This window comes from Variovorax sp. E3 (genome assembly GCF_016082275.1).
GTDB lineage: Bacteria > Pseudomonadota > Gammaproteobacteria > Burkholderiales > Burkholderiaceae_C > Variovorax.
Genome location: NZ_MOWM01000047.1, coordinates 1 through 46,943 on the forward strand (window position 1 = coordinate 1; position 46,943 = coordinate 46,943).

A 46,943-nucleotide genomic window follows, 5' to 3' on the forward strand; every position below is an offset into this window, starting at 1 on the left:
CAACGCGCTGGTGCTGTTCAACCCGGCGCCGGTCACCTGAACAACCCTCACCCGGAGCAAGACCCATGGAAGACCTCAAGGACAAGACCGCGCTCGTCACCGGCGCCAGCACCGGCATCGGCGCGGCGGTGGCCATTGCGTTCGCGGCGCGCGGCATGCGCGTGGCGGTGCACTACAACAGCTCGGCGGCCGCGGCGCATGACGTGGTCGAGACCATTCGCGCGGCCGGCGGCGCGGCGGTGGCCGTCCAGGCCGACGTGCGCGACACGGCCGCCATTCGCGACTGCGTGAAGCAGACCATGGGCGAGTTCGGCCGCATCGACGTGCTGGTGAACAACGCGGGCAGCCTGGTCAAGCGCGTGCCCATCGCCGAGTTCGACGACGCGCTGTTCGACGAGGTGATGCACATCAACGCGCGCTCGGTGCTGGCCTTCTGCCGCGAGGTGGTGCCGCTGATGCGCACGCAAGGCGGCGGCAACATCATCAACGTGACCTCGGTGGCGGCGCGCACGGGCGGCGGCCCTGCCGCGTACCTGTACGCGGGCTCCAAGGGCTTCGTGAGCACGGCGACACACGGGCTCGCCAAGGAGCTGGTGGGCGACCGCATCCGCGTGAACGCGGTGGCGCCGGGCGTGATCCAGACGCCGTTTCAAGACCGCTTCTCGACGCCCGCGATGCTTGAGAACTTCCGCGCCAGCATTCCCATGGGCCGCATCGGCGAGCCCGAGGAATGCGTGGGCGCCTTCCTGTATCTGGCCTCGGAACAGCTCTCGGGCTATGTCACGGGGCAGGTGATCGAGGTGAACGGGGGGCAGTACATGCCTTGACCGCGCCCTTGTTTTTTCAAGACCAATATCTACAACGGAGACAAGACAGATGACGACGAAATTCCTGCGCAAGCTCGCGCTGCTCTCGGGCGCGGCCTGCGCCGCATTCGGCATTGCGGCACCCGCCGCGCAAGCCGCCGGCAACGACTACCCGAACCACACGGTCGAGCTGATCGTGCCCTACCAGCCCGGCGGCGGCACCGACGCGCTGGCCCGCGCCTTTGCCGACGCGAGCCGCAAGCACATGTCCGAGAGCATGGTGATCGTGAACCGCCCCGGCGCGGGCGGCGCCATCGGCTGGAACGAGGTGATCCACTCGCGGCCCGACGGCTACAAGCTCGCGGTGCTCACGGTCGAGCTGCTCACGCTGCCGCACCTGGGCCTGGCCAAGTTCAACTACGACGACTTCCAGCCGATCGCCCAGCTCAACGCCGACCCGGCCGCCATCACGGTGAAGGCCGACTCGCCCTACAACACGATCGAAGAATTCCTGGCCGCGGCCAAGAAGAAGCCGGGCGAGATGGGCGTGGGCAATTCGGGCACGGGCTCGATCTGGCACCTGGCGGCCTCGGCGCTCGAAGACAAGACCGGCACCAAGTTCAACCACATCCCGTTCCAGGGCGCGGGCCCGGCCGTGCTGGCGCTGCTGGGCGGCCACGTCGACGCGGTGGCCGTGAGCCCGGCCGAGGTGTCGACCTACGTGCAGGCCGGCAAGCTCAAGATGCTGATGGTGATGGCCGACAAGCGCCTTGCCGCCTTCGACAAGGTGCCGACCGCCAAGGAGCGCGGCATCGACATCTCGATCGGCACCTGGCGCGGCCTCGGCGCGCCCAGGAATACGCCGCCCGAAGTGATGGCCAAGCTGCGCGACATTGCCGCCAAGACCGCCAAGGAACCGCTGCTGCGCGAAGTGATGGACAAGCAGAACCTGGGCTACGTCTACACCGACGGCGCCGCCTTCAAGGAAACGCTGGCCAAGGACAACGCGTACTTCAAGGCGCTGATCACCAAGCTGGACATCAAGCCCTGAGCGGCGCCGCCATGAAGACGATCCTGTGCCGGGCCCTGGCCTCGGCATTGCTGCTGGGCGCGGCTCACGCCGGCGCCGCCACCTGGGTGTATGTGTCGAACGCGGACAGCCAGGAGATCTCGGTGCTGTCGCTCGACCGCGCGAAGGGCGCGCTGGCGCCGGTGCAAACGCTCAACGTCGGCGGCATGGTGATGCCGATGGTGGTGAGCAAGGACAAGCGGCTGCTGTACGCGGCGCTGCGTTCGCAGCCGTTTCGCGTCGCAACGCTGTCGATCGACGCGGCCACGGGCCAGCTGAGGAAGCTCGGCGAGGCGCCGCTGGCCGACAGCATGGCCAACATCGACCTCGACGCCACCGGGCGCTGGCTGTTCGCGGCGTCCTACCAGGGCGGCAAGATCTCGGTCAACGCCATCGCGAAGGACGGCACGGTCGGCGCGATCCAGCAGCTGGTGCAGACCGGGCCGAACGCGCACGCGATCCATGCCGATGCCGCCAACCGCTTCGTGCTCGCCACCAGCCTGGGCGGCGACAACATCTCGAGCTGGCGCTTCGACGTCGACAAGGGCCTGCTGTCGCCCAACGACCCGCCGCTCACGAAGGCGTCGACGCAATCGGGCCCACGCCACTTCGTGTGGGACGCCAAGCAGCAGCACGTGTACCTGCTCGACGAACTCGACGCGGCGCTGCATGTGTTCGCATGGGACGCGGCGCGCGGCACGCTCAAGCTCGAGCAGAGCACCACGACCTTGCCCGCCGGCTTCACCGGCAAACCCTGGGCGGCCGACCTGCACCTGACGCCGGACGGGCGCTTCCTGTTCGCGTCGGAACGCAACTCGAGCACGCTGTCGACCTTCCGGGTCGACGCGGCCACGGGCCGGCTGCAACCGCTGGAGCACACGCCGACGGAGAAAGAGCCGCGCGGCTTCGCCATCGATTCGACAGGCCGCTTTCTCATTGCGGCGGGCCAGGCGTCGAACGGCATCTCGCTCTACGCGATCGACGGCCAGACCGGTGCGCTGGGCGCGCCGCAGCACCTGGACGTGGGCCGCAACCCGAACTGGGTCGAGATCGTCGACCTGCCCTGAGGGGCACTCATCAACAACAAGGAGACATCGCCATGCAACGCCGCACATTGATCAAGACCGCCATCGCCTCGTCGGTGGCCGCCGTGGGCCTGCCTGCCTTCGCGCAGAGCAGCAACACCTGGCCCACGGGCAAGGCCATCACCTACCTCGTGCCCTTTCCCGCGGGCGGCACGACCGACGTGCTGGGCCGGCTGATCGGGCAGAAGCTCGGGCCGGTGCTGGGCACGAGCGTGATCATCGACAACAAGGGCGGCGCCGGCGGCAGCGTGGGCTCGGAGGTCGGCGCGCGCGCGGCGCCCGACGGCTTCACGCTGGTGGGCGGCACCATCAGCTCGCACGCGATCAACGTGAGCCTGTATCCGAAGATCGGCTACGACCCGATCAAGTCGTTCGCGCCGGTGACGCTGATCGGCACCAACCCCGTGGTGCTGGTGGTGAGCCAGAACAGCCCCTACAAGACGCTCAAGGACATCCTCGAGGCGAGCAAGGCCAAGTCGGGCGGGCTGTCGTCGGCCTCGGCGGGCACGGGCACCTCGCAGCACCTGGCGCTGGAGCTGATGGCCTACAAGTCGGGCGTGAAGTTCACGCACATTCCGTACAAGGGCAGCGGCCCGGCGATCCAGGACGCGATTGGCGGGCAGGTCGACATGATGTTCGACACCACGGTGGTGGCCGGCCCGCACATCCAGAGCGGCAAGCTGCGCGCCATTGCGGTCACGTCGGCCAAGCGGCTGGCCTCGATGCCCGATGTGCCGACGGTGGCCGAGTCGGGACTGCCGGGCCTGAAGGACTTCGAGGTGGTGTCGTGGCAGGCGATCTTCGTGCCGGCCGCCACGCCGGCGCCGGTGGTCGACCGCCTGCACACCGAGATCCGCAAGATCCTGGCCACGCCCGAGATGCAGGACAAGCTCAAGGGCTTCGGCATGGAGCCGGCCGACCTGAGCACCACGCAGATCGCGGCCTTCCAGAAGGCCGAAGTCGAGAAGTGGGCGCAGGTGATCAAGGCGGCGGGCATCAAGGCCGACTAGCCTGAAGTAGCACGAAGGGCCGCGAGCCCGCGCATGGGCCGGCAAAACCGAGGGAAGCTTCCTAGGCCTCCCTCGGGAAGCCCTTTATAGAATGCCCCTCCGATCCGCATTCCAGGCCCCCACCACGTGTCCGACCGCTCCGCTGTACTGCCCCAATACCTGTTCCCCAAGCAGGCCCTGACCAATTTCGCCGGCTGGGTCGCGGGCAAGGAACGCGGGGCCGTCACGACGTGGATCATCCGGCGCTTCGTGGCCAAGTACGGCGTGGACATGGGCGAGGCGCTGGAGTCGGACATCGCGCACTACAAGAGCTTCAACCAGTTCTTCACGCGCGCGCTCAAGCCCGGCATGCGGCCGCTCGCGCCGGCCGACCTGGTGTGTCCGGTGGACGGCGCGATCAGCCAGTTCGGCGCCATCCAGGGCGACCAGATCTTCCAGGCCAAGGGCCACAACTACAGCACCACCGCGCTGGTCGGCGGCGACGCCGCGCTGGCCGCCAAGTTCGCGCACGGCAGCTTCGCCACGCTGTACCTGAGCCCGAAGGACTACCACCGCATCCACATGCCCTGCGACGGGCGGCTGGTGCGCATGATCCACGTGCCGGGCGACCTGTTCTCGGTGAACCCGACCACGGCGCGCGGCGTGCCCGGGCTGTTCGCGCGCAACGAGCGCGTGGTGTGCGTGTTCGAGTCGCCGCACGGGCCCTTCGTGCTGGTGCTGGTGGGCGCCACCATCGTGGGCAGCATGGCCACGGTGTGGCACGGCGTGGTCAACCCGCCGCGCGTGGGCGAACTGCGCGAGTGGAGCTACAACGACCAGCAGATCGACATCCGCAAGGGCGACGAGATGGGCCGTTTCTTGCTGGGCTCGACGGTGGTCATGCTGTTCCCGGCACCCGCGCTGGCCTTCAACCCCGAGTGGTCGCCGACCCGCGCGATCCGGCTGGGCGAAGCATGGCCAATTATTCCAATTTGTGAGCCTTTGTCTCACAACCCGCATGCTGCATGCCTGCACAGCTATAAAACTAGTAGCATCACATTCCTTTGCGCTATAGTCGTCGGCCAACGAAACGGTTCATAACCACACACAAAAGAAAGCGTGCATCGCCCCTGCCCCACAGGTCGATGGCTCGCCCAGCTTCGAGGAGATGAAGTCGATGAGTACCAAGGAAAACGCAGCCGTCAGCCAGCTGCTCGCCCTGCTCGAAGCCCGTTATGCACTGCGCGTGCTCTGGGCCCTGCGCGACGGCCATGCCCAGACCTTCCGGCTCCTGCAGGACAGCGTGGGCGGCATCACTCCCAACACGCTCAACACCCGCATCAAGGAACTGCGCGAGGCCGGCATCGTCGGCCACGGCAGCGACGGCTACAGCCTCACGCTCAGCGGGCAGGACCTGCTCAAGCGGCTGTCCGACCTGCAGGCCTTCGCCGGCAAGTGGCAGCTGGGGCAGGCCAGGAAGGCGGCGGCGCCGGTGGCCGCAGCGCCCGTCGCCGCGCCGGCGACCTCGCCCGCATCGCCCGCAACCCCGGCGGCGACGCCCGCTACAACGGCGCCCGCCCCGGCGGCGGCGCCTGTTCCCACAGCCGCACCGCCGGCCGACGACAGCCACCACGGCTGATCGACGACAAGGCCGGTGCGCCCGGCCTCGGTAAACTCCGCGCCTTCGATCCATTCTTCTCACATCGACGCAAGGAGCGTTTCCCATGCCTACCACCCCCTCCGGCCTGCAATACGAAGACACCGAAGTCGGCACCGGCTCTGAAGCCAAGGCCGGCCAGCACGTGCACGTGCACTACACCGGCTGGCTCTACAACGACGGCGTGCAAGGCGCCAAGTTCGACTCCAGCCGCGACCGCAACGACCCGTTCGCGTTCTCGCTGGGCGCCGGCCAGGTCATCAAGGGCTGGGACGAAGGCGTGGCCGGCATGAAGATCGGCGGCAAGCGCACGCTGATCATCCCCGCATCGCTGGGCTATGGCGCCCGCGGCGCCGGCGGCGTGATCCCCCCGAACGCCACGCTGAAGTTCGACGTCGAGCTGCTCGACGCGCACTGAGCGTTCGGCACACAGGCTCCAAGGCCCGGTTTCGGGCCTTTTTCATGCCTGAGCGGCCCTTTTTGCCGCATTTTTTCGCTTGAAATGGTCCTGGGCAGCCCCACCTGCCCGACTATCGTTTGTTTACCGGTTCCAGCCGGTTCTTTGAAAAATGTCTGACCCGCAACAATCCGCACAGAATTCCCAAATGCTGCAAGGCGAGCCAAGCCCCGAAGAACTGGAGGCCGCGCAAGCCGCCAATGAAGCCGAGGCGCTCGACGCCCTGGCCGTGGCGCAAGGCGAGCTCGCTGCCCTGCAGACCAGGAACGCCGAACTGGCCGACCAGTACCTGCGCGCCCAGGCCGACGTGCAGAACGCCCGCCGCCGCGCCGACGACGAGATCACCAAGGCCCGCAAGTTCGCCGTCGAGGCATTCGCCGAAAGCCTGCTGCCGGTGACCGACAGCCTCGAAGCCGGCCTGGCCATCAAGGACGCCACGCCGGAGCAGATCCGCGAAGGCGCCGAAGCCACGCTGCGCCAGCTCAAGAGCGCGCTCGAGCGCAACAAGGTGATCGAAGTGGCCCCGGCCCCCGGCGCCAAGTTCGACCCGCACCAGCACCAGGCCATCTCGGTGGTGCCCGCCGACCAGGAACCGAACACCGTGGTGAGCGTGCTGCAGAAGGGCTACACCATCAACGAGCGCGTGCTGCGCCCAGCGCTGGTCACGGTCAGCGCGCCGAAGTAAGCCACCCGCGGCACGCATCGGCACACAAGATTCCCACAGGAAATCCACGCTTCATACCTTGAATCGCGACGGGTTATCCACAAGTTCATAACAACATATTTTTCAGGCTTTCAGGAGTAAAGAACATGGCAAAGATCATCGGCATCGACCTCGGCACCACCAACTCGTGCGTGTCGATCATGGAAGGCAACACCACGCGTGTGATCGAGAACTCGGAAGGTGCGCGCACCACGCCGTCGATCGTCGCGTACCAGGAAGACGGTGAAGTGCTGGTCGGTGCCTCGGCCAAGCGCCAGGCCGTCACCAACCCCAAGAACACGCTGTACGCGATCAAGCGCCTGATCGGCCGCAAGTTCGAGGAAAAGGAAGTCCAGAAGGACATCGACCTGATGCCCTACACCATCGCCAAGGCCGACAACGGCGACGCATGGGTGGAAGTGCGCGGCAAGAAGATGGCCCCGCAACAGGTCAGCGCCGACATCCTGCGCAAGATGAAGAAGACCGCCGAAGACTACCTCGCGAAACCGTGACCGAAGCCGTGATCACGGTGCCGGCCTACTTCAACGACGCACAGCGCCAGGCCACCAAGGACGCCGGCCGCATCGCGGGCCTGGACGTCAAGCGCATCATCAACGAACCCACCGCTGCTGCCCTGGCCTTCGGCCTGGACAAGCAGGACAAGGCCGACCGCAAGATCGCCGTGTATGACCTGGGCGGCGGTACCTTCGACGTGTCGATCATCGAGATCGCCGACGTCGACGGCGAGAAGCAGTTCGAAGTGCTGTCGACCAACGGCGACACCTTCCTGGGCGGCGAAGACTTCGACCAGCGCATCATCGACTACATCATTGCCGAGTTCAAGAAGGAACAAGGCGTCGACCTGAGCAAGGACGTGCTGGCCCTGCAGCGCCTGAAGGAAGCCGCTGAAAAGGCCAAGATCGAACTGTCGAACAGCGCGCAGACCGACATCAACCTGCCCTACATCACGGCCGATGCCACCGGTCCGAAGCACCTGAACATCAAGCTCACCCGCGCCAAGCTGGAAAGCCTGGTCGACGAGCTGGTCGAGCGCACCATCGCACCTTGCCGCCTGGCCATCAAGGACGCCGGCATCAGCGTGAACGACATCAACGACGTGATCCTGGTCGGCGGCATGACCCGCATGCCCAAGGTGCAGGAAAAGGTGAAGGCCTTCTTCGGCAAGGAACCGCGCAAGGACGTGAACCCCGACGAAGCCGTGGCCGTGGGCGCCGCCATCCAGGGCCAGGTGCTCTCGGGTGACCGCAAGGACGTGCTGCTGCTCGACGTGACCCCGCTGTCGCTGGGCATCGAGACGATGGGCGGCGTGATGACCAAGATGATCACGAAGAACACCACGATCCCGACGAAGTTCGCGCAGACCTTCTCGACCGCCGAGGACAACCAGCCGGCCGTGACGATCAAGGTGTTCCAGGGCGAACGCGACATCGCGGCGGGCAACAAGGCGCTGGGCGAGTTCAACCTCGAAGGCATTCCGCCGGCAGCGCGCGGCACGCCGCAGATCGAAGTGAGCTTCGACATCGACGCCAACGGCATCCTGCACGTCGGCGCGAAGGACAAGGGCACGGGCAAGGAAAACAAGATCACCATCAAGGCGAACTCGGGCCTGTCGGAAGACGAGATCCAGAAGATGGTGAAGGACGCCGAGCTCAACGCAGAAGACGACAAGAAGAAGCTCGAGATCGTGCAGGCCCGCAACCAGGGCGAAGCCATGGTGCACAGCGTGAAGAAGTCGCTGGGCGAGCACGGCGCGAGCCTGGAAGCCGCCGAGAAGGATGCGATCGAAGCCGCGATCAAGGACGTCGAAGAAGCCCTCAAGGGTGAAGACAAGGCCGCGATCGAGGAAAAGACCAACACGCTGATGACCGCGAGCCAGAAGCTCGGCGAGAAGATGTATGCCGAATCGCAGGCCGCCGCCGGCGCCTCAGCCGCATCGGGCCCCGCCGGCGCGGAAGCCAGCGCGCATGCGCAGGCCGACGACAACGTGGTCGACGCCGAAGTCAAGGAAGTCAAGAAGGGCTGATCCTCAGCACCTTCTGCAAGGCTGGAACACCCGCAGGGGTGCTCCAGCCTTTCTCGCTTCAAAGTTACCGAGTTACTGCTGATCTTCCGATCGACCTGCCATGGCCACCAAACGCGACTATTACGAAACCCTCGGCGTCCCCAAGAACGCGAGCGAGGAAGAAATCAAGAAGGCTTATCGCAAGCTCGCGATGAAGCACCATCCCGACCGCAACCACGGCGACACCAGCAAGGACGCCGAGGCCAAGTTCAAGGAGGTGAAGGAAGCCTACGAAATGCTGTCCGACGGACAGAAGCGCGCGGCCTACGACCAGTACGGCCATGCCGGCGTCGATCCCAACATGCGCGGTGGCCCGGGCGCGGAAGGCTTCGGCGGTTTCGCTGAAGCGTTCGGCGACATCTTCGGCGACGTGTTCGGCGGCGGCGGGCGCGGCCGCACGAGCAGCGGACGCCAGGTGTTCCGCGGCGCCGACCAGATCTTCGCCATGGAGCTCACGCTCGAGGAAGCCGCCGAAGGCAAGACCACGGAGATCCGCATTCCCTCGTGGGACGAGTGCGACACCTGCCACGGCTCGGGCGCGAAGCCCGGCACCAAGCCCATCACCTGCACCACCTGCCACGGCGCGGGCGCGGTGCAGATGCGCCAGGGCTTCTTCAGCGTGCAGCAGACCTGCCCGACCTGCCACGGCAGCGGCAAGATCATTCCCGAGCCCTGCACCGCGTGCCACGGCCACGGCAAGATCAAGCGCAACAAGACGCTCGAGGTGAAGATCCGCGCCGGCATCGACGACGGCCAGCGCATGCGCGTCACCGGCAGCGGCGAGCCCGGCGTCAACGGCGGCCCGCCGGGCGACCTGTACATCGAGATCCGGCTCAAGAAGCACGAGATCTTCGAGCGCGACGGCGACAACCTGCACTGCGTGGTGCCCGTGAGCATGACCACGGCAGCACTGGGCGGCGAGATCAACGTGCCCACGCTCAAGGGCGCGGCGGCCATCGACATTCCCGAAGGCACGCAAAGCGGCAAGCAGTTCCGCCTGCGCGGCAAGGGCATCAAGGGCGTGAACTCGAGCTACCCGGGCGACCTGTACTGCCACGTGCGCGTCGAGACCCCGGTGAAGCTCACGGAGCACCAGCGCAAGGTGCTCAAGGAACTCGACGAGTCCCTCAAGAAGGGCGGCGAGAAGCACAGCCCGACCGACAAGGGCTGGTTCGACAAGGCGAAGGAATTCTTCAGCTGATGACGGGCGCGGCGCGCACACGCCGCCTCCCCTTTCCATTCGCAAGACGGACAAAGGTTGGGTGGTCAGGTCGGGCGAGGTGTCGCGGGACATCGAACCCATGAGCACCAAAGACGTGCAAGGCTTGTTCAACGGCCTGGATCCCGAGGCCGTGCAGCTGCAGTGCGGGTCCGCGAACCGCTTCTTCGTCTGCCATGTAACACCGGGGACTACGCTTGCGGGTGAAAACTTCACCTTCAGCACCGGTCACTTCATGACCGTCCTGCACGCCGGGCTCTTCGAACTGGTGCGCACAAGCCCCTGAGCCCTGTTTCGAGCACCGCAGCGGTGCTTGCCGCACCTTCGCGGATCGCGCCGACCCGCGCCCACGCTTCCATCCCACGTCCACATGCGCCAAGCGCCCATCAAAAAAGTGGCGCGAGGATTGCTTTTATATTTTTTTTTGAATGTGCAATAAACCAAACGGCAGGCCGTGCGTTATTGAAGGGAGACGCCCGTTTTATTGAGCCCCGGGGCTCAATAGGCGATGCTTTCCCGGAGGAAACGCAAAAACGGACGATGGCCATTCGTCATAGGTGTTTTCACCCGGAGAGAATTGCGAAAGCGAGCCTTTGAATTTAGCTGAAATCCGAATACTAGTTCCGTTTTTTCCGAGGAACTTTACTTGCCGTTGTGGTTCTGAATTAACAAATGATTTGCCGGGTTCAATCTTTGCTTTATGCTGATTGTTAGCAGATTGTTGTAAGGGAGTTTTCCGCGGCATGCAGCCAAGGGCAGGCACACCTTCAAATGTTGCACAAGGCCTTTGCTGCACGCCATCGGGCCAAAAGCCCACCGACTTGATGGAGGCGTGACCATGGATGTGATCAGCAACTTTGCCGCCCGCTACGAGCGCACCCGCGAGGAAGTCATCTCGCTGCAGGACTACCTGGACATCTGCAAGCGCGATCCCACGGCGTATGCCACGGCCTCCGAGCGCATGCTCAAGGCCATTGGCGAGCCCGAACTGGTCGATACGCGCAACGACCCCCGCTTTCGCGCATCTTCGCCAACAAGGTCATCAAGATCTATCCGGCGTTCAAGGAGTTCTATGGCATGGAAGACGCCATAGAACAGGTGGTGTCCTATTTCCGCCACGCCGCGCAGGGACTGGAAGAAAAGAAGCAAATCCTTTACCTGCTGGGCCCGGTTGGCGGCGGCAAGAGCTCGATCGCCGAGCGCCTGAAGCAGCTCATGGAGCATGTGCCCTTCTATGCGATCCAGGGCTCGCCAGTGAACGAATCCCCGCTCGGCCTGTTCGACACGACCGAAGACGGCGAGATTCTTGAAAAAGAGTACGGCATCCCCCGCCGCTACCTGAACCGCATTCTCTCGCCCTGGGCCGTCAAGCGGCTCGAGGAGTACGGCGGCGACATCCGCCAGTTCAAGGTCGTCAAGCGCTTCCCGTCGGTGCTGCGGCAGATCGCCGTGGCCAAGACCGAGCCCGGCGACGAGAACAACCAGGACATTTCCTCGCTGGTCGGCAAGGTCGACATCCGCAAGCTGGAGACCTACGCCCAGGACGACCCGGACGCCTACGCCTACTCCGGCGGCCTGTGCCTGGCCAACCAGGGGCTGCTGGAGTTCGTGGAAATGTTCAAGGCGCCCATCAAGGTGCTGCACCCGCTGCTCACGGCCACCCAGGAAAGCAACTTCAAGGGCACCGAGGGCTTCGGCGCATCCCCTTCGACGGCATCGTGCTGGCGCACAGCAACGAGAGCGAGTGGAAGGCCTTCCGCAACAACAAGAACAACGAGGCTTTCCTCGACCGGATCTATATCGTCAAGGTGCCCTACTGCCTGCGCGCCTCCGAAGAAATCAAGATCTACGAGAAGCTGGTGCGCAACTCGTCGCTGGCCAAGGCGCCGTGCGCCCCCGGCACCTTGCGCATGATGGCCCAGCTGTCGGTGCTCACGCGCCTGAAGGAGCCCGAGAACTCGAGCACCTTCAGCAAGATGCAGGTCTACGACGGCGAGAACCTCAAGGACACCGACCCCAAGGCCAAGTCGATCCAGGAGTACCGCGACTACGCGGGCGTCGACGAGGGCATGAGCGGCGTTTCCACGCGCTTCGCCTTCAAGATCATCTCCAAGGTGTTCAACTTCGACAGCTCCGAGGTGGCCGCGAACCCGGTGCACCTGATGTACGTGCTCGAGCAGCAGATCGAACGCGAGCAGTTCGCGCCCGAGGTCGAGCAGAAGTACATCAGCTACATCAAGGAGCTGCTGGCGCCGCGCTACGCCGAGTTCATCGGCAAGGAAATCCAGACCGCCTACCTCGAGAGCTACAGCGAGTACGGCCAGAACATCTTCGATCGCTACGTGACCTACGCCGACTACTGGATCCAGGACCAGGAGTTCCGCGACGTGGACACCGGCGAAGTCTTCGACCGCGCCTCGCTCAACGGCGAGCTCGAAAAGATCGAGCGGCCCGCGGGCATCGGCAATCCGAAGGACTTCCGCAACGAGATCGTCAACTTCGTGCTGCGCGCGCGGGCCGGCAACGCGGGGCGCAACCCGGCGTGGACCAGCTACGAAAAGCTGCGCGCGGTGATCGAGAAGAAGATGTTCTCCAACACCGAAGAGCTGCTGCCCGTCATCAGCTTCAACACGAAGAGCAGTGCCGACGAACAGAAGAAGCACGAGGACTTCGTGACCCGCATGGTCGAGAAGGGCTACACCGCCAAGCAGGTGCGCCTGCTCTGCGAGTGGTACCTGCGCGTGCGCAAGAGTTCATAGCGACGGAACCGGCGAGTTCTTCCCTCTTCTTTGCAAGGAGCTTTGACAACATCGTGGCCATCCTGCAGCAAATCATCGACCGCCGGCTCTCGGGCAAGAACAAGTCCATTGGCAACCGCGAGCGCTTCCTGCGGCGCTACAAGGGGCAGATCCAGGAAGCGGTGCGACGCGCAGTCAGCGGCCGCAACATCCGCGAACTGGAGCAAGGCGAAGATGTGACCCTGCCGCGCCACGATGTGTCCGAACCCGTGTTCGGCCATGCGCGTGGCGGCGACCGCGAGTACGTGCACCCGGGCAACCAGGAGTACCTGAAGGGCGACCGCATCAAGCGCCCCGAAGGCGGGAGCGGCGGCGGCTCCGGCAGTGGAGAGGCCAGCGACAGCGGCGAAGGCGAGGACGACTTCGTCTTTCGCCTCACGCGCGAAGAGTTCATGCGCGTGTTCTTCGACGACCTGGCGCTGCCGCACCTCATTCGCACGCAGATCGCCGACGTGCCCGAATGGAAGAGCCACCGCGCCGCTTCACCAGCGACGGCTCGCCCAACAACCTGCACGTGGTGCGCTCGATGCGCGGCGCGCTGGCACGGCGCATCGCGCTGGGCGGCGAACCACGCAAGGAGCTCAAGCGCCTGGAGGCGCACCTCGAACACCTCAGGCAGCACCCGCAGGCCGCGCAGCCCCTGATCCAGAACGAGATCCGCGAGACCGAGGAGCGCATCGCCGAGCTGCGCCGCACCATGCGGCACGTGCCCTACATCGACCCCATCGACCTGCGCTACCGCAACCGCGTGAAGACGCCGGTGCCCAGCGCCAAGGCCGTGATGTTCTGCCTGATGGACGTGTCGGGCTCCATGGACGAGGCGCGCAAGGACATGGCCAAGCGCTTCTTCATGCTGCTGTACATGTTCCTCACGCGGCACTACGAGACCATCGACCTCGTGTTCCTGCGCCACCACACGCAGGCGCAGGAGGTGACCGAGGAAGAGTTCTTCCACGCCACCGAGACCGGCGGTACCGTGGTGTCGAGCGCGCTGGTCTTGATGGACGAGATCATCAAGGCGCGCTACCCCAGCGGCGAGTGGAACGTGTACGGCGCGCAGGCCAGCGACGGCGACAACTGGCACCAGGACAGCGGCCGCTGCCGCGAACTGCTGGTCGACAACATCCTGCCCGTGGTGCGCTACTACGCCTACGTGCAGGTGGCCGAGACCGAGCAGAACCTGTGGCAGGAGTACCAGCAGCTCGAAGGCGTCCAGCCCAACTTCGCAATGCGCAAGGTGTCGGACGCGCAAGACATCTATCCCGTGTTCCGCGACCTGTTCAAGAAGGAAGGGGTGACATCATGATCACCGACCGTGTTCTCGAACGCCTGCCCAGCCCCTCCGACTGGACCTTCGAACTCATCGAGACCTACCACACCGAGATCGCGAAGACCGCCAAGGGCTACGGACTGGACGTGTACCCGAACCAGCTCGAGGTGATCACCGCCGAGCAGATGATGGACGCCTACGCCAGCGTGGGCATGCCCATGATCTACAGGCACTGGTCGTACGGCAAGCAGTTCATCTCGACCGAGAAGAACTACAAGCGCGGCCACATGGGGCTGGCCTACGAGATCGTCATCAACTCGGACCCGTGCATCGCCTACCTGATGGAAGAAAACACCATGGCCATGCAGGCCTGGTGATCGCGCACGCGGCCTACGGCCACAACAGCTTCTTCAAGGGCAACTACCTGTTCCGCATGTGGACCGATGCGTCGTCGATCATCGACTACCTGGTCTATGCGCGGCACTACATTGCCGAGTGCGAGGAGCGCCACGGCCTCGACGCGGTGGAGGAGCTGCTCGACTCCTGCCATGCGCTGATGAACTACGGCGTCGACCGCTATCGCCGGCCGCAGAAGCGTTCGCTGGCGCAAGAGAGCATCCAGCGCGCCGACCGCGAACGCCACATGCAGCAGCAGGTGAACGACCTCTGGCGCACGCTGCCCCGGCGCGCCGAGCAGGCGGCCGAGTCCGACGCGGCGCGGCGCTTTCCGTCGGAGCCGCAGGAAAACCTGCTCTATTTCATCGAGAAGAACGCCGCGCTGCTGGAGCCCTGGCAGCGCGAGGTGGTGCGCATCGTGCGCAAGATCGCGCAGTACTTCTACCCGCAGCGCCAGACCCAGGTCATGAACGAAGGCTGGGCCACCTTCTGGCACTACACGCTGCTCAACACCATGTACGACCGCGGCCAACTGGCCGACGGCTTCATGATGGAATGGCTCAGCTCGCACACCGGCGTGATCTACCAGCCGCCGGTGGGGCACCGCGCCTACAGCGGCATCAACCCCTATGCGCTGGGCTTCGCGATGATGACCGACCTGCGCCGCGTGTGCGAGAAGCCCACGCCCGAAGACCGCCGCTGGTTCCCCGACTTCGCGGGCACCGACTGGGTCAAGACGCTCGACTACGCGATGCGCAACTTCAAGGACGAGAGCTTCATCGGCCAGTTCCTCAGTCCGAAGACCATGCGCGACTTCCGCCTGTTCTCGATCCGCGATTTCCAGAGCGAATCGGAGTTGGAGGTGTCCGCCATCCACGACGACAGCGGCTACCAGGCGCTGCGCGAATCGCTGTCACGCCAGTACGACATCAGCAGCCGCGAGCCCGACATCCAGGTGTGGAACGTGGCCACGCGCGGCGACCGCTCGCTGACCCTGCGCCACACGCAGCGCAACAACCTGCCGCTGCACGACGGCGCCGAGGAAGTGCTCAAGCACGTCGCCCGGCTCTGGGGCTTCGACGTGCACCTGGAAAGCATCGACAGCCAGGGCCGCGTGAGCCGCAGCTGGAAGGCCGCGGCGCCCAAGCAGCAGTACTGATTCCGTAGCTCAGGGCACCAGCGCCGCGATGGCGAGGGTGTAGCCCTTCACGCCCAGCCCCACGATGATTCCCTTCGCCGCCGGCGAAATGTACGAGTGGTGGCGAAACTCTTCGCGCGCGTGCACGTTCGAGATGTGCAGCTCGATCAGCGGCACGCTCGCGCCCTTGATGGCATCGTGCAGCGCGATCGAGGTGTGCGTGTAGGCGCCCGGGTTCATCACCACGCCCAGCATGTTGCCGGCCGCCACTTCGCGGCCCGCCTCCTGGATCCAGTCGATCAGCACGCCTTCGTGGTTCGACTGGCGGCATTCGATCTCGACGCCGTGCTTCGCACCCGTGTCCTTGCACAGCCGCTCGACGTCGGCCAGCGTGTCGCGTCCGTACTGTTCGGGCTCGCGCGTACCGAGCAGGTTGAGGTTGGGGCCGTTGAGGACGAGGATTTTCTTCATGATGGATGAACAGCGGATGAGGGCCTGTCAGGCGGTCGCCGATTATGGTCTCGCGCCCGCCCTGCGGCGCCGCGCCGCCGACGAGCCCACGTAGTAGTTGTAAGAGTCGATGTCGACCACGCAGCGCGCCATCAGGTCGACGAAGGCCCGCAGCTTCTGCCCCATGTAGCGCTGCCGCTGGTAGGCGCAGTAGATGCGGCGCGGCTCGGGCTGCCACTGCGGCAGCACCGGCACCAGCACGCCCTGCGCCACCTCGGGCCTGGCGAAGAAAGCCGGCAGCAGCGCGATGCCCAGCCCGTCGATGCAGAAGGTCTTCATGACCCAGTGGTCGTTGGTCTCGAAGGCCGGCTCGGGGTGGAAGGCAAAGCTCTGCGCGCCCGACACCAGCAGCACCTGCGCGCGCTCCGACGGCTCCTTCATCACGATCGACTGGTGCGCGGCCAGCTCAGCGGGCAGCGCCGGCGTGCCGTGGCGCGCCAGGTACTGCGGGCTGGCATAGAGGCCGTAGTTCAGCCGGCCCAGCAGCTTGGCCACGAGGTTGGGCGCATCGGGCGGCTCGGAGCACACGTAGCAGTCGACGTCGCCGACCTGCGGCGCATGGAAGCCGCTGGCCACGTCGAGCTGGCAGCGCACGTCGGGGTGCGACCCCAGGAACAGCTTGACCACGTGGCAGACGAAGGAGGTGCTGAACTGCGTGTCCGACAGCAGCGAGAGCCGGCCCGACACGCCCGTGGTCAGCGCGTGGACTTCGGTGCTGGCCGCTTCGAGCCGGCCCGTGACCTCGTCGAGCAGCCCCTCGCCGCGCACGAGAAACGCGCGCCCGGCCTCGGTGAGCGCGATGCGGCGCGGGCTGCGCATCAGCAGTTGCGCGCCCAGCAGCTTTTCCAGCCGCGTGAGCTGCCGGCTCAGCGTGGCCTTGGAGGTGCCCGACAGGCTCTCGGCCCTGGTCAGGCTGCCGCTTCTGGCGACCAGCACGAAGGCCTCGACCAGCGCAAGATCGATGCGGCTCATGCGAGGCAGCGTTGCAGGAATGAAAAGTAGCGTCTCTTCATGTGGCTTTCATCGGTGCGGCGGAAGCGTTACGGTATCACCGGCGCAAGCCCTGCTTCCCCACGATCCATGAACACACCACAGAACACCGCCGTCTGGCACCCCGTCGCGCGCTCGGCCGACCTGCACCCCGGCGACAACATCGTCGCCGGCTTTGCCGAAGGCCAGGAGCTGGCGCTCTGGCGCGCCGCCGACGGCACCGCCCAGGCCTGGGAAAACCGCTGCCCGCACCGCAGCGTGCGCTTCACGCTGGGCCAGGTGATCGACAACCGCCTGGCCTGCGCGTACCACGGCTGGCAGTACGAAGCCGGCAGCGGGCAATGCGCGAGTATTCCGGCGCACCCCGCCATGCCCGCACCGCGCAACGTGTGCGCGAAGACCTTCGCCGCGACCGAGGCGGCCGGTATGTTGTGGGTCCGCCTGTCGCCGGAAATGCCGACCGCTCCGGCGGCACTGGCCGATGCCGTGCCCACAGGCTGGCACTTCTGCCGCACGCTCACCGTGCGCGCCCCCGCCGGCACGGTGCGTGAAGCGCTGGCGCAGCGTGGCCTGCTCGCCGACGCCACCTCGGGCGCATGGCGCGGCCAGCTCGGCGACGCGAACACCAGCGCCCTCGTCCTCGACGCCCAGCCCCGCCTTGCCTTCGTCCACCTCTGGACCGACGCCGCCCCCGGCTCCGCCGCCATGCAGGCCCTGCACACCGCCGCGCGCAGCCTGCGCGGCGACATCGAAGCCCTCGGCTGAAAGCGACCCCATGCCCTTCGTCACCGACGACCCCAACATGCTCGACGACTGGCTCGTCATCGGCCCCGCCGCGTCCGCGCCACGCACCACCCGCCTGCTCGGCGAAACCGTGCGGCTGTGGACCGACCCCGACGGCACGCCGCAGTGCCGCCTCGGCGACCGGCCGCTCGCCGTGCAGTCGCGCTACGGCTACCTGTGGGCCTGCCCCAGCGGCAACCCCGCGCGCCCGTTGTTCGAGTTTCCCGAATACAGCGAGCCGGGCCGCCGCACCATCGACTGCGGCGGCATCGGCGTGGCGGTGTCGGGCCTGCGCGTGATCGAGAACTTCCTGGACATGGCGCACTTTCCGTTCGTGCACGCCGACTACCTCGGCAAGGTGCCGCACACCGAGGTGGCGCAATACCAGGTGCGGGTCGAGCCCGCCACCGGCGAGATCTGGGCCACCGACTGCCGCTTCTGGCAGCCGCGCGCCTCGGCCGCGCACGACAGCACGGGCAGCGAGGTGCTCTACAAATACCGCGTGATGCAGCCGCTGTCGGCCATGCTCTACAAGTCGAGCTTTCGCGCGGGCGAGCTCGATGCCATCGGCCTGTTCCTGCAGCCCGTGGACGACGAGCACGTCATTGCCCACACCATGCTCGCCTGCTTCGACGACGACTCCACCGACGCCGAGCTCATCGCGTTCCAGCACACCATCTTCGGACAGGACAAACCCATTCTGGAGAACCACGCCTTCAAGCGCATGCCGCTCGAAGGCCGCGCCGAAACGCCGACGCGCGGCGACACCTCGTCCGTTACCTACCGGCGCTGGCTGCGCGAGCGCGGCATGCGCTTCGGCGTGAGGGCGGCGGCATGACCATCCAGCTGTACGACTACCCGCTGTCGGGCAACTGCTTCAAGGTGCGGCAGATGCTCGCGTGGCTGGGCCTCCAATACCAGAGCGTGCCGGTCGACTTCCATCCCGGCCGCGCGCACAAGTCGGCCGCGTTCCTGGCCGACGTCAACCCGCTGGGCCAGTTGCCGGTGCTCGACGACGACGGCTTCGTGCTGCGCGACGCGCAGGCCATCCTGGTCTACCTCGCGAGCCGCTACGACCCGCGGCGCCGCTGGTACCCCGACGATCCGAAGCTGCGCGGCCAGGTCGCGATGTGGCTGGCCACCGCCGACGAAATCACCCGCACCGCCTCGGCCGCGCGGCTGCACGACGCACTGGGCTACCACCATCTGGACATCGAGGCCTGCCGCGCCGGCGCGCGCGCCGTGTTCCGCGTGCTCGACGACCACCTGGCCGAGCAAGCTGCAGGGGGCCTGCGCTGGCTCGCGTCCGCGCCCGAGCCGACCATTGCCGACATCGCCTGCTTTCCGTACGTGGCGCTGGCGGGCGAAGGCGGCATTGCACTCGATGAATTTCCCGCACTGCGAAACTGGGTGTGGAATGTCCGCCACATGAGCGGGTTCATCGGCATGTCGGGTATCTTCCCCGCTGGCCCCGCCTGAGTATCCTCACACCCCTGCTTTCTGAAGAACCGAACACCATGAAAACCAAAGCCGCCGTCGCGTGGAAATCCGGAGCCCCGCTCACCATCGAAACCGTGGACCTGGACGGTCCCAGGTTCGGCGAAGTGCTGGTCGAGATCAAGGCCACCGGCATCTGCCACACCGACTACTACACGCTCTCGGGCGCCGACCCCGAAGGCATCTTCCCCGCGATCCTGGGCCATGAAGGCGCGGGCATCGTGGTCGACGTCGGCCCCGGCGTCACCACCCTGAAAAAGGGCGACCACGTCATTCCGCTGTACACGCCCGAGTGCCGCCAGTGCAAGTTCTGCCTGAGCCGCAAGACCAACCTGTGCCAGCTGATTCGCGGCACGCAGGGCAAGGGCCAGATGCCCGACGGCACCAGCCGCTTCAGCCTGGACGGCAAGCCCATTGCCCACTACATGGGCACGAGCACGTTCAGCAACTACACCGTCGCGCCCGAGATCTCGCTCGCCAAGATCCGCGAAGACGCGCCCTTCGACAAGGTCTGCTACATCGGCTGCGGCGTGACCACCGGCATCGGCGCGGTGATCTTCACGGCCAAGGTGGAAGCGGGTGCCAACGTGGTGGTGTTCGGCCTGGGCGGCATCGGCCTGAACGTCATTCAGGGCGCCAAGATGGTCGGTGCGGACAAGATCATCGGCGTCGACCTGAACCCCGAGCGCGAGGCCATGGCCCGCAAGTTCGGCATGACGCACTTCATCAACCCGAAGGACACCGAGAACGTCGTCGACGCGATCGTGCAGCTGACCGACGGCGGCGCGGACTACAGCTTCGAGTGCATCGGCAACACCAAGGTGATGCGCCAGGCGCTGGAATGCACGCACAAGGGCTGGGGCCGCAGCATCATCATCGGCGTGGCCGAGGCGGGCGCGGAAATCAGCACGCGGCCGTTCCAGCTGGTCACGGGCCGCAAGTGGGAAGGCTCGGCCTTCGGCGGCGCGCGCGGGCGCACCGACGTGCCCAAGATCGTCGACTGGTACATGGAAGGCAAGATCGACATCGACAGCCTGATCACGCACACCATGCCGCTGGAAGACATCAACAAGGGCTTCGATTTGATGAAGCGCGGCGAGTCGATTCGCGGCGTCGTTCTGTACTGAAGCCCCGGAGGCACCGGCCATGACCCGCATGGAACCCTTGCGCAAGATCGAGGCCGGTGTGCTCGAAGTCGCGTACTTCGAGGCCGGCCCCGCCGACGGCCCGCCGGTGCTGCTGATGCACGGCTTTCCGTACGACATCCACACCTACGCCGAAGTCGCGCCCCTGCTCGCGGCGCAGGGCTGCCGCGTGATCGTGCCGTACCTGCGCGGCTACGGCGCCACGCGCTTCCTGAGCGAGGCCACGCCGCGCTCGGGCGAGCAGGCCGCGCTGGGCGCCGACCTGCTCGCGCTGCTCGACGCATTGAAGATCGAGCGCGCGGTGCTCGCCGGCTACGACTGGGGCGGCCGCGCGGCCTGCGTGGTCGCGGCGCTGTGGCCCGAGCGCGTGGCGGGGCTGGTGTCCTTCAACAGCTACAACATCCAGAACATCGCGAAGGCGATGGAGCCCGACACGCCGGCCAACGAACACAGCCTCTGGTACCAGTACTACTTTCACAGCGAGCGCGGCCGCGCCGGGCTCGCCAAGGACCGCAAGGGTTTCACGAAACTGCTGTGGAAGCTCTGGTCGCCGACGTGGCAGTTCGACGACGCCACCTTCGAGCGCAGCGCCGCCGCCTTCGACCATCCTGATTTCGTGGACGTGGTGATCCAGTCGTACCGCCACCGCTTCGGCCTCGTGCCGGGCGACCCGGCCTATGCCGACATCGAACGCCGCCTCGCGGCGCAGCCCGCCATCGGCGTGCCCACCATCACCTTCGACGGCATCGACGACGGCGTGCGCCCGCCCGCCGAAGCATCGGCCCACGCGCACCGCTTCAGCGGATCGCGCTCGCACCGGCTCGTGCCCGGCGTGGGCCACAACATGCCGCAGGAAGCGCCGCGCACCTTCGCCGACGCCGTGCTCGAACTGACACCCGCGCTGCGCCCCCACAAGAACACCGCATGACCGACAACACCCCCAAGACCCTTTCCGAGCACCACGCCTTCGGTGGCGTGCAGAGCTTTCACGAGCACCGCTCGCACGAAATCGGCCTGCCGATGCGTTTCTCGGTCTACATGCCGCCGCAGGCCGCGAACGGGCCCGTGCCCGCCCTGCTCTACCTCGCGGGCCTGACCTGCAATGAGGAGACCTTCGCGGTGAAGGCCGGCGCGCAGCGCATGGCCGCGAGCCTGGGCCTGGCGCTGATCGCGCCCGACACCAGCCCGCGCGGCGCGGAGGTCGAGAGCCTTCCGGGCGCCGAGACAACTGGGACTTCGGCATCGGCGCCGGCTTCTACCTCGACGCGCTCGCCGAGCCGTGGGCCACGCACTGGCGCATGGAAAGCTGGATCGTCCATGAGCTGCTGGTGCTGGTGGCGAAGCACTTCGCCATCGACGGCCACCGCATCGGCATCTTCGGCCACTCGATGGGCGGCCACGGCGCGCTCACGCTCGCGCTGCGGCACCCGGGGCGCTTCAAGTCGCTGTCGGCCTTTGCGCCGATCTGCGCGCCCACGCAGTGCCCGTGGGGCGAGAAGGCTTTCGCCGGTTACCTGGGCGCACCCGGCGACGACCGCGCGCAGTGGCTCGCGCACGACGCCAGCGCGCTCATGAAGTCGCAGGTGGCGGCGCCGTACCCGCAAGGCATCCTCATCGACCAGGGCCTGAGCGACAAATTCCTGGCCGAGCAACTGCACCCCGAGGTGTTCGAGGCCGCCTGTTTTGCCGCCGGCCAGCCGCTCACGCTGCGCCGCCACGCGGGCTACGACCACGGCTACTACTTCATCCAGAGCTTCATGGCCGACCACATCGCGCACCACGCGCAAAGCCTGCACGCCTGATCGACCTCGGCGGCCCCGCGCCGTATCATGGTTCGCATGTCCGCCGCCCAAATTCCCGCCTTTCATCTGCGGACGCGCGAAGGCAGCGCCGAAGAGAACATGGTGCTGGCCGGTATCTGGCGGCGGGCCTGGATCGCGGCCAACCGGGACGTTCCGTACATCGAGCCGATCGCGCACTGGCTGCGCCGCGTGCAGACCGAGTTCGGCCCGCCCGCCGAGGTGGTGCTGGCCGAGCGCGAGGGGCAGGTGCTGGCGTTCATGGTGCTGCTGGAGCGGCGCGAATACGTGGCCCAGCTCTTTGTCGAACCCCACTTGCGCAACCAGGGCCTGGGCAAGGCGCTGCTCGACGAGGCCTGCGTGCGCATCCCGACCGGCTGGCGGCTGCACGTGGCCACCACCAACACCGCGGCGCAGCGCTTCTACGAGCGCTACGGCCTGGAGCGCGGCGCGGTCGACCGCCACCCCAGCAGCGGCCGCGAACGCATCGCCTACCATTGGTCGCCCTCGCGCCCGCCGTGGCGCGTGGGCTGATTTCCTCCCACGATTCCCAGCCCCCATGCGCATCGACCACATCGCACTCTGGACCACCGATCTCGAACGCTGCAAGCGCTTCTACGCCGACTACTTCGGTGCCGTCACGGGCCAGGGCTACGTCAACCCGGCCAAGGGCTTTGCCTCGTGCTTCCTGAGCCTGGGCGACGGCGCACGCATCGAGGCCATGACCACCAGCACGCTCTCGCCGGTCGCGGCCGAAGCCGGCGCGCAGCGCATGGGCTGGACGCACCTGGCCATCAGCGTGGGCTCCGACGCGGCGGTCGACGCGCTCACGCAGCGCCTGAAGGCCGACGGCTACCCGCTGCTCGACGGCCCGCGCCGCACCGGCGACGGCTACTACGAGAGCGTGGTGCTCGACCCGGACGGCAACCGCATCGAGATCACGGCATGAGCGCAGCGCCGGGCCGCCCCAAGCCAGCTCGCACCGCAGTGCGAAGCACGGAGGTTTTCGAGTGAGCGAATTTGTCGACAGCCTGCACGAGGTCTTCGAGCGCCTGGGCCGCATCCGCACGCGCCGCATGTTCGGCGGCCATGGCATCTGGCACGAAGACCGCATGATCGCCCTCGTGGCCCGCGATACGCTCTACCTGAAGTCCGACGCCGAAAGCGCGCCATTCTTCGACGCGCTCGACCTGCCGCCCTTCACCTACGAGCGCCAGGGCCAGTCGATGCCGATGTCGTACCGGCTGGCACCGGCCGACCTGTTCGAGGACCGCCACGAAGCCGCGCTCTGGGGCCGTCGCGCCTACGAGGCCGCCTTGCGCTCGGGCCAGCCGCCCAAGCCGAAGAAGACACCGGCGGCCAAAAAGACCGCCGCCCGAAAATCCATCGCGAAGAAGACCCCCGCAAAGAAAGCCGCAGTGAAGAAAAAGACAACGAAAGCAGCCTCCCGGTGAGCGACCACAACCCCACGCTCCCGCCCCTGCCCGAGCGCGAACAGATCGCGCTGCTCGAACCCTTCGAAGGCCTGGGCCTGAAAGACATCGTCGTCGTCGCCACGCTGCAGGACGCCGAGCACGCGGCCTCCGCGCTGCTGGCGGCGGGCATCGCCGGCTTCGACACCGAATCCAAGCCCACCTTCGCGAAGAACGAAGTCTCGGGCGGTCCGCACGTGGTGCAGTTCTCCACGCGCGACACGGCCTGGCTCTTTCAGCTGCACCGCACCGAGTGCAATCCGGTGGTGGCCGCGCTCATTGCCTCGACCGAACTGCGCAAGGTCGGCTTCGGCCTGTCGGGCGACATGACGCTGATCCGCAATCGGCTCAACATCGAGCCGAAGGCGGTGTTCGACATCGACAACGAATTCCGCAAGCGCGGCTACCGCAAGTCGGTCGGCGTGAAGGCGGCGGTGGCGCTGGTGTTCGACCGCCGCTTCATCAAGTCGCGCAAGGCGACCACCTCGAACTGGGCCAACAGGCAGCTCACCGAGGCGCAGATCCGCTACGCGGCGAACGACGCCTACGCATCGATCCGCGTGTACGACGCGCTGTTCGCCGGCCGCTGACGGCGCCGCGCGCGCTCAGTCGCGCCCGGCCTCGATGATGGCCTGCGCCAACCGCGTGGGGTTCGAGAAGAACATCTCGTGGCTGCCGGGGCACTCCACCAGCCGGAACAGCCCCAGCCGCTCCGACAGGCGCGGGTGCCATCCCAGGCTGTGCGGCATCGCCGTGTCCTGCAGGCAATTGACGTACGACTTGCCCAGCGCCAGCGCGGCCAGCGGCTGCTTCAGCCGGATCTTGTCGGTGAAGGTGCGGTACGGGTGCGGGTTGAGCTTGTCGTAGGCGGCCGTGGCCGTGGCCAGGTCGCGTCGTTGATGAAGGCCTCGCGCCAGATCTCGAAGGGCAAGGTCACGGCGTTGCCGTTGGCCGCGGCCACGGCGTCGAACATCGCGACGTAGTGCGGCGGCACCATGTCGTTGAGCGACTCGCCGTCCAGCGGCACGAAGGCGTTGATGTACACCAGCCGCTTCAGCCGCGCGGCGATGCGGTCGGCCACGCCCGAGATCACCATGCCGCCGTAGCTGTGGCCCACGAGGCGCACCTGCGTCAGGTTCCTGTCCTCGATGTAGCGCACGGCGGACGCGATCGCGTCGTCCAGGCCGGTGTTCGTGCGGTCGTCGCCGGGGTTGTTGCCCGCCAGCGTGGGGCAGTAGACGGTGTGGCCAGCCGCGCGCAGGCCGTCGGCCACGGCCTCGATTTCAGCGCCGGTGTGCCACGCGCCGTGGACCAGGACATAGGTGTCGGACATCGGAGTCTCTTTCATTGTTGGGACGGAGGAAGACTTTAGAAATAGCCGGGCGCCGCGAATGGCCGATGCCTGCCAGCGCGATGGCCGATTCGTGCCAGCCGGCTTGTTTCGATTCAATTATTCAACGATACTTGAAATATGGAAGAAAACGATGTTGTCCGTTCCCTGGCCGCGCTGGCCCAGCCCGTTCGCCTGCGGGTGTTCCGTGCGCTGGTGGTGGCCGGCCCCGCCGGCCTCACGCCCGGCGCGCTGGCCGAATCACTGGAAGTGCCGGGCACCAGCCTGTCGTTCCATCTCAAGGAGCTGATGCATTCGGGCCTGGTCTCGCAGGAGCGGCAGGGGCGCAACCTCGTCTATCGCGCGGCCTTCGACCAGATGAACGCCCTGCTCGGCTACCTCACCGAGAACTGCTGCCAGGGCGAGGCCTGCGCCGTCGAGACACCGTCGGCCTGCGGCTGCTGAGGCCGCCATGCCGGCCGCCGTTCTCATCTTCGTCTTCACGCTCGTGCTGGTCATCTGGCAGCCGCGCGGCCTGGGCATCGGCTGGAGCGCGTCGCTCGGCGCGGCGATCGCGCTGCTGTGCGGCGTGGTGCATCTTGCCGACGTGCCGGTGGTCTGGGGCATCGTGTGGAACGCGACCGCCACCTTCGTGGCCGTGATCGTCATCAGCCTGCTGCTCGACGAGGCGGGCTTCTTCGAATGGGCCGCGCTGCATGTGGCGCGCTGGGGCGGCGGGCGCGGCCGACGGCTGTTCGCCTTCATCGTGCTGCTGGGCGCGGCGGTGTCGGCGCTGTTCGCCAACGACGGCGCGGCGCTGATCCTCACGCCGATCGTGATGGCGATGCTGGTCGCGCTCGGCTTCACCCCGGCCGCCACGCTGGCCTTCGTGATGGCGGCGGGCTTCATCGCCGACACGGCGAGCCTGCCGCTGATCGTGTCCAACCTCGTGAACATCGTCTCGGCCGACTTCTTCGGCATCGGCTTCAACGCATACGCCTCGGTCATGGTGCCGGTGAACATCGCGGCGGTGCTCGCGAGCCTGCTGGTGCTGATGCTGTACTTTCGCCGCGGCATCCCGGCGCGCTATGACGTGGCTCGACTCAAGGCGCCGGCCGATGCGATCCGCGACCCGGCGACCTTTCGCGCGGGCTGGGTGGTGCTGGCGCTGCTGCTCGTCGGCTTCTTCGGGCTCGAGCCGCTGGGCGTGCCGGTCAGCGCGGTGGCGCCTTCGGCGCGGTGGTGCTGCTGGCGGTGGCGGGGCGCGGCCCCGTGATCGGCATCCGCAAGGTGCTGCGCGGCGCACCGTGGCAGATCGTGGTCTTCTCGCTGGGCATGTACCTCGTGGTCTACGGGCTGCGCAACGCCGGGCTCACCCGGCAGATCGCCGCGCTGCTCGACGTGTTCGCACAGGGCGGCGTCTGGGGCGCGGCCATGGGCACGGGCTTTCTCACGGCGGTGCTGTCGTCGGTCATGAACAACATGCCCACCGTGCTGGTCGGCGCGCTCTCCATCGACGCGTCGGGCGCCAGCGGCGCGGTGAAGGAAGCCATGGTCTACGCCAACGTGATCGGCTGCGACCTCGGCCCGAAGATCACGCCGATCGGCAGCCTCGCCACCCTGCTCTGGCTGCATGTGCTCGCGAAGAAGGGCGTGGCGATCGGCTGGGGCAGCTACTTCAAGTTCGGCATCGTGCTGACCGTGCCGGTGCTGTTCGCGACGCTCGCGGCGCTGGCGCTCCGACTGAGCCTTCCAATGCCATGACATGACATGAACGACATCACCATCTATCACAACCCCGCCTGCGGCACGTCCCGCAACGTGCTCGCGCTGATCCGCAACACGGGCGACGAGCCCACCGTCGTCGAGTACCTGAAGGCGCCGCCCGACCGCGCCACGCTGCAGCGCCTGATCGCGGCCATGGGCATTCCCGCGCGCGAGCTGCTGCGCCGCAAGGGCACGCCTTACGACGAGCTCGGCCTCGACGACCCGGCATGGAGCGACGAGCAGCTGATCGGCTTCATGCTCGCGCACCCGATCCTCATCAACCGCCCGGTGGTGGTGACGCCGCTGGGCACGCGCCTGTGCCGGCCCTCGGAGGCGGTGCTCGACATCCTGCCGCGCCCGCAGCGGGGTGCGTTTTCCAAGGAAGACGGCGAAGCGTCATCGATGCGAAGGGCCAGCGTGTTGCACGACCCTGAACTGCCGAACCTCGACGGCGACGCCTTTCGCCGGCCCGACCTGTCGTCGCTGCTGCCGGCGGCGCGCGCCACGCACCCGCCGCGCATCCTGCTGCTGTACGGCTCGCTGCGCGAACGCTCCTACAGCCGGCTGCTGACCGAGGAGGCCGCGCGCCTGCTGCGAGCCATGGGCGCCGAGCCCCGCATCTACGACCCGCGCGACCTGCCGCCGCCGGACAGCGCGCCCGAAGACCATCCGAAAGTGCGCGAACTGCGCGACCTCGCGCAATGGGCCGAAGGCATGGTGTGGACCTCGCCCGAGCGGCACGGTGCCATGACCGGGGTCATGAAGGCGCAGGTCGACTGGATCCCGCTGTCGGTCGGCGCGGTGCGCCCCACGCAGGGCAAGACGCTCGCGGTGATGGAGGTGTCGGGCGGCTCGCAGTCGTTCAATGCCGTGAACCAGCTGCGCGTGCTCGGCCGCTGGATGCGCATGCTCACCATCCCCAACCAGTCATCGGTGGCCAAGGCCTTCATGGAGTTCGACGAAGCGGGCCGCATGAAGCCCTCGCCGTACTACGAACGCGTGGTCGACGTGATGGAAGAGCTGGTCAAGTTCACGCTGCTCACGCGCGACTGCGCGGCCCACCTGGTCGACCGCTACAGCGAACGGCGCGAAAGCGCGCAGGCTCTGTCCAGGCGGGTCAACCTGCGCGGCATCTGAACGCGGGCTCAGCGCCTGCGCCGCCGCAGCTGGCCGGGCGTGGCCCCCAGGTGCGCGCGGCACTGGCGAATGAAGTGCGACGCATCGGCCAGCCCCACGCGAAAGCCGATCTCCGCGATGCCCAGCCGGTCGAAGCGCGCGTCGTCCAGCATGCGGCGCGCCACCGCCATGCGAAAACCGGCCAGCGCGGTGGCGAAGGTGGTGGCGCCGCCGCCGCCCCCGTCTCCCTCGGCCAGGCAGCGGTGCAGGCTGCGCTCCGAAATGCCCAGCCCGCGCGCCACGCTCGCGGCCGTGAGGCCGGGCTCGGCATGGCGCTCGCGCGTGGCGTCGAGCACACGGCGGCGCATGGCGGTACGCCCTTTTTCGGGCGTTTTGCCCGCCACGCCCCCGGCTGTTCCCGTTGCCAGTGCCAGCAGGCTGCCGAGCTGGTCGCTCAGCAAGCCCGCGGGCAGCGGCGGCTTCGCGGCAACTTCGGGTGACAGCTGTCGCAGGAACCCGCACAGCACCCCACCCCACCCCGCCTGCCCGTCGATGCGGCGCGCCACCTGGTCGCCGGCGTCGGGAATCCATTGGTCGACCCAGGCGGTCGGCAGTTCGAGCGAGAGCGTGTCGGCCGATTGCAGCAGGTGAAATTCATAGAGCCGGCGCGAATCGACCAGCACCGCGTCGCCCGGCAAGAGGCGCGCGGAGCGGCCGTCCTGCACCGTCACCCAGGCCGAATCGGTCTTGCACAGCAGATAGAAATAGTTGTGGCGGCTGTGGGCGATGGCATGGCGCGTGCGGTACACGTCCTGCGCGCTGCCGCGCACCCGGTTCACGACCAGGGGCCCGAGCGGCGCCGACTCCAGCGTGGCGCCGAAGCCGCCGGCCACCGGGGTGGTCACGTCCATTTCCAGAAAACCCTCGCACACCGCGCCCACCCAGTAGTCCAGCCGCTGCGCGGGCGGTACGGCGTCGGTGGACCAGCGGTGGATGGCGTCGTTCATGCGCGCCAACATACCGAAGCGGCGCCCGCTTGCCAATCGGGTATAGACCGCCTCCGACGCATGCCCTTTGCCGACCCCGGCAGAATGGCCCTCGAACCAAACCCGTGCGCGGGGCGTTCCGCGCACGCACATGAGAGAAAGAAGGGCCATGAGCAACAAAAGCGATTTCGGACTGATCGGCCTGGCCGTGATGGGCCAGAACCTGGTGCTGAATGTGGAAAGCCGCGGCTTCCAGGTCAGCGTGTACAACCGCACCGAGGCCACCACCGAAGCCTTCATCGCCGCCAACCCCGGCAAGAAGCTGGTGGGCGCCAAGACGCTCGAAGAGTTCGTGCAGAGCCTGGCCAAGCCCCGCAAGATCCAGATCATGGTGAAGGCCGGCGCGCCGGTCGACCAGGTCATCGAGCAACTGATTCCGCTGCTGGACAAGGACGACATCGTCATCGACGGCGGCAACAGCCTCTACACCGACACCGAGCGCCGCGACGCGTACCTGTCGAGCAAGGGCCTGCGCTTCATCGGCGCGGGCGTGTCGGGCGGCGAGGAAGGCGCGCGCAAGGGCCCGTCGATCATGCCGGGCGGCCCGCTGTCGACCTGGAAAGTGATGAAGCCGATCTTCGAGAGCATCGCGGCCAAGGTCGACGGCCAGCCCTGCGTGATTCACATTGGCCCCGGCGGCGCGGGCCACTACGTGAAGATGGTGCACAACGGCATCGAGTACGGCGACATGCAGCTGATCTGCGAGGCCTACAGCCTGTTCAAGGCGGCCGGCTTCACGACCGACGAAATGGCCGCCATCTTCAACGAGTGGAACGACGGCGAACTGCAGAGCTACCTGATCCAGATCACCGCCAAGGCGCTGGAGCAGAAAGACCCGGAAACGGGCAAGCCGATCGTCGACCTCATCCTCGACAAGGCCGGCCAGAAGGGCACGGGCCAGTGGACGCTGATCAACGCGGCCGAGAACGCGGTGGTCATCAGCACCATCAACGCCGCCGTGGAGGCGCGCGTGCTGTCCTCGCAGAAGAAGGCGCGCGTGGGCGCCAGCAAGGTGCTGCAGGGGCCGAAGATCGCACTGTCGCTCGAGAAGAAGGCGCTGGTGGCCAAGGTGCACGACGCGCTGTATGCGTCGAAGGTCATCAGCTACACGCAGGGCTTCGACCTCGTCAAGACGATGGGCGACAAGAAGGAATGGAAGCTCGACCTGGGCGGCATCGCGTCCATCTGGCGCGGCGGCTGCATCATTCGCGCGCGCTTCCTGAACCGCATCACCGACGCCTTCCGCACCGACCCGGCGCTGGCAACCTGATGCTCGACCCGTTCTTCAAGGACCTGCTGAACCGCACGCAGCAGAACTGGCGCGAAGTGGTGGCGCTGGCGGTGAGCAACGGCATTCCGGTGCCGGCGTTCAGCGCGTCGCTGGCCTACTACGACAGCTACCGCACCGAGCGGCTGCCGGCCAACCTGCTGCAGGCGCAGCGCGACTTCTTCGGGGCGCACACCTATGAGCGCACCGACAAGCCCGAAGGCCAGTTCTTCCACACCGACTGGCCCGAAGTGATCGGCTGACCGATCGAGCAAGGCCATGCCAGCCCTCGACTACCCCAGCCACCTGGTCGAGGACTGGCAACTGCGCGACGGCACGCCGGTGCGCATCCGCCCGATCCATGCGAACGACCTGGCCATGCACACGGCCTTCGTCGCGGGCCTGTCGAACGAGACGGGCTACCACCGCCTGCTCTCGCCGCGCAAGCCGCAGCCCGACGAGCTCTGGCGCATGACGCACATCGACTACGCGCGCGAACTCGCGCTGATCGCCACCACCGGGATCGACGGCCAGGAGCGACAGATGGGCGTGGTGCGCTACGTGCGCGGCGACACGCCCGAGACCGCGCACATCGCCGAGTTCGCCGTGGTCATCGCCGACGCGTGGCAGCACCACGGCCTGGCCCACAAGCTCATGCGCAAGCTGATCGACGCGGCGGCCCAGGCCGGCGTGCGGCAGCTCGCGGACATCACGCTCTACGACAACACCGCCATGCTGGCGCTGGCGCGCAAGCTGGGCTTCAAGGTGCAGCGCGACCCGAGCAACCCGAACGTCACGCGGCTGCGGCTGGCGCTCGACGGCGCGCCCCCGCCCTCGCCCCCGCCCTGACAACTCAAGAGCTCAAGGGCTCGCCAGCCACGCCGTCACCTGCTGGACCGCCTGCCCGAGCGGCGCGGTCGCATCCACCGCCAGCACGCCCGCCTCCCCCACGGGCGATTCGAGCGTGGCGAACTGGTTGGCCACCAGGCTGGCCGGGAACATGTGCTCGCCCGCGCCGGCGCGCGCCGCCACCCGGCGCTCGGCCTCGGCCCGCTCGATCGACATGAACACGAAGCGCAGCCCCGGCGCCGCCGCGCGCAGCTGGTCGCGGTAGATGCGCTTGAGCGCCGAACACGTCAGCACCGCGCTGCGGGGCGGCCGCCAGCGCCTGGCCCAGCGTGGCCAGCCAGCCGGCGCGGTCGGCGTCGGTCAGCGCGATGCCTTGGCTCATCTTCCGGACATTCGCCGCCGGATGGTGGTCGTCGCCTTCGATGAGCGGCAGGCCCAGGGCCGTGGCCAACGCCGCGCCCAGGCTCGATTTGCCGCAACCCGACACCCCCATCACTACCAGCCAAACCCTGTCCATATGCATCCCTTTGGTAAAGCGCCACACCGCGTTTCACGGCACCAGCAAACTTAAATCTACTTCCTTATGATGCAAAACCTTTTTCCGCCGGAAGCAGAGAGCCCTGTCCATGGTCCAGCTCGCGTTGCGTCGTCCGTACACCTTCATCGTCATGGCGATGCTGATCGTGCTGGCCACGCCTTTTGTCCTGGCGCGCATGGCCACCGACATCTTCCCGGAAATCAACATTCCGGTGGTCAGCGTCATCTGGAACTACACCGGCCTGCCGGCGCAGGAGATGGGCCAGCGCATCTCGGGCCAGGTGGAGCGCGGGCTGACCACCACGGTGAGCGACATCGAGCATATCGAGTCGCAGTCGCTGGCGGGCGTGTCGATCATCAAGGTGTTCTTCCAGCCCACGGCCAACATCGAGATGGCCATCTCGCAGGTGGTGGCCTCGATGCAGGCGCAGGTGCGGCAGCTGCCGCCGGGCATCACGCCGCCGCTGGTCATCAAGTATTCGGCCTCCAGCGTGCCGGTGATCCAGCTGGCGCTGTCCAGCCCCACGCGCTCTGAAAACTCGCTCTTCGACGCCACCGTCAACCAGCTGCGCCCGCAGCTCATCACGGTGCCGGGCGCGGCCATTCCGTTTCCCTACGGCGGCAAGAACCGGCTGATTTCGGTCGACCTCGACACCCAGGCGCTGCAGGCGCGCGGCCTGTCGCCGGCCGACGTGGTGAACGCGGTGAACACGCAGAACCTGATTCTTCCCTCGGGCACGGCCAAGTTCGGCGCCACCGAATACAACGTGAAGATGAACGGCTCGCCCGACGCCATCGCGGGCCTGAACGACCTGCCGATCCGCACGGTGAACGGCGCCACCACCTACCTGCGCGACGTGGCCTACGTGCGCGACGGCTTCTCGCCGCAGACCAACGTGGTGCGCCAGGACGGCGTGCGCGGCGTGCTGCTGTCGGTGCTGAAGAACGGCGGCGCCTCCACGCTGGACATCGTCTCGAACATCCGCGCCATGCTGCCCATTGCCGCGCAGACGATGCCGGAAGACATCAAGATCACGCCGCTGTTCGACCAGTCGGTGTTCGTGAAGGCGGCCGTCAAGGGCGTGGTGTTCGAAGCCATCCTGGCCGCCGCGCTCACCGCCGCCATGGTGCTGCTGTTCCTGGGCAACTGGCGCAGCACCCTGATCATCGGGCTGACCATTCCGCTGTCGATCCTGGCGTCGATCCTGGTGCTGTATTCGCTGGGCGAAACGCTCAACCTCATGACACTGGGCGGGCTTGCGCTCTCGGTGGGCATTCTGGTGGACCAGGCGATCGTGACCATCGAGAACATCGAGCGGCACCTGCACATGGGCACGCCGCTGAAAGAAGCCATCGAGGTGGGCGCGGGCGAAATCGGCTCGGCGGCTTTCGTTTCCACGCTGTGCATCTGCATCGTGTTCGTGCCGATGTTCTTCCTGTCGGGCGTGGCACGCTTCCTGTTCGTGCCGCTGGCCGAGGCGGTGGTGTTCGCCATGATTGCGTCGTACCTGCTCTCGCGCACGCTGGTGCCCACGCTGGTGATGCTGCTGATGGGCGGCTCGCACGGGGCGAACGGGGCGAACGCGCCCGCCGAAGGCGCGAAGCAGAGCGCCCTGCAGCGCCTGTACCGCGCCTTCGACCGCCGCTTCGAGCGCGTGCGCCGCGCCTACACGCTGGTGCTGTCGGCGGTGCTGTCCAAGCGGGCCGGCTTCATCGGCCTGTTCCTGGGCTTCTGCGTGCTGTCGTGCCTGCTGTACCCGGCGCTGGGCCGCGACTTCTTCCCCACGGTCGATGCCGGCCAGATCCGCCTGCACCTGCGCGCACCCACCGGCACCCGCATCGAAGAAACCGCGCGCCTGACCGACCAGGTGGAAGCCGCCATCCGCGAGCTGGTGCCCAAGGACCAGCTGGAGACCATCCTGGACAACCTGGGCGTGCCCAACAGCGGCATCAACCTGTCGTACAGCAACGCCGGCACCATCGGCACCTTCGACGGCGAGCTGCTGCTGTCGCTGAAGGAGGGCCACAAGCCCACCGAGCACTTCGTGTCGATCCTGCGCGCCGAGCTGCCCAAGCGCTTTCCGGGCATCGAGTTCTTCTTCCAGCCGGCGGACATCGTCACGCAGATCCTGAACTTCGGCCTGCCCGCGGCCATCGACGTGCAGTTCAGCGGCAACGACATGGCCGGCAACGCGGCGCGCGCGGCCGAACTCACCAAGGCGATCCGCCAGATTCCGGGCGCGGTCGACGCCCACGTGCACCAGCGGCTCGACGGCCCCGCGCTGAGCCTGCAGATGGACCGCACACGGCTGCAGCAGTACGGCCTGACCGCGTCGAACGTGGGGCAGAACGTGCTCATCGCGCTGTCGGGCAGTTCGCAGACGGCGCCCGCCTTCTGGCTGAACCCGGTGAACGGCGTGGTCTACAGCATCGCGGTGCAAACGCCGCAGTACACCGTCGATTCGCTCGACGCGCTGCTCAACATTCCGGTGGGCGCGGGCGGCGCCGGTGCCGGCGGCAACACCGCGTCGCAGCAGCTGCTGGGCAACCTGGTCGATGCGCAGGCCTCGCGCCAGCCGGCCGTCATGTCGCGCTACAACATCGCGCCGGTGATCGACGTCTACGTGAGCGTGCAGGGCACCGACCTGGCCAGCGTGGCCTCGAAGGTGCAGAAGCTGGTCGACGAGATGCGGCCCAAGCTCTCGCGCGGCAGCCGGGTCGAGATCCGCGGCCAGGTGCAGACCATGCAGTCGTCGTTCATCGGCCTGGGCGTGGGGCTGGCGATGGCCATCGTGCTGGTGTACCTGCTGATCGTGGTCACCTTCCAGTCGTGGCTGGACGCGGCCATCATCATCACCGCGCTGCCGGCCGCGCTGGCGGGCATCGCGTGGATGCTGTTCATTACCGGCACCACGCTGAGCGTGCCCGCGCTCACGGGCGCGATCATGACCATGGGCGTGGCCACGGCCAACTCCATCTTGCTGGTGTCGTTCGCGCGCGAGCGGCTGCAGGCGGGCATTCCGCCGCTGTCGGCCGCGCTGGAAGCCGGCGCCACCCGCATCCGCCCGGTGCTGATGACGGCGCTGGCCATGATCATCGGCATGATCCCCATGGCCCTGGGCCTGGGCGAAGGCGCCGAGCAGAACGCGCCGCTGGGCCGTGCGGTCATCGGCGGCCTGATCTTTGCCACGGTGTCGACATTGTTTTTCGTACCCGCCGTGTTCGCGGGGGTGCACAGTCGGATTGCGCATCGCCGGGCGGCGCGAGAAGCTTCGCAACACCCCCCAGCGGGCGCCACGCCCCAGGAGAACTGATTCCATGACGGAGCAACGCCATTCGGCATTGGCCATCCACCCCATCGCCGTTGAAGAGGGCGAAGGCGAGCTGCTGCGCCGCCGCCAGATCGTGCGGCGCACGCGCTGGCTGGTGCTGATCGTCCTCGTGCTGCTGGGGCTGGGCGCGGCGCGCACCGTGTTCGTGCGCATCGCCAACGCCCGCGCACTCGAAGCCGGCACCAGCGAGCGCGCGAAGCAGTACGTGCAGACCGCCCTGCCCCGCACGCCCGCCACCGGCCAGACGCTGTCGCTGCCGGGCACGCTGCAGGGCTTCGTGCAGTCGCCCATTTCGGCGCGCGCCAGCGGCTACCTGAAGCGCTGGACCAAGGACATCGGCAGCCGCGTCGAAAAGGGCGAGCTGCTCGCCGAAATCGAGACGCCCGAGATCGACCAGCAGCTCTCGCAGGCCGTGGCCGCGCGCGCGCAGGCGGCGTCGGGCCTGGAGCTGGCGCGCAGCACCGCCGAGCGCTGGGAAGCGCTGCGCAAGAAGGACGTGGTCTCGCAGCAGGACCTGGACGAGCGCCGCAGCGCCGTGGCGCAGGCCACCTCCAACGTGGCGGCGGCCGATGCCAACGTGCAGCGCCTGAAGCAGACCGAAGGCTTCAAGCGCGTGGTGGCGCCGTTCGCGGGCGTGATCACGCGGCGCAATGTCGACGTGGGCGACCTGATCGACGCGGGCGCGGGCGGCGGCGCCGGGCGCGCGCTGTTCCTGCTAGCGCAGACCGACCCGCTGCGCGTGTACATCAACGTGCCGCAGGCCTACGCCCAGCTCGTGAAGACCGGCCAGCCCGTGGTGGTGACGCAGGCCGAACTGCGCGGCCAGACCTTCAAGGGCCAGGTGGCGCGCACCGCCGGCTCCATCGACACGACCACGCGGATGATGCAGGTCGAGGTGTCGCTGCCCAACAGCGACGGCGCGCTGCTGCCGGGTGCCTACGTGCAGGTGTCGCTGCCGCTGGCCGCGAGCCGCACGCTCACCGTGCCGTCGAACGCGCTGCTGTTCCGCGCCGAGGGCACGCGCATCGCGGTGGTCGGCGCCGAGGGCCGCGTCGCCCTGCGCGCCGTGACGCTGGGGCGCAACTACGGCGAGAACGTCGAGGTGATCGACGGGCTCGAAGGCACCGACCGCATGGTGCTGAACCCCTCCGACTCGCTGGCCGAAGGCGACGTGGTGGCGGTCGCGCCCGAAGCGCCGCCCGCGAAGGCGCCCACGCCGAAGGCCCCGGCGTGACGCATCGCCCGCGCCGCATCGCGCTGGCCGCCCTGCTCGCCGTGCTGGTGGCGGGTTGCGCGGTCGGCCCCGACTACAAGACGCCCGACACGCCGCTGCCCGTCAGCTGGAAGCTCGAGGAACCCTGGCGCGTGAGCGCGCCCAGCGACACCGCCGACAAGGGCCCGTGGTGGCAGCGCTTCAACGACGCGCAGCTCAACGCGCTGCAGGAGCAGGCGCTGGCCGGCAGCCCGACGCTGGCCATTGCCAACGCGCGGCTGGCGCAGGCGCGCGCCACGCTGGCGGCGAACGCGGCCAGCCAGTACCCGCAGCTGGGCCTGGGCACGCGCGCGTCGCGCCTGAAGATTTCCGCCAACCGGCCGCTCACCAGCTACGCGACCAACAACTCGTCGACCGTGCAGAACGACTTTGCGCTGTCGCTCAACGCCAGCTACGAAGTCGACCTGGCCGGCCGCGTGCAGCGCACGGTCGAAGGCGCCAAGGCCTCGGCCGAGCAGTCGGCCGCCGACCTGCAGAACACCCGCCTGCTGCTGGGCGCCGACGTGGCGAACAGTTATTTCAACCTGCGCTCGACCGACATCGAGCTCGACGTGCTGTCGCGCTCCATCGGCCTGCAGCGCCGCGCTTTGGAGCTGGTCACGGCGCGCCATGACCTGGGCGCCGTGTCGGGCCTCGATGTGGCGCAGCAGCAGGCGCTGCTGGAAACCACGCTGACGCAAGTCGACGTGCTGAAGAAGCAGCGCGCGCAGTACGAGCACGCGCTGGCCACGCTCACCGGCACGCCGGCGCCGAACTTCGCGCTGCCGGTGGACCTGCGCGAGATCCGCCCGCCCGCCGTGCCGCTGGGCGTGCCCTCCGAAATATTGCAGCGCCGGCCCGACGTGGCTTCGGCCGAGCGCGCGATGGCCGCCGCCAATGCGCAGATCGGCGTGGCCACCGCCGCCTTCTACCCGAGCATCTTCATCTCGCCCACCGTGGGCGTGGACAGCCGGATGATCGAGACGCTGTTCAACGGCCCCAGCCTGCTGTGGTCGGTGGGCGTATCGGCCACGCAGGTGCTGTTCGACGGCGGGCGCGTGCGCGCCAACGTCGACTTCGCCAAGGCCGGCTACGACGCCACCGTGGGCAACTACCGCCGTACCGTGCTCACGGCGATGCAGGAGGTCGAAGACGGCATCACCGGGCTCTCGGCGCTCGACAGCGCAACCGCGCAGGCCCAGGCCGCCGTGACCGCCGCGCGCCGCGTGCTCGACATGGCGACCAGCCGCTACGAAGGCGGCGCGTCGACCTACCTCGACGTGATCACCGCGCAGCAGTCGCTGCTGACGGTGGAGCGACAGGCCGCGCAGTTGCAGGGGCAACGGCTGCTGACCTCGGTGTTCCTGGTGAAGGCGCTGGGCGGCGACTGGTGCGGCGCCGATGGCACGGGCGCCGGTTGCCCGGCCCATGGGATGGTCGGCGTGGCCACAAGCAAGTAGGATCGCGCGCGACCACACCGTGGTCGTTCCCGGCGTGCGCGGTATGGGCCTGTCGGCCCGCGCCACCACCGGCTTTCGACCAGGACGCCATCGACAACAAGGCCTTCATGGCGCAGGGCAAGCTGGAGATGCCGGTGCTGGCGCTCGGCGGGGAAAAGTCGTTCGGGCCGATGATGGCCATGGTCATGCGCGCCGCGGCCAGCGACGTGACCGAAGGCGTGGTGCCCGCGTCGGGCCACTGGATCATGGAAGAGAACCCGAAGGCCACCACCGCGCTGGTCGGCGACTTCCTGCGCAAGAACTAGCCGCGCCCCCGCTCGTTGGCGGGGCGCTTTTTCAGGCGTAGGGCGTGCCCGCCATGGCCGCGTTCAGGCCGATGGTTCCCTTGTCGACCAGGGCCAGGAAAAGGGCCTTCGCGGCCTCGGCGTCCTGGCTCTGCCTGAACGCCCGGTGCGCCTGGATGAGGGCCACGGTCCATGTCGCCAGCAGCAGGCCTGCCGCCAACTGGGCGGCGGGATCGGCGGGCTCCCGCCCCACGCATTCGGACAGCGCCTGCGTGACGACCTGCGCGATCTCGTCGCGTATCGCCCTCGCCCGGGCCTTGAGGGTTTCGCTGGCCTCGATCGTCTCGATGAAGCCCTGGCTGCCGGCGGAAAAGCGGATGAACGGGCTTTCTTCTTCCGCGAGCCGATGCGCGAGCAGGCGCAAGGTCTCGATCGGCGCAACGCCCGGGTCGTGCTGCCGCAAGGCTTCGCGCAGGATCTCGCGGACCTCGGCGTCGCGGTCGAAGAACATGTCCTCCTTGCGAGGAAAGTGATTGAACACCGTCATGCGCCCGACGTCGGCGGCGGCCGCGATTTCGTCCACCGTCACCTTGTCGAAGCCCCGCGCCAGGAAGAGCTGCGTGGCGGCGTTGGAGATGCCCTGCCGCGTGGCAAGGCGCTTGCGGGATCGGAGGTCGGGTGGCGTTGACATGCCAATATTGTACCGAGTACAGTTTATGTACCGAGTACATATTGGAATCGAGTCTATGAAAGAACACGTGGATGTCGTGGTGGTCGGCGCCGGCCCGGTCGGGCTGCTCACCGCCATCGAACTGACATTGGGCGGCGCGCGCGTCATGGTGCTGGAGCGGCTCGCCGCGCCGAGCATGGCCGTCAAGGCCTTGGGGATCGGCCCCCTCGGCGCCGAGGCGCTCCAGCGGCGCGGCATGGCCGACGCCATCGCCGCCGCGCAAGCGCGCACCTTCGCGGCCATGAAGCCGTTCCTCGAGCAGCCCGGCGCACAGGCGCGCGGCCGCGGCTCGAAGTTCAGCGGCCATTTCGCCGGCCTGTCCCTGATCCGGAAAGACGCGCAGAAAGAGCCCGAGCGGCGATCCCGCCCGGTGGACCAGCACGCCGTCGAAGCCATGCTGGCCGAGCGCGTGCGCGCCCTCGGCATCGAGGTGCGCCGCGCGTGCGAGGTCACCGGCTTCACGCAGCAGGCGGACGGTGTCGAGGTGGCGTGGGCCTCTTCAACGGGAGAGGGCCGCACCCGCTGCGCCTGGCTCGTGGGTTGCGACGGCGGGCGCAGCCTCGTTCGCAAGATGGCCGGCTTCGCCTTTCCCGGCACGCCGCCCACGCTGACCTTCTACCAGGCCTCGGCGGAAATCGACCATCCCGAACACCTGATGCCCATCGGCTGGCATCGCACACCGGGCGGCGTATTTTCCTATGGGCCGCTGCCCGGCCGCCTGTTCGTGCTCGACTTCAGCGGCCCGCCCGCAGACCGGCAGGCGCCGGTCACGCGCGAGGAAATCGAAGCCGTGCTGCGCCGCGTCAGCTGCACCGACGTTCGCGTGAAGTCGCTCGAGAACGCGAGCCGCTGGACCGACAACACGCGGCTCGCCGACACCTACCGCCAGGGCCGGGTCCTGCTGGCCGGCGACGCGGCGCATGTCCATTCGCCGTTCGGCGGCCAGGGCCTGAGCCTCGGCCTCGCGGACGCCGCCAACCTCGGCTGGAAGCTCGCCGTCGTCGTTCGCGGCGACATGCCCGACAGCCTGCTCGACACCTACACCGCCGAGCGGCAGCCCGTTGCCAAGGCCGTGCTGGCGAACACCCTGGCGCAGGTAGCCATCATGCGGCCCGATCCGCAAGCGGGCGCCATGCGAGAGCTGATCGCGAACCTCATGCAGCTCGACGACGTCAACCGGCACATCGGCGAGCTCATGAGCGGCCTTGCCACGCGCTACGAACTCGGGTCGGTGCCAAACGAGGTCGGACGGCTGGTCGGCGACAGGCGGGTCGGCCACGGCGACGCCGCGCTCTACGGCCTCATGCAGGACGGCATGGGCGTGCTTCTCGACGCCTCGGCCGGCGGCAAGGCCTCCAGGCTCGTGGCGGCGGCCACGCCGAAGATCCGTTGCGTGGCCGTCGACACCGGTCTTTCGATGCTGATCCGCCCCGACGCCTGCATTGCCTGGACGGGCGAGGCGAACAGCATGGACGGCCTGGCGCAAGCACTCCAGCGCTGGTTCGGCTGCGCGATGGCGGCCTGAGAAAACGCGCCGACGGGCTGCCACAGCCCCTCGGTTGCATGCGTCCGCGCGCCCGCACGCCTTGTGCGCGATTCCCGTCGAACGATCCATAAGGGTATCCACCGGTCTGGCGCGACGCATCCGCGCGCACACTCCGAACAAATGAACAGTGAACGAACAATTGATCTGACAGCCGAAAACGGGGCCTGCCGTGGACGCTGAACAAAGCCTCGCCATCCGCGCCGCCTGGCTTGCCTACGTCGGCGGCTACACGCAGGAAGCCATTGCCGACCGCTTGGGCATCACGCGGGTCAAGGTGCAGCGGCTGGTGGCGTCGGCCATGCAGAACGGCCTGGTCAAGTTCTTCGTGGAGGGCGTGCCCGCCGAATGCATGGCGCTCGAAGACCAGCTGATGCACGGCTTCGGCCTCACGCGCTGCGTGGTGGTGCCCGACGTGAGCGACCCCGAAGAGCCCGACGCCACCATCGCTAGCCTCGCGGTGGCAGCGGCGCGCTACCTGCACCGCGTGCTCAGCAACGGCGAGGTGCACACCGTGGGCATCGGCCACGGCCGCACGCTGGCCGCCATGGTCGAGCGGCTGCCCAGCCTGCACCTGCCCGACACGCGCTTCATCTCGATGCTCGGCAGCCTCACGCGGCGCTCGTCGGCCAACCCCTTCGACGTGATCGCCAAGCTGGCCGAGCGCACCGGCGGCGAGTGCTACTTCATGCCCGTGCCCTTCATTGCCGACAGCGTGGCCGATGCCGAGGTGCTGCGCGCCCAGCGCGGCGTGCAGAACGTGTTCAAGCTGGCGCGCGAATGCCAGCTGTGCGTGGTGGGCATCGCCGACCTGATGCCCGACACCCACCTGCTGCGCAGCCAGACCCTGACCGCCAAGGAGCTGCAGTCGGTGCGCAAGGCCGGCGCCGTGGGCGAGCTGGCCGGGCGCTTCATTGCCGAGGACGGCACGCAGATCACCCATGAAATGAACGAGCGCGCCGTGGGCGTGTCGCTCGACGACCTGCGGGGCCGCGACGTGCTGGCCGTCGCGGGCGGCAAGGACAAGGCCGATGCGATCCGCGCGGTGATGCGCGCCGGTGTCGTGACGGCCTTGATCGTGAACGAAGCCACTGCGAAGGCAGTGCTTCGGACCTGAGGAACAGGCCGACCGCCACCCGAGGCCGGCCCGTGCGCGTTGTCAAAAATACCGGAGACCATCCATGTCTGAAGCAGCACTGAAGGCCCTTGCACGGGCTTGCCATGATCAACGACTCGACCGCCGCGGCTTTCTGACGCGCGCCACCGCCCTGGGCTTCAGCGGCACCGCCGCGGGCCTGATGCTCAACGCCGTGTCCACCGAGGCCCTCGCCCAGGACAGCGGCGTGGACTTCATGAAGCACAAGGGCAAATCGCTCAAGCTGCTGCTGAACAAGCATCCCTACGTGGACGCGATGATCAAGAACATCGAGAACTTCAAGGCCCTCACGGGCCTGAACGTCACGTACGACATCTTTCCCGAGGACGTGTACTTCGACAAGGTCACGGCCGCGCTGGCCAGCAAGAGCAGCCAGTACGACGCCTTCATGACCGGCGCCTACCAGACCTGGAAGTACGGCCCCGCGCGCCAGATCGTCGACCTCAACACCTACCTGAAAGACGCCAAGCTCACCTCGGCCAACTACGCCTGGGACGACATCTACCAGAACCTGCGCGCCGCCACCGCGTGGGACGGCAAGGCCGGCTCCGAGCTGGGCGGCGCGGGCGCCAAGCAGTGGGCCGTGCCATGGGGCTTCGAGCTCAACAGCCTGGCCTACAACCGCCGCATCTTCGACGCGCTGAAGATCAGCGCGCCCACCAACCTGGGTGACATGGCCGAGAAGGCCGCCGTCATCAGCAAGAGCGGCAAGGGCTACGGCATCGGCGTGCGCGGCTCGCGCAGCTGGGCCACCATCCATGCGGGCTTCCTGTCGGCGTACACCAACTTCGGCAACAAGGACTTCACCAGCGCGGGCGGCAAGCTGGTGCCCGCCATGAACACGCCCGAAAGCAAGAAGTTCCACCAGCAGTGGATCGACATGGTCAAGAACGGCGGCCCGAAGAACTGGACCAACTACACCTGGTACGAGGTCGGCAACGACCTGGGCGCGGGCAACTCGGCCATGATCTACGACGCCGACATCCTGGGCTACTTCATGAACGGCAGCGGCAACAAGGAAGCCGGCAACCTGGCCTTCTCGGCGTTCACGCCGAACCCCGAGGCCAAGGGCCCGACGCCCAACATCTGGATCTGGTCGCTGGCGATGAGCGAGTTCTCCAAGCAGAAGGAAGCCGCCTGGTTCTTCATGCAGTGGGCCACCGGCACGCAGAACACCACCTTCGGCGCCACCAAGGGCGACCTGGTGAACCCGATCCGCAAGTCGGTGTGGGAGAACCCCGAGTTCAAGGCCCGCCTGGAGAAGTCGTACCCCGGCTACCTCAAGCAATACCAGGCCAGCGTGGAGGCCGCCAAGATCTACTTCACGCCGCAGCAGCTGTTCCCCGAGTTCACGACCGAGTGGGCCTCCACGCTGCAGCAGATGTACGGCGGCACGCTGCCGGTCGGCGAAGGGCTGGACAAGCTCGCCGACGGCCTGAGCCGCAAGCTCAAGGGCGTCGGCCTGGCCTGACGCACGCGCCCGCCGCCGACGCGGGCCGCAGAGCCTGCCGGCGGCGCCCGGCAGCTTTCATCGACATCTTTCCCGGGGAGTTTTCGTGAACACGACCACATTGGCGGCACCGCTGCGCCCACGACCGCGCCGGCGCCTGCGCTTCCAGACGCTCTTGCCCTACCTGCTGAGCCTGCCGGCGCTGCTGGTGTGCATCGGCATCCTGATTCCGTTCTTCACCGCGGTGAGCTATTCGCTGCAGCGCTACAACCTGTCGTTCCCCGACCAGCGCGCCTACGTCTGGTTCGCCAACTACATCGACCTGTTCACCGACGCGGCGTTCTGGAACACGGTGCGCGTGTCGCTGGTGTACACGGTGGCCACGGTGGGCGTGCAGCTGTTCCTGGGCATGGGCATCGCGCTGCTGCTCAAGGAGCGCAACCGCGTGAACAACGCCATGAGCGTGCTGCTCATCCTGCCGCTGATGGTGGCGCCGGCCATCGCCAGCCTGATGTGGAAGCTCATGACCAACCCGAGCTTCGGCGTGCTGAACTACCTGCTGGGCCTGGTCGGCATTGCCGACTTCGGCTGGTCGTCGCGGCCCGAGACCGCCATGTTCACCGTGGTGCTGGTCGACACCTGGGTCTACACGCCCTTCATCATCGTGCTGCTGCTGGCCGGGCTGCGCGCGCTGCCGCCGCAGCCCTTCGAGGCCGCGCAACTGGACGGCGTGCCCGCCACCTTCGTGTTCTTTCGCATCACGCTGCCGATGCTCACGCCGTACATCCTCACGGCCGGCATGTTCCGCATGCTCGACAGCATCCAGCAGTTCGACATCATCTATTCGATGACGCAGGGCGGCCCGGGCGACTCGCTCACCGCGTTCCAGGTGCAGGCCTACCTGGAGGCCTTCAGCTTCTCGAACATCGGCAAGTCGGCGGCGCTGGTGCTGATTCTCTGGGCCATCACCTACGTGCTGTCGACGCTCTTCATCAAGCACTGGCTCAAGCTGCGGCAACGCGCCCGCGGCCAGGCCTGAAGCACCGCGCAGGACGCACCACGCCATGACTTCCGCCACCTTCTTTCGCATTGCGCGCCCCGTGCTGCTGACCGCCGCCGGCCTGTTCTTCCTGTTCCCGTTCGTCTGGGTGCTGCTGATGTCGTTCATGACGAACCAGGACATCCTGCGCGACACGCCCACGCTGGCGTTCTCGCCCACGCTGGACAACTACGCCTCGCTGATTGCCGGGCAACTGAAGACCGACGTGGGCTCGCTGCCGAGCGACTACATGCACAACCTGTGGAACAGCCTGCTGCTGTCGACCTCGTCGGTGGTGCTGTCGCTGATCCTGGGCGTGCCCGCCGCCTACGCGTTCGCGCGCTTCAAGTTCAAGCTGGGCGAGGACATCGCCTTCACGCTGCTGAGCTTTCGCTTCGCGCCGCCCATCCTGGTGCTGCTGCCGCTGCAGCTGTACTTTCAGGAGATCGGCCTGTACGACACCTACGTCGGCCTGATCTGGGTGTACCAGCTGATCACGCTGCCGCTCATCCTGTGGATCGTGCGCGGCTACTTCGAGGACATCAGCCCCGACATCGAGCACGCCTACCGGCTGGACGGCCACAGCTGGCTCAAGAGCTTCGTGAAGATCGCGATCCCGCTGGCGCGCCCGGGCATCGCGGCGGCCGCGCTGCTGTCGTTCATCTTCGCGTGGAACAACTTCGTCTTCGCGCTGATCCTGGGCTCGTCGAGCGTGCAGCCGGTGACGGTCGGCGCGCTGGCCTTCATCACCGCGTCGGGCATCCAGTACGGGCAGATCGCCGCGGCGCTGATGCTCAGCGTGCTCCCCACCGCCACCATCGCCATGTTCGCCCAGCGCTATCTCGTCGAGGGCCTGAGCCTCGGCGCGGTCAAGGGCTGAGGAGCCTCCCCCATGCCCCATCTGACAATCAACGGCCTGTCGAAGTCCTTCGGCAAGAAAAAGGTGCTCGACAAGCTCGACATCGAAGTGCAGCGCGGCGAATGCCTGGTGGTGTTCGGCGGCTCGGGCTCGGGCAAGACCACGCTGCTGCGCCACATCGCCGGGCTGATGGAGCCCGACGAGGGCCAGGTCTGGGTCGACGGCAAGCTGGCCGACGAGGCCACCGCGCAGGAACGCGGCGTGGCCATGGCCTTCCAGAACTTCGCGCTGTACCCGCACATGACGGCGTTCGAGAACATCGCCAGCCCGCTGCGCGCGCGCAAGATGGACGAGGCCGCGATCGCGAAACAGGTGCGGGAAGTGGCCGCGCTGCTGCGCATCGAGCATGTGCTGGGCCACACGCCCAAGCAGCTGTCCAACGGGCAGAAGCAGCGCACCTCGCTGGCGCGCAGCCTGGTGCACAAGCCGCAGATGATCTTGCTCGACGACCCGCTGCGCAACGTCGACGCGAAGATCCGCTTCGAGATGCGGCTGGAGTTTCCCAAGCTGTTCAAGGCCTTCGGTTCGACCGTGCTCTACGTGACGCAGGACTACCGCGAGGCGCTGGCGCTGGGCGACCGCATCGGCGTGCTGGTCGACGGGCGCTTCCAGCAGATCGACTCGCCCGCGGGCGTGTACCGCAACCCGCAAAGCCGCGAGGTGGCGCGGCTGTTCGGCGACCCGCCGATCAACCTGTTCGAGGTGACGCCGCGATACAGCAGCGGCAGCAGCGGTGGAAACGGCAACGGCGCGATGGAAGTGCAGATCGGCGGCCACACGCTCGCGCTGCCCGAGCCGCGCGCCGAACTCGAGAACCGCCCCTGCGTGCTGGGCGTGCGCCCCGAAGACGTGGTGTTTTCCACCGAGCGGCAACCGGGCGCGCTGCCCGTCACGCTCGAAGCGGCCATGCCCATCAACGTGCGCACCGTGGCGCTCTTGAAGGCTGGCGACGGCGTCGAGCTCTTGTCGAGCCGCCCCGAAGACCCGGTGCTGGCCGCGCGCCGCGAGCGGCTGGAAGGCTTTGCCACGCTGGTGCCGGGCCGCAGCATGTTCTTCGACCGCGCCAACGGCGCGCGCCTCTGACCCCCAAGGAAACTCTGTCATGGCCTCCGTCACGCTCACAGACGTCAGCAAGATCTACACGCAGAAGGGGCGCGCCGACAACCGCGCCGTGAAGTCGGTCAACATGGCCATCGACGACGGCGAGATCATTTCGCTGCTGGGCTCCTCGGGCTGCGGCAAGACCTCGACGCTGCGCATGATCGCGGGCTTCGAGTCGGTCAGCGAAGGCGCCATCCGCATCGGCGGCAAGACCATCAACGACCTGAAGCCCGCCGAGCGCAACGTGGCCATGGCCTTCGAGGGCTATGCGCTGTACCCGCCGCTCACGGTCTACAACAACATCGCCTTCAGCCTGCTGCGCGGCAAGGTGCCGCGCGAGGAAGTGCGCCAGCGCGTGCGCCACGTGGCCGAGCTGCTCGAAATTACCGACATCCTCGACAGCTACCCGCCCACGCTGTCGGGCGGCCAGCAGCAGCGCGTGAGCCTGGCGCGCGCGCTGGTGCGCCACGCCGACCTGTACCTGCTCGACGAGCCGATGTCGCAGCTGGAGCCGCAGCTGCGCGCGCTGCTGCGCGGGCGCATCAAGGACTACCTGATCGCGCACCGCATGACCTCGGTGTTCGTCACGCACGACCAGACCGAGGCGGTGGCGCTGTCGGACCGCATCGCGGTGATGTCGGGCGGCGTGCTGCAGCAGTTCGCCTCGCCGGAAGACTTGAAGGAGCGCCCCGCCAACCTGTTCGTGGCCGGCTTCATCGGCGAGCCCGCGATGAACCTGCTGCCCGCCACGGTGTCGCGGCGCGAGGGCCGGCTCGAAGCCGTGGTGGCCGCCGGGCCGGGCGAAGAGGCCTTGCGCGTCAGCTTCGGCAACGTCGACCACATCGCCACCGCGGCCGGCCTGCCCGACGGCCATGCGGTGCACCTGGGCGTGCGGCCGC

35 protein-coding genes and 12 pseudogenes are annotated in these 46,943 nt (G+C 67.5%); 41 read left to right on the forward strand and 6 right to left on the reverse strand.

Annotated features, from left to right (window positions below; all coding sequences use genetic code 11):
• Positions 1–65: 65 nt before the first annotated feature.
• From BMG07_RS17810 to BMG07_RS17875, 14 genes and pseudogenes are all read left to right on the forward strand, one after another.
• Positions 66–827 (forward strand): SDR family NAD(P)-dependent oxidoreductase, encoded by a 762-nt coding sequence (locus tag BMG07_RS17810; protein WP_198085681.1) that lies wholly within the window; start codon positions 66–68, stop codon positions 825–827.
• A 49-nt stretch (positions 828–876) separates the two neighbouring features.
• Positions 877–1,857 (forward strand): tripartite tricarboxylate transporter substrate binding protein, encoded by a 981-nt coding sequence (locus tag BMG07_RS17815; RefSeq protein ID WP_198085682.1) that lies wholly within the window; start codon positions 877–879, stop codon positions 1,855–1,857.
• A gap of 11 nt (positions 1,858–1,868) precedes the next feature.
• A complete protein-coding gene (locus tag BMG07_RS17820; RefSeq protein ID WP_198085683.1) occupies positions 1,869–2,942 on the forward strand; it encodes a beta-propeller fold lactonase family protein in 1,074 nt (357 codons plus the stop codon).
• A gap of 32 nt (positions 2,943–2,974) precedes the next feature.
• Positions 2,975–3,970 (forward strand): tripartite tricarboxylate transporter substrate binding protein, encoded by a 996-nt coding sequence (locus BMG07_RS17825; RefSeq protein WP_198085684.1) that lies wholly within the window; start codon positions 2,975–2,977, stop codon positions 3,968–3,970.
• A gap of 126 nt (positions 3,971–4,096) precedes the next feature.
• A pseudogene (asd, locus tag BMG07_RS17830) lies at positions 4,097–4,947 on the forward strand (archaetidylserine decarboxylase).
• Between the two features lie 179 nt (positions 4,948–5,126).
• Positions 5,127–5,429, forward strand: a pseudogene (locus tag BMG07_RS17835) (winged helix-turn-helix transcriptional regulator); the annotation flags it as partial.
• 244 nt (positions 5,430–5,673) lie between these two features.
• The gene (locus BMG07_RS17840; RefSeq protein WP_198085686.1) at positions 5,674–6,024 is read left to right on the forward strand and encodes an FKBP-type peptidyl-prolyl cis-trans isomerase; all 351 of its coding nucleotides are present in this window, start codon (positions 5,674–5,676) and stop codon (positions 6,022–6,024) included.
• 151 nt (positions 6,025–6,175) lie between these two features.
• On the forward strand, positions 6,176–6,748 hold the full coding sequence (gene grpE / locus BMG07_RS17845; protein ID WP_198085687.1) for a nucleotide exchange factor GrpE: 573 nt from the start codon (positions 6,176–6,178) through the stop codon (positions 6,746–6,748).
• Positions 6,749–6,873: 125 nt separating this feature from the next.
• A pseudogene (gene dnaK / locus BMG07_RS17850) lies at positions 6,874–8,810 on the forward strand (molecular chaperone DnaK).
• Positions 8,811–8,910: 100 nt separating this feature from the next.
• Positions 8,911–10,050 carry a molecular chaperone DnaJ gene (gene dnaJ / locus BMG07_RS17855; protein WP_198085688.1) on the forward strand — a complete coding sequence of 380 codons (1,140 nt, stop codon included), beginning with the start codon at positions 8,911–8,913 and terminating at the stop codon, positions 10,048–10,050.
• Between the two features lie 100 nt (positions 10,051–10,150).
• Positions 10,151–10,354, forward strand: coding sequence for a hypothetical protein (locus BMG07_RS17860; protein ID WP_198085689.1), 204 nt, complete (start codon positions 10,151–10,153; stop codon positions 10,352–10,354).
• Between the two features lie 552 nt (positions 10,355–10,906).
• A pseudogene (locus tag BMG07_RS17865) lies at positions 10,907–12,827 on the forward strand (PrkA family serine protein kinase).
• A gap of 53 nt (positions 12,828–12,880) precedes the next feature.
• Positions 12,881–14,172, forward strand: a pseudogene (locus tag BMG07_RS17870) (YeaH/YhbH family protein).
• Positions 14,169–15,691: pseudogene (locus BMG07_RS17875) on the forward strand (SpoVR family protein). The pseudogenes BMG07_RS17870 and BMG07_RS17875 overlap by 4 nt, the downstream one beginning before the upstream one ends.
• Before the next feature lie 9 nt (positions 15,692–15,700).
• On the opposite strand, the gene aroQ reads toward BMG07_RS17875, so the two are convergent.
• Positions 15,701–16,141, reverse strand: coding sequence for a type II 3-dehydroquinate dehydratase (gene aroQ, locus BMG07_RS17880; protein WP_198085690.1), 441 nt, complete (start codon positions 16,139–16,141; stop codon positions 15,701–15,703).
• Positions 16,142–16,183: 42 nt separating this feature from the next.
• Complete coding sequence (locus BMG07_RS17885) at positions 16,184–17,152, reverse strand: LysR family transcriptional regulator (RefSeq protein WP_198085691.1); 969 nt, start codon at positions 17,150–17,152, stop codon at positions 16,184–16,186.
• Between the two features lie 108 nt (positions 17,153–17,260).
• Between BMG07_RS17885 and BMG07_RS17890 the strand changes: the two genes are divergently transcribed.
• The 10 genes and pseudogenes from BMG07_RS17890 (at position 17,261) to BMG07_RS17935 (ending at position 24,456) form a co-directional block, all read left to right on the forward strand.
• On the forward strand, positions 17,261–17,935 hold the full coding sequence (locus tag BMG07_RS17890; protein WP_198085692.1) for a Rieske (2Fe-2S) protein: 675 nt from the start codon (positions 17,261–17,263) through the stop codon (positions 17,933–17,935).
• Positions 17,936–17,945: 10 nt separating this feature from the next.
• Positions 17,946–18,791, forward strand: a complete 846-nt coding sequence (locus BMG07_RS17895; protein ID WP_198085693.1) for an aromatic ring-hydroxylating dioxygenase subunit alpha — start codon at positions 17,946–17,948, stop codon at positions 18,789–18,791.
• Positions 18,788–19,432, forward strand: coding sequence for a glutathione S-transferase family protein (locus BMG07_RS17900; RefSeq protein ID WP_198085694.1), 645 nt, complete (start codon positions 18,788–18,790; stop codon positions 19,430–19,432). Before BMG07_RS17895 ends, BMG07_RS17900 begins: the two co-directional genes overlap by 4 nt.
• A 38-nt stretch (positions 19,433–19,470) precedes the next feature.
• Positions 19,471–20,577 (forward strand): S-(hydroxymethyl)glutathione dehydrogenase/class III alcohol dehydrogenase, encoded by a 1,107-nt coding sequence (locus tag BMG07_RS17905; protein ID WP_198085695.1) that lies wholly within the window; start codon positions 19,471–19,473, stop codon positions 20,575–20,577.
• Positions 20,578–20,596: 19 nt separating this feature from the next.
• A complete protein-coding gene (locus BMG07_RS17910; RefSeq protein WP_198085696.1) occupies positions 20,597–21,523 on the forward strand; it encodes an alpha/beta fold hydrolase in 927 nt (308 codons plus the stop codon).
• Positions 21,520–22,397: pseudogene (gene fghA / locus BMG07_RS17915) on the forward strand (S-formylglutathione hydrolase). Before BMG07_RS17910 ends, fghA begins: the two are co-directional and overlap by 4 nt.
• Before the next feature lie 36 nt (positions 22,398–22,433).
• Entirely contained in the window at positions 22,434–22,928 is a 495-nt protein-coding gene (locus tag BMG07_RS17920) for a GNAT family N-acetyltransferase (RefSeq protein ID WP_269759114.1), read from the forward strand.
• A gap of 25 nt (positions 22,929–22,953) precedes the next feature.
• Entirely contained in the window at positions 22,954–23,343 is a 390-nt protein-coding gene (locus tag BMG07_RS17925) for a VOC family protein (RefSeq protein WP_198085698.1), read from the forward strand.
• A 61-nt stretch (positions 23,344–23,404) separates the two neighbouring features.
• Entirely contained in the window at positions 23,405–23,848 is a 444-nt protein-coding gene (locus tag BMG07_RS17930; RefSeq protein WP_198085699.1) for a TfoX/Sxy family protein, read from the forward strand.
• Positions 23,845–24,456, forward strand: a complete 612-nt coding sequence (locus BMG07_RS17935) for a 3'-5' exonuclease (RefSeq protein ID WP_198085700.1) — start codon at positions 23,845–23,847, stop codon at positions 24,454–24,456. The genes BMG07_RS17930 and BMG07_RS17935 overlap by 4 nt, the downstream gene beginning before the upstream one ends.
• Before the next feature lie 15 nt (positions 24,457–24,471).
• Here BMG07_RS17935 and BMG07_RS17940 read toward each other — a convergent pair.
• Positions 24,472–25,199, reverse strand: a pseudogene (locus BMG07_RS17940) (alpha/beta fold hydrolase).
• A gap of 138 nt (positions 25,200–25,337) precedes the next feature.
• Between BMG07_RS17940 and BMG07_RS17945 the strand changes: the two are divergent.
• From BMG07_RS17945 to arsH, 4 genes and pseudogenes are all read left to right on the forward strand, one after another.
• On the forward strand, positions 25,338–25,661 hold the full coding sequence (locus BMG07_RS17945; RefSeq protein WP_198085701.1) for a helix-turn-helix transcriptional regulator: 324 nt from the start codon (positions 25,338–25,340) through the stop codon (positions 25,659–25,661).
• A gap of 7 nt (positions 25,662–25,668) precedes the next feature.
• Positions 25,669–26,960 (forward strand): annotated as a pseudogene (locus tag BMG07_RS17950) (arsenic transporter).
• Positions 26,961–26,966: 6 nt separating this feature from the next.
• A pseudogene (arsC, locus tag BMG07_RS42335) lies at positions 26,967–27,302 on the forward strand (arsenate reductase (glutaredoxin)); the annotation flags it as partial.
• 63 nt (positions 27,303–27,365) lie between these two features.
• Positions 27,366–28,100, forward strand: coding sequence for an arsenical resistance protein ArsH (gene arsH, locus BMG07_RS42340; protein ID WP_374221293.1), 735 nt, complete (start codon positions 27,366–27,368; stop codon positions 28,098–28,100).
• An 8-nt stretch (positions 28,101–28,108) separates the two neighbouring features.
• Here the strand turns inward: arsH and BMG07_RS17960 are convergent, their stop codons facing one another.
• Positions 28,109–29,086, reverse strand: coding sequence for a helix-turn-helix domain-containing protein (locus BMG07_RS17960; RefSeq protein ID WP_198085703.1), 978 nt, complete (start codon positions 29,084–29,086; stop codon positions 28,109–28,111).
• 148 nt (positions 29,087–29,234) lie between these two features.
• On the opposite strand from BMG07_RS17960, the pseudogene gnd reads away from it, so the two are divergent.
• Both gnd and BMG07_RS17970 read left to right on the forward strand, forming a co-directional pair.
• Positions 29,235–30,655, forward strand: a pseudogene (gnd, locus tag BMG07_RS17965) (decarboxylating NADP(+)-dependent phosphogluconate dehydrogenase).
• Between the two features lie 16 nt (positions 30,656–30,671).
• On the forward strand, positions 30,672–31,241 hold the full coding sequence (locus BMG07_RS17970; RefSeq protein WP_198085704.1) for a GNAT family N-acetyltransferase: 570 nt from the start codon (positions 30,672–30,674) through the stop codon (positions 31,239–31,241).
• Between the two features lie 12 nt (positions 31,242–31,253).
• On the opposite strand, the pseudogene BMG07_RS17975 reads toward BMG07_RS17970, so the two are convergent.
• A pseudogene (locus BMG07_RS17975) lies at positions 31,254–31,734 on the reverse strand (gluconokinase).
• A 127-nt stretch (positions 31,735–31,861) separates the two neighbouring features.
• Between BMG07_RS17975 and BMG07_RS17980 the strand changes: the two are divergent.
• The 4 genes from BMG07_RS17980 (at position 31,862) to BMG07_RS17995 (ending at position 38,127) form a co-directional block, all read left to right on the forward strand.
• Entirely contained in the window at positions 31,862–35,092 is a 3,231-nt protein-coding gene (locus BMG07_RS17980; RefSeq protein ID WP_198085714.1) for an efflux RND transporter permease subunit, read from the forward strand.
• Between the two features lie 4 nt (positions 35,093–35,096).
• Positions 35,097–36,344: an efflux RND transporter periplasmic adaptor subunit gene (locus tag BMG07_RS17985; protein WP_198085705.1), complete on the forward strand. Its 1,248-nt coding sequence runs from the start codon at positions 35,097–35,099 to the stop codon at positions 36,342–36,344.
• On the forward strand, positions 36,341–37,822 hold the full coding sequence (locus tag BMG07_RS17990; RefSeq protein ID WP_198085706.1) for an efflux transporter outer membrane subunit: 1,482 nt from the start codon (positions 36,341–36,343) through the stop codon (positions 37,820–37,822). The genes BMG07_RS17985 and BMG07_RS17990 overlap by 4 nt, the downstream gene beginning before the upstream one ends.
• A 107-nt stretch (positions 37,823–37,929) precedes the next feature.
• Positions 37,930–38,127 carry an alpha/beta fold hydrolase gene (locus tag BMG07_RS17995; RefSeq protein WP_198085707.1) on the forward strand — a complete coding sequence of 66 codons (198 nt, stop codon included), beginning with the start codon at positions 37,930–37,932 and terminating at the stop codon, positions 38,125–38,127.
• Positions 38,128–38,158: 31 nt separating this feature from the next.
• Here the strand turns inward: BMG07_RS17995 and BMG07_RS18000 are convergent, their stop codons facing one another.
• Positions 38,159–38,797 (reverse strand): TetR/AcrR family transcriptional regulator, encoded by a 639-nt coding sequence (locus BMG07_RS18000; RefSeq protein WP_198085708.1) that lies wholly within the window; start codon positions 38,795–38,797, stop codon positions 38,159–38,161.
• A 55-nt stretch (positions 38,798–38,852) separates the two neighbouring features.
• Here BMG07_RS18000 and BMG07_RS18005 point away from each other — a divergent pair, with 55 nt between their 5' ends.
• The 7 genes from BMG07_RS18005 to BMG07_RS18035 form a co-directional block, all read left to right on the forward strand.
• Positions 38,853–40,361: an FAD-dependent monooxygenase gene (locus BMG07_RS18005; RefSeq protein WP_269759115.1), complete on the forward strand. Its 1,509-nt coding sequence runs from the start codon at positions 38,853–38,855 to the stop codon at positions 40,359–40,361.
• Between the two features lie 190 nt (positions 40,362–40,551).
• Entirely contained in the window at positions 40,552–41,496 is a 945-nt protein-coding gene (locus tag BMG07_RS18010) for a sugar-binding transcriptional regulator (RefSeq protein WP_198085709.1), read from the forward strand.
• A 64-nt stretch (positions 41,497–41,560) separates the two neighbouring features.
• The gene (locus tag BMG07_RS18015; protein ID WP_198085710.1) at positions 41,561–43,006 is read left to right on the forward strand and encodes an extracellular solute-binding protein; all 1,446 of its coding nucleotides are present in this window, start codon (positions 41,561–41,563) and stop codon (positions 43,004–43,006) included.
• An 85-nt stretch (positions 43,007–43,091) separates the two neighbouring features.
• Entirely contained in the window at positions 43,092–44,024 is a 933-nt protein-coding gene (locus BMG07_RS18020) for a sugar ABC transporter permease (RefSeq protein ID WP_307866998.1), read from the forward strand.
• Positions 44,025–44,049: 25 nt separating this feature from the next.
• Positions 44,050–44,904, forward strand: a complete 855-nt coding sequence (locus BMG07_RS18025; protein WP_198085711.1) for a carbohydrate ABC transporter permease — start codon at positions 44,050–44,052, stop codon at positions 44,902–44,904.
• A 12-nt stretch (positions 44,905–44,916) separates the two neighbouring features.
• On the forward strand, positions 44,917–46,026 hold the full coding sequence (locus tag BMG07_RS18030) for an ABC transporter ATP-binding protein (protein WP_198085712.1): 1,110 nt from the start codon (positions 44,917–44,919) through the stop codon (positions 46,024–46,026).
• A 19-nt stretch (positions 46,027–46,045) separates the two neighbouring features.
• The coding region (locus BMG07_RS18035; RefSeq protein WP_198085713.1) for an ABC transporter ATP-binding protein at positions 46,046–46,943 on the forward strand (898 nt) is incomplete at its 3' end.

What these genes read in the sequence shown, in the direction of transcription:
- BMG07_RS17895 (WP_198085693.1), top strand. Translation starts at nt 17,946, where the DNA reads ATGCCCTTCGTCACCGACGACCCCAACATGCTCGACGACTGGCTCGTC.
- BMG07_RS17985 (WP_198085705.1), top strand. Translation starts at nt 35,097, where the DNA reads ATGACGGAGCAACGCCATTCGGCATTGGCCATCCACCCCATCGCCGTT.
- BMG07_RS17900 (WP_198085694.1), top strand. Translation starts at nt 18,788, where the DNA reads ATGACCATCCAGCTGTACGACTACCCGCTGTCGGGCAACTGCTTCAAG.
- BMG07_RS17910 (WP_198085696.1), top strand. Translation starts at nt 20,597, where the DNA reads ATGACCCGCATGGAACCCTTGCGCAAGATCGAGGCCGGTGTGCTCGAA.
- BMG07_RS18025 (WP_198085711.1), top strand. Translation starts at nt 44,050, where the DNA reads ATGACTTCCGCCACCTTCTTTCGCATTGCGCGCCCCGTGCTGCTGACC.
- BMG07_RS17820 (WP_198085683.1), top strand. Translation starts at nt 1,869, where the DNA reads ATGAAGACGATCCTGTGCCGGGCCCTGGCCTCGGCATTGCTGCTGGGC.
- BMG07_RS18000 (WP_198085708.1), bottom strand. Translation starts at nt 38,797, where the DNA reads ATGTCAACGCCACCCGACCTCCGATCCCGCAAGCGCCTTGCCACGCGG.
- BMG07_RS18030 (WP_198085712.1), top strand. Translation starts at nt 44,917, where the DNA reads ATGCCCCATCTGACAATCAACGGCCTGTCGAAGTCCTTCGGCAAGAAA.
- BMG07_RS17960 (WP_198085703.1), bottom strand. Translation starts at nt 29,086, where the DNA reads ATGAACGACGCCATCCACCGCTGGTCCACCGACGCCGTACCGCCCGCG.
- BMG07_RS17815 (WP_198085682.1), top strand. Translation starts at nt 877, where the DNA reads ATGACGACGAAATTCCTGCGCAAGCTCGCGCTGCTCTCGGGCGCGGCC.
- BMG07_RS17920 (WP_269759114.1), top strand. Translation starts at nt 22,434, where the DNA reads ATGTCCGCCGCCCAAATTCCCGCCTTTCATCTGCGGACGCGCGAAGGC.
- BMG07_RS18005 (WP_269759115.1), top strand. Translation starts at nt 38,853, where the DNA reads ATGAAAGAACACGTGGATGTCGTGGTGGTCGGCGCCGGCCCGGTCGGG.
- BMG07_RS17825 (WP_198085684.1), top strand. Translation starts at nt 2,975, where the DNA reads ATGCAACGCCGCACATTGATCAAGACCGCCATCGCCTCGTCGGTGGCC.
- aroQ (WP_198085690.1), bottom strand. Translation starts at nt 16,141, where the DNA reads ATGAAGAAAATCCTCGTCCTCAACGGCCCCAACCTCAACCTGCTCGGT.
- BMG07_RS17840 (WP_198085686.1), top strand. Translation starts at nt 5,674, where the DNA reads ATGCCTACCACCCCCTCCGGCCTGCAATACGAAGACACCGAAGTCGGC.
- BMG07_RS17890 (WP_198085692.1), top strand. Translation starts at nt 17,261, where the DNA reads ATGAACACACCACAGAACACCGCCGTCTGGCACCCCGTCGCGCGCTCG.
- BMG07_RS18015 (WP_198085710.1), top strand. Translation starts at nt 41,561, where the DNA reads ATGTCTGAAGCAGCACTGAAGGCCCTTGCACGGGCTTGCCATGATCAA.
- arsH (WP_374221293.1), top strand. Translation starts at nt 27,366, where the DNA reads ATGCGAAGGGCCAGCGTGTTGCACGACCCTGAACTGCCGAACCTCGAC.
- BMG07_RS17995 (WP_198085707.1), top strand. Translation starts at nt 37,930, where the DNA reads ATGGCGCAGGGCAAGCTGGAGATGCCGGTGCTGGCGCTCGGCGGGGAA.
- BMG07_RS17885 (WP_198085691.1), bottom strand. Translation starts at nt 17,152, where the DNA reads ATGAGCCGCATCGATCTTGCGCTGGTCGAGGCCTTCGTGCTGGTCGCC.
- BMG07_RS17925 (WP_198085698.1), top strand. Translation starts at nt 22,954, where the DNA reads ATGCGCATCGACCACATCGCACTCTGGACCACCGATCTCGAACGCTGC.
- BMG07_RS17905 (WP_198085695.1), top strand. Translation starts at nt 19,471, where the DNA reads ATGAAAACCAAAGCCGCCGTCGCGTGGAAATCCGGAGCCCCGCTCACC.
- BMG07_RS17970 (WP_198085704.1), top strand. Translation starts at nt 30,672, where the DNA reads ATGCCAGCCCTCGACTACCCCAGCCACCTGGTCGAGGACTGGCAACTG.
- dnaJ (WP_198085688.1), top strand. Translation starts at nt 8,911, where the DNA reads ATGGCCACCAAACGCGACTATTACGAAACCCTCGGCGTCCCCAAGAAC.
- grpE (WP_198085687.1), top strand. Translation starts at nt 6,176, where the DNA reads ATGTCTGACCCGCAACAATCCGCACAGAATTCCCAAATGCTGCAAGGC.
- BMG07_RS17945 (WP_198085701.1), top strand. Translation starts at nt 25,338, where the DNA reads ATGGAAGAAAACGATGTTGTCCGTTCCCTGGCCGCGCTGGCCCAGCCC.
- BMG07_RS17810 (WP_198085681.1), top strand. Translation starts at nt 66, where the DNA reads ATGGAAGACCTCAAGGACAAGACCGCGCTCGTCACCGGCGCCAGCACC.
- BMG07_RS17860 (WP_198085689.1), top strand. Translation starts at nt 10,151, where the DNA reads ATGAGCACCAAAGACGTGCAAGGCTTGTTCAACGGCCTGGATCCCGAG.